The 57,671-nt window shown below is 41.2% G+C and carries 57 protein-coding genes and 1 CRISPR repeat array (2 of these 58 only partly in view); of the genes, 28 read left to right on the top strand and 29 right to left on the bottom strand.

Going from position 1 to position 57,671, the window contains the following annotated elements; all coding sequences use genetic code 11:
* The 3 genes from V7L12_RS11490 to V7L12_RS11480 form a co-directional block, all read right to left on the bottom strand.
* On the bottom strand, window positions 1-546 hold the 5' portion of the coding sequence (locus tag V7L12_RS11490; RefSeq protein WP_335084441.1) for a WD40 repeat domain-containing protein. The gene continues 462 nt to the left of window position 1, outside the view; 546 of the gene's 1,008 nt are visible here — the first part of the coding sequence; its start codon is at window positions 544-546; the stop codon falls past the left edge of the window.
* 137 nt (window positions 547-683) lie between these two features.
* Window positions 684-977 carry a hypothetical protein gene (locus tag V7L12_RS11485; RefSeq protein WP_104907419.1) on the bottom strand — a complete coding sequence of 98 codons (294 nt, stop codon included), beginning with the start codon at window positions 975-977 and terminating at the stop codon, window positions 684-686.
* 366 nt (window positions 978-1,343) lie between these two features.
* Window positions 1,344-1,514 carry a hypothetical protein gene (locus tag V7L12_RS11480; protein ID WP_334821099.1) on the bottom strand — a complete coding sequence of 57 codons (171 nt, stop codon included), beginning with the start codon at window positions 1,512-1,514 and terminating at the stop codon, window positions 1,344-1,346.
* A gap of 481 nt (window positions 1,515-1,995) precedes the next feature.
* Between V7L12_RS11480 and ald the strand changes: the two genes are divergently transcribed.
* Window positions 1,996-3,087 carry an alanine dehydrogenase gene (ald, locus tag V7L12_RS11475; protein ID WP_335084393.1) on the top strand — a complete coding sequence of 364 codons (1,092 nt, stop codon included), beginning with the start codon at window positions 1,996-1,998 and terminating at the stop codon, window positions 3,085-3,087.
* Between the two features lie 301 nt (window positions 3,088-3,388).
* Window positions 3,389-4,642: a CRISPR direct-repeat array (repeat unit 37 nt; unit sequence ATTGCAATTAACTAAAATCCCTATTAGGGATTGAAAC).
* Between the two features lie 76 nt (window positions 4,643-4,718).
* Here ald and V7L12_RS11470 read toward each other — a convergent pair.
* From V7L12_RS11470 to V7L12_RS11455, 4 genes are all read right to left on the bottom strand, one after another.
* Entirely contained in the window at window positions 4,719-5,273 is a 555-nt protein-coding gene (locus V7L12_RS11470; RefSeq protein ID WP_335084392.1) for a Uma2 family endonuclease, read from the bottom strand.
* A 151-nt stretch (window positions 5,274-5,424) separates the two neighbouring features.
* A complete protein-coding gene (gene dusB / locus V7L12_RS11465) occupies window positions 5,425-6,480 on the bottom strand; it encodes a tRNA dihydrouridine synthase DusB (RefSeq protein WP_335084391.1) in 1,056 nt (351 codons plus the stop codon).
* A gap of 76 nt (window positions 6,481-6,556) precedes the next feature.
* Window positions 6,557-7,390, bottom strand: a complete 834-nt coding sequence (locus V7L12_RS11460) for an Rpn family recombination-promoting nuclease/putative transposase (RefSeq protein ID WP_335084390.1) — start codon at window positions 7,388-7,390, stop codon at window positions 6,557-6,559.
* A 121-nt stretch (window positions 7,391-7,511) separates the two neighbouring features.
* Entirely contained in the window at window positions 7,512-8,369 is an 858-nt protein-coding gene (locus V7L12_RS11455; protein ID WP_335084389.1) for an acyl-CoA desaturase, read from the bottom strand.
* Between the two features lie 173 nt (window positions 8,370-8,542).
* On the opposite strand from V7L12_RS11455, the gene V7L12_RS11450 reads away from it, so the two are divergent.
* Window positions 8,543-9,772 carry a TetR family transcriptional regulator gene (locus V7L12_RS11450; protein WP_335084388.1) on the top strand — a complete coding sequence of 410 codons (1,230 nt, stop codon included), beginning with the start codon at window positions 8,543-8,545 and terminating at the stop codon, window positions 9,770-9,772.
* A gap of 95 nt (window positions 9,773-9,867) precedes the next feature.
* On the opposite strand, the gene V7L12_RS11445 is transcribed toward V7L12_RS11450, so the two are convergent.
* Window positions 9,868-10,239 carry a hypothetical protein gene (locus V7L12_RS11445; protein WP_335084387.1) on the bottom strand — a complete coding sequence of 124 codons (372 nt, stop codon included), beginning with the start codon at window positions 10,237-10,239 and terminating at the stop codon, window positions 9,868-9,870.
* Between the two features lie 123 nt (window positions 10,240-10,362).
* On the opposite strand from V7L12_RS11445, the gene V7L12_RS11440 reads away from it, so the two are divergent.
* From V7L12_RS11440 to V7L12_RS11430, 3 genes are all read left to right on the top strand, one after another.
* Window positions 10,363-10,821, top strand: a complete 459-nt coding sequence (locus V7L12_RS11440) for a hypothetical protein (protein ID WP_335084386.1) — start codon at window positions 10,363-10,365, stop codon at window positions 10,819-10,821.
* A 263-nt stretch (window positions 10,822-11,084) separates the two neighbouring features.
* Window positions 11,085-11,483: a hypothetical protein gene (locus tag V7L12_RS11435; RefSeq protein ID WP_335084385.1), complete on the top strand. Its 399-nt coding sequence runs from the start codon at window positions 11,085-11,087 to the stop codon at window positions 11,481-11,483.
* Window positions 11,484-11,508: 25 nt separating this feature from the next.
* Window positions 11,509-14,415 carry an NB-ARC domain-containing protein gene (locus tag V7L12_RS11430; protein ID WP_335084384.1) on the top strand — a complete coding sequence of 969 codons (2,907 nt, stop codon included), beginning with the start codon at window positions 11,509-11,511 and terminating at the stop codon, window positions 14,413-14,415.
* Between the two features lie 484 nt (window positions 14,416-14,899).
* Here the strand turns inward: V7L12_RS11430 and V7L12_RS11425 are convergent, their stop codons facing one another.
* A complete protein-coding gene (locus V7L12_RS11425) occupies window positions 14,900-15,079 on the bottom strand; it encodes a DUF6887 family protein (RefSeq protein ID WP_100899738.1) in 180 nt (59 codons plus the stop codon).
* Window positions 15,076-15,252 (bottom strand): DUF6888 family protein, encoded by a 177-nt coding sequence (locus V7L12_RS33175; RefSeq protein WP_229546149.1) that lies wholly within the window; start codon window positions 15,250-15,252, stop codon window positions 15,076-15,078. The genes V7L12_RS11425 and V7L12_RS33175 overlap by 4 nt, the downstream gene beginning before the upstream one ends.
* Before the next feature lie 241 nt (window positions 15,253-15,493).
* On the opposite strand from V7L12_RS33175, the gene V7L12_RS11420 reads away from it, so the two are divergent.
* Both V7L12_RS11420 and V7L12_RS11415 read left to right on the top strand, forming a co-directional pair.
* The gene (locus V7L12_RS11420) at window positions 15,494-15,718 is read left to right on the top strand and encodes a hypothetical protein (protein WP_229484255.1); all 225 of its coding nucleotides are present in this window, start codon (window positions 15,494-15,496) and stop codon (window positions 15,716-15,718) included.
* Between the two features lie 42 nt (window positions 15,719-15,760).
* Window positions 15,761-16,156 carry a putative toxin-antitoxin system toxin component, PIN family gene (locus V7L12_RS11415; RefSeq protein ID WP_335084383.1) on the top strand — a complete coding sequence of 132 codons (396 nt, stop codon included), beginning with the start codon at window positions 15,761-15,763 and terminating at the stop codon, window positions 16,154-16,156.
* 43 nt (window positions 16,157-16,199) lie between these two features.
* On the opposite strand, the gene V7L12_RS11410 is transcribed toward V7L12_RS11415, so the two are convergent.
* Window positions 16,200-16,331 (bottom strand): hypothetical protein, encoded by a 132-nt coding sequence (locus tag V7L12_RS11410; protein ID WP_335084382.1) that lies wholly within the window; start codon window positions 16,329-16,331, stop codon window positions 16,200-16,202.
* A 134-nt stretch (window positions 16,332-16,465) separates the two neighbouring features.
* Window positions 16,466-18,376: a DUF1565 domain-containing protein gene (locus V7L12_RS11405; RefSeq protein WP_335084381.1), complete on the bottom strand. Its 1,911-nt coding sequence runs from the start codon at window positions 18,374-18,376 to the stop codon at window positions 16,466-16,468.
* Between the two features lie 582 nt (window positions 18,377-18,958).
* Here V7L12_RS11405 and V7L12_RS11400 point away from each other — a divergent pair.
* Entirely contained in the window at window positions 18,959-20,014 is a 1,056-nt protein-coding gene (locus V7L12_RS11400; RefSeq protein ID WP_335084380.1) for a thiamine phosphate synthase, read from the top strand.
* Between the two features lie 145 nt (window positions 20,015-20,159).
* On the top strand, window positions 20,160-20,372 hold the full coding sequence (thiS, locus tag V7L12_RS11395) for a sulfur carrier protein ThiS (RefSeq protein ID WP_334821059.1): 213 nt from the start codon (window positions 20,160-20,162) through the stop codon (window positions 20,370-20,372).
* Here the strand turns inward: thiS and blaOXA are convergent.
* Window positions 20,369-21,223, bottom strand: coding sequence for a class D beta-lactamase (gene blaOXA, locus V7L12_RS11390; protein WP_335084440.1), 855 nt, complete (start codon window positions 21,221-21,223; stop codon window positions 20,369-20,371). The two genes, thiS and blaOXA, sit on opposite strands and share 4 nt — an antisense overlap.
* Before the next feature lie 331 nt (window positions 21,224-21,554).
* Window positions 21,555-22,787 (bottom strand): glycosyltransferase family 4 protein, encoded by a 1,233-nt coding sequence (locus tag V7L12_RS11385; protein ID WP_335084379.1) that lies wholly within the window; start codon window positions 22,785-22,787, stop codon window positions 21,555-21,557.
* A 1,110-nt stretch (window positions 22,788-23,897) separates the two neighbouring features.
* On the opposite strand from V7L12_RS11385, the gene V7L12_RS11380 reads away from it, so the two are divergent.
* Together V7L12_RS11380 and V7L12_RS11375 are read left to right on the top strand one after the other, a co-directional pair.
* Window positions 23,898-24,884, top strand: a complete 987-nt coding sequence (locus V7L12_RS11380) for a DUF1517 domain-containing protein (RefSeq protein ID WP_335084378.1) — start codon at window positions 23,898-23,900, stop codon at window positions 24,882-24,884.
* A 403-nt stretch (window positions 24,885-25,287) separates the two neighbouring features.
* Window positions 25,288-25,668: a calcium-binding protein gene (locus V7L12_RS11375; RefSeq protein WP_335084377.1), complete on the top strand. Its 381-nt coding sequence runs from the start codon at window positions 25,288-25,290 to the stop codon at window positions 25,666-25,668.
* Between the two features lie 3 nt (window positions 25,669-25,671).
* On the opposite strand, the gene V7L12_RS11370 is transcribed toward V7L12_RS11375, so the two are convergent.
* From V7L12_RS11370 to folB, 3 genes are all read right to left on the bottom strand, one after another.
* Window positions 25,672-26,232, bottom strand: a complete 561-nt coding sequence (locus V7L12_RS11370; protein WP_335084376.1) for a sugar O-acetyltransferase — start codon at window positions 26,230-26,232, stop codon at window positions 25,672-25,674.
* A 69-nt stretch (window positions 26,233-26,301) separates the two neighbouring features.
* Window positions 26,302-27,585 (bottom strand): GGDEF domain-containing response regulator, encoded by a 1,284-nt coding sequence (locus V7L12_RS11365; protein ID WP_335084375.1) that lies wholly within the window; start codon window positions 27,583-27,585, stop codon window positions 26,302-26,304.
* Between the two features lie 953 nt (window positions 27,586-28,538).
* Window positions 28,539-28,907 carry a dihydroneopterin aldolase gene (gene folB, locus V7L12_RS11360; protein ID WP_104907440.1) on the bottom strand — a complete coding sequence of 123 codons (369 nt, stop codon included), beginning with the start codon at window positions 28,905-28,907 and terminating at the stop codon, window positions 28,539-28,541.
* Between the two features lie 167 nt (window positions 28,908-29,074).
* Between folB and menD the strand changes: the two genes are divergently transcribed.
* On the top strand, window positions 29,075-30,835 hold the full coding sequence (menD, locus tag V7L12_RS11355) for a 2-succinyl-5-enolpyruvyl-6-hydroxy-3-cyclohexene-1-carboxylic-acid synthase (RefSeq protein WP_335084374.1): 1,761 nt from the start codon (window positions 29,075-29,077) through the stop codon (window positions 30,833-30,835).
* 230 nt (window positions 30,836-31,065) lie between these two features.
* Window positions 31,066-31,878, top strand: a complete 813-nt coding sequence (locus V7L12_RS11350; RefSeq protein WP_335084373.1) for a DUF3800 domain-containing protein — start codon at window positions 31,066-31,068, stop codon at window positions 31,876-31,878.
* A gap of 422 nt (window positions 31,879-32,300) precedes the next feature.
* Here the strand turns inward: V7L12_RS11350 and V7L12_RS11345 are convergent, their stop codons facing one another.
* Together V7L12_RS11345 and V7L12_RS11340 are read right to left on the bottom strand one after the other, a co-directional pair.
* Window positions 32,301-32,534 (bottom strand): DUF4351 domain-containing protein, encoded by a 234-nt coding sequence (locus V7L12_RS11345; RefSeq protein ID WP_335084372.1) that lies wholly within the window; start codon window positions 32,532-32,534, stop codon window positions 32,301-32,303.
* A 37-nt stretch (window positions 32,535-32,571) separates the two neighbouring features.
* The gene (locus V7L12_RS11340) at window positions 32,572-33,408 is read right to left on the bottom strand and encodes a DUF2887 domain-containing protein (RefSeq protein WP_335084371.1); all 837 of its coding nucleotides are present in this window, start codon (window positions 33,406-33,408) and stop codon (window positions 32,572-32,574) included.
* Window positions 33,409-33,549: 141 nt separating this feature from the next.
* Between V7L12_RS11340 and menB the strand changes: the two genes are divergently transcribed.
* A complete protein-coding gene (gene menB, locus V7L12_RS11335) occupies window positions 33,550-34,383 on the top strand; it encodes a 1,4-dihydroxy-2-naphthoyl-CoA synthase (RefSeq protein WP_335084370.1) in 834 nt (277 codons plus the stop codon).
* A gap of 127 nt (window positions 34,384-34,510) precedes the next feature.
* On the opposite strand, the gene V7L12_RS11330 is transcribed toward menB, so the two are convergent.
* Window positions 34,511-34,825 (bottom strand): hypothetical protein, encoded by a 315-nt coding sequence (locus V7L12_RS11330; RefSeq protein ID WP_335084369.1) that lies wholly within the window; start codon window positions 34,823-34,825, stop codon window positions 34,511-34,513.
* Between the two features lie 428 nt (window positions 34,826-35,253).
* On the bottom strand, window positions 35,254-35,808 hold the full coding sequence (locus V7L12_RS11325; protein WP_335084368.1) for a DUF721 domain-containing protein: 555 nt from the start codon (window positions 35,806-35,808) through the stop codon (window positions 35,254-35,256).
* Between the two features lie 209 nt (window positions 35,809-36,017).
* On the opposite strand from V7L12_RS11325, the gene V7L12_RS11320 reads away from it, so the two are divergent.
* The 8 genes from V7L12_RS11320 to V7L12_RS11285 all read left to right on the top strand — a co-directional run bounded on the left by V7L12_RS11320 (window position 36,018) and on the right by V7L12_RS11285 (window position 44,084).
* On the top strand, window positions 36,018-37,376 hold the full coding sequence (locus tag V7L12_RS11320) for a hypothetical protein (protein ID WP_335084367.1): 1,359 nt from the start codon (window positions 36,018-36,020) through the stop codon (window positions 37,374-37,376).
* Between the two features lie 339 nt (window positions 37,377-37,715).
* On the top strand, window positions 37,716-38,465 hold the full coding sequence (locus V7L12_RS11315) for a PspA/IM30 family protein (RefSeq protein ID WP_335084366.1): 750 nt from the start codon (window positions 37,716-37,718) through the stop codon (window positions 38,463-38,465).
* A 162-nt stretch (window positions 38,466-38,627) separates the two neighbouring features.
* A complete protein-coding gene (locus V7L12_RS11310; RefSeq protein WP_335084365.1) occupies window positions 38,628-39,404 on the top strand; it encodes a PspA/IM30 family protein in 777 nt (258 codons plus the stop codon).
* A 181-nt stretch (window positions 39,405-39,585) separates the two neighbouring features.
* Entirely contained in the window at window positions 39,586-39,921 is a 336-nt protein-coding gene (locus tag V7L12_RS11305) for a thioredoxin family protein (protein ID WP_334821173.1), read from the top strand.
* A 52-nt stretch (window positions 39,922-39,973) separates the two neighbouring features.
* On the top strand, window positions 39,974-41,203 hold the full coding sequence (locus tag V7L12_RS11300; protein WP_335084364.1) for an LL-diaminopimelate aminotransferase: 1,230 nt from the start codon (window positions 39,974-39,976) through the stop codon (window positions 41,201-41,203).
* A gap of 130 nt (window positions 41,204-41,333) precedes the next feature.
* Window positions 41,334-41,465, top strand: a complete 132-nt coding sequence (locus tag V7L12_RS11295; RefSeq protein WP_335084363.1) for a hypothetical protein — start codon at window positions 41,334-41,336, stop codon at window positions 41,463-41,465.
* Between the two features lie 349 nt (window positions 41,466-41,814).
* Window positions 41,815-43,107 (top strand): NF038130 family PEP-CTERM protein, encoded by a 1,293-nt coding sequence (locus V7L12_RS11290; protein ID WP_335084362.1) that lies wholly within the window; start codon window positions 41,815-41,817, stop codon window positions 43,105-43,107.
* A gap of 554 nt (window positions 43,108-43,661) precedes the next feature.
* Entirely contained in the window at window positions 43,662-44,084 is a 423-nt protein-coding gene (locus V7L12_RS11285) for a response regulator (protein WP_335084361.1), read from the top strand.
* 21 nt (window positions 44,085-44,105) lie between these two features.
* On the opposite strand, the gene V7L12_RS11280 is transcribed toward V7L12_RS11285, so the two are convergent.
* Window positions 44,106-44,285 carry a hypothetical protein gene (locus V7L12_RS11280; RefSeq protein ID WP_335084360.1) on the bottom strand — a complete coding sequence of 60 codons (180 nt, stop codon included), beginning with the start codon at window positions 44,283-44,285 and terminating at the stop codon, window positions 44,106-44,108.
* A 718-nt stretch (window positions 44,286-45,003) separates the two neighbouring features.
* Between V7L12_RS11280 and uvrC the strand changes: the two genes are divergently transcribed.
* A complete protein-coding gene (gene uvrC, locus V7L12_RS11275) occupies window positions 45,004-46,881 on the top strand; it encodes an excinuclease ABC subunit UvrC (RefSeq protein ID WP_335084359.1) in 1,878 nt (625 codons plus the stop codon).
* Window positions 46,882-47,818: 937 nt separating this feature from the next.
* Window positions 47,819-48,016, top strand: coding sequence for a replication restart DNA helicase PriA (locus V7L12_RS11270; RefSeq protein WP_334821016.1), 198 nt, complete (start codon window positions 47,819-47,821; stop codon window positions 48,014-48,016).
* A 355-nt stretch (window positions 48,017-48,371) separates the two neighbouring features.
* Here the strand turns inward: V7L12_RS11270 and V7L12_RS11265 are convergent, their stop codons facing one another.
* The 6 genes from V7L12_RS11265 to lgt form a co-directional block, all read right to left on the bottom strand.
* A complete protein-coding gene (locus tag V7L12_RS11265; protein ID WP_334821014.1) occupies window positions 48,372-48,827 on the bottom strand; it encodes a hypothetical protein in 456 nt (151 codons plus the stop codon).
* A gap of 141 nt (window positions 48,828-48,968) precedes the next feature.
* Window positions 48,969-50,060, bottom strand: coding sequence for a 23S rRNA (adenine(2503)-C(2))-methyltransferase RlmN (rlmN, locus tag V7L12_RS11260; protein ID WP_335084358.1), 1,092 nt, complete (start codon window positions 50,058-50,060; stop codon window positions 48,969-48,971).
* A gap of 79 nt (window positions 50,061-50,139) precedes the next feature.
* Window positions 50,140-50,493 carry a phenylpyruvate tautomerase MIF-related protein gene (locus tag V7L12_RS11255; protein WP_334770616.1) on the bottom strand — a complete coding sequence of 118 codons (354 nt, stop codon included), beginning with the start codon at window positions 50,491-50,493 and terminating at the stop codon, window positions 50,140-50,142.
* Between the two features lie 240 nt (window positions 50,494-50,733).
* Entirely contained in the window at window positions 50,734-51,552 is an 819-nt protein-coding gene (locus V7L12_RS11250) for a class I SAM-dependent methyltransferase (RefSeq protein ID WP_335084357.1), read from the bottom strand.
* Window positions 51,553-51,683: 131 nt separating this feature from the next.
* Entirely contained in the window at window positions 51,684-52,508 is an 825-nt protein-coding gene (cobM, locus tag V7L12_RS11245; RefSeq protein WP_335084356.1) for a precorrin-4 C(11)-methyltransferase, read from the bottom strand.
* Window positions 52,509-52,705: 197 nt separating this feature from the next.
* A complete protein-coding gene (gene lgt, locus V7L12_RS11240) occupies window positions 52,706-53,581 on the bottom strand; it encodes a prolipoprotein diacylglyceryl transferase (RefSeq protein WP_335084355.1) in 876 nt (291 codons plus the stop codon).
* A gap of 297 nt (window positions 53,582-53,878) precedes the next feature.
* Between lgt and coaD the strand changes: the two genes are divergently transcribed.
* The 4 genes from coaD (at window position 53,879) to V7L12_RS11220 (ending at window position 57,504) form a co-directional block, all read left to right on the top strand.
* Window positions 53,879-54,430: a pantetheine-phosphate adenylyltransferase gene (gene coaD, locus V7L12_RS11235; protein WP_334821004.1), complete on the top strand. Its 552-nt coding sequence runs from the start codon at window positions 53,879-53,881 to the stop codon at window positions 54,428-54,430.
* Window positions 54,340-55,008 (top strand): DivIVA domain-containing protein, encoded by a 669-nt coding sequence (locus tag V7L12_RS11230; protein WP_335084354.1) that lies wholly within the window; start codon window positions 54,340-54,342, stop codon window positions 55,006-55,008. The genes coaD and V7L12_RS11230 overlap by 91 nt, the downstream gene beginning before the upstream one ends.
* A 292-nt stretch (window positions 55,009-55,300) precedes the next feature.
* Window positions 55,301-56,833, top strand: coding sequence for an AAA family ATPase (locus V7L12_RS11225; RefSeq protein WP_334821000.1), 1,533 nt, complete (start codon window positions 55,301-55,303; stop codon window positions 56,831-56,833).
* A 50-nt stretch (window positions 56,834-56,883) separates the two neighbouring features.
* The gene (locus V7L12_RS11220; RefSeq protein ID WP_335084353.1) at window positions 56,884-57,504 is read left to right on the top strand and encodes a hypothetical protein; all 621 of its coding nucleotides are present in this window, start codon (window positions 56,884-56,886) and stop codon (window positions 57,502-57,504) included.
* Between the two features lie 140 nt (window positions 57,505-57,644).
* On the opposite strand, the gene V7L12_RS11215 is transcribed toward V7L12_RS11220, so the two are convergent.
* Window positions 57,645-57,671: the final stretch of a TldD/PmbA family protein gene (locus V7L12_RS11215; protein ID WP_334820996.1), read on the bottom strand. It continues 1,320 nt past the right edge of the window; 27 of the gene's 1,347 nt are visible here — the last part of the coding sequence; the start codon falls outside the window, past its right edge; it ends in the stop codon at window positions 57,645-57,647.

The following is a 57,671-nucleotide window of genomic DNA, read 5'->3' as shown; positions in this document are numbered from 1 at the left end:
TAGGGTATAAATCGAATTATCAAAGCGCACTATAGTCCCTAGAGGACGCTGCTGTAGCAAATCCCAGAGACGAATCCCATCCAAAGCTCCACTGACGAGAACTTTACTATCAGGAGACACCGCTAAAGATAATACGTTACTGGTATGTCCGACAAAAGAGCGGCTAAATTTTAAATTTTTCAGACTCCAGAGGTTAATTGTATCGTCATCGCTACAGCTAGCGAGGGTTTGCCCATCTGGCGAAATCACTAAAGATTCTACGGCTGCTTTGTGTGCTTTATTAATAGTCGCCAACTTTTTGCCGTTTGCTAAATTCCACAGGCGAATAACACCCTCGTTTTCTGAACCTCCACTCACAAGAATTCTGTTATCTGGAGTGAAAGCGAGGGATTTAATGGTTCCGTTATGTCCTATGAGTGTGTAAAGTAGTTGAGCATTAGCAAAGTTAGTATTAGCTGGGGAGTTTGGCGTTACTTCAATGGCAGCATGAGCTTGATGAATATAAAACCCTTCCCAGGTAATCACTGGAAGGGCAACAGCTGCCATAAATGCCAGGATAATATACGGCCGCAAAAAATTACCGCCACCTCTTCCCTCACTACTCACTCTTTTTCCTCACTTTTATAGATACAATTAAACCCAATAAATTTTGCAGAGTTATTTCAGTAATAACTCTGCACATTTTAAAGAGGTGGTTTTTTCTTAGAAACGCTTAACATTGGTAAAGGCGCACTAGAAGAACGAGAGGGCAAATAATGTTGCACTACAGGCTCCTCTGGTAAAGAACGACGCTGCTGGAAACGCCACAACTTAAAGCCTAGCGCTATCCCTGCCGTTCCCAAACCAAAAGCAAACAACGACCAGCTATCATTCAATCCGCCAATCAGGGCATCCATAACACCCATTGTCATCAATACACTGATTAGTGGCTCTTTTCGGTAGGTTGACTTCAAAAAACGAGGTAATACAGCATTCATCACAGCTTGGTTGGTTCCAGTTCACCTTTTGTGTATATTTACCAAGAATACCTCACCCATAATTTGCCTTTCTCATTCAAGGCAGACACTAATTTATGATTTTTTTAGTAGGGGGAGGAAATTTACTCATTAATCGCCTTGCATATACTAGTTGCAAGTCTATGATATTTCGATCGCTAATAGGTATTTCGATTTCTCTCTTGCTTACATTCTAGGGCAGTTATTTATGAATTAAGTATAATTAATCTATCTAGGGGGAAGTACTCCGCTATCAATTATTGAAGTCAAAACCAACTGGTTGTTCCAGCTGGTTGAAACTCTTTTAATTACTAGCTTACAACTTCCAGATTGTGCTTGTTGATGGCACTACTTCAGACCCAGCCATGATAGTACCCCTTGATTGCTTGTATATTCAATCACCAGCAGTAAACCAAAGCCAATCATTGCAGCTCGACCATTCAAGCGTTCGGCGTATTCGTTAAAGCCAAATTTAGGCTCTGCTAGTTTAGGTGTAATTGTTGGTTGTGTTTGTGTCATCTTTTAAGAAACCTTATTTTTGGCAGATGGGACTTGATATCAGACTTCTGGTAAAAGTCGCAGAAAGTGGGGATAATCGCTACTTGCTTTTCATGGTATCTGGAAAACCTTTCTCTAAATCTCTCTCTTAGAAGGAAAAAGACTTTGAATTTTTCAGATGACGTTGAAAAGTCAGGTTAACTTAAAAGCTGATTGCAATGCTGGAATGCCAAGATGACTTGATAAATTCTGCAATAGCTTCTTAGTAGGGAGCTATACAATCGCTTTTTTAATAAATTGTTACTATTCTTTATATATTGTATAAATACTGGGGCAATAGTCAAGGGTAAGAGTTTGAGCTACTCAGATTGAATTAAGAAAGTTAGAACAGAAATTAGGTATCTCTAATCCAGCTATCTCTAATACGGAACTAGAAAGATAGAAGTAGCAAGCTTGAGATTGCCAGGCTACAGTTAAACAAAAAAATTATCAGAGGCGATATATGGAAATCGGCGTTCCCAAGGAAAATAAGGATCAAGAGTTTCGGGTAGGGTTAAGTCCTTCTAGCGTGCGGGTGCTGCGAGAAAATGGTCATAGTATCTTCGTCGAGACGCAAGCAGGTAATGGTGCTGGATTCTCCGATGATGACTACAGAAGTGCTGGAGCCGAAATTGTCCCTACATCAGAAACGGCTTGGAATCGGGAATTGGTTGTTAAAGTCAAAGAGCCGCTGACATCTGAGTATAAATTTTTGCAAAAAGGGCAGATATTATTTACTTATTTACATTTAGCAGCCGATCGCAAATTGACAGAGCATTTAATTGATTGTGGCACAACTGCGATCGCTTACGAAACTGTAGAACAACCTGGTGCTAACAGACTACCCTTGCTCACCCCCATGAGCGTAATTGCTGGTCGGCTAGCAGTACAATTTGGGGCCAGATTCTTAGAACGTCAGCAAGGTGGTAGAGGTGTACTTTTGGGCGGTGTCCCTGGAGTTAAACCAGGCAAAGTAGTAATTTTAGGTGGCGGCGTTGTCGGCACAGAAGCAGCTAAAATTGCCGTAGGCATGGGTGCGATCGTGCAGATTTTAGATGTGAGTGTGGAGCGCTTATCTTACTTAGAAACACTCTTTGGCTCTAGAGTCGAATTGCTTTACAGCAACTCTGCTCATATTGAAGCCGCCGTTAAAGAAGCGGATTTGCTCATCGGTGCAGTTTTAGTGTTAGGACGTAGAGCACCAATACTAGTATCCCGCGAATTGGTCAAAAAAATGCGTCCTGGTTCAGTAATAGTTGATGTAGCCGTTGACCAAGGCGGTTGCATAGAAACCTTACACCCGACGTCTCACACAAATCCGGTATACGTTGAAGAAGGTGTAGTGCATTATGGCGTTCCCAATATGCCAGGAGCAGTACCTTGGACAGCAACTCAGGCACTTAATAATAGTACATTACCTTATGTTGTCCAGTTGGCGAATTTGGGAATTTTGGCACTGGAGGTTAACCCAGCATTAGCTAAGGGTGTAAACGTGCAGAACCATCGCTTAGTGCATCCTGCTGTGCAAGAGGTGTTCGCTGATTTGGTAAATTAAGGTGTGCAAGGATTAGGCGATCGCTTATTTTAATGGTGGTAGCGATCGCCAATCAGACTAATTTTCTTGCCAAATGCGCGGCTGGGTAGATGTACAAAATGAGATGGAGCGAAAAAGGCTGTACGCTCCTTCTAGACAATACTTTGAGGGCAATCGTACTTTCAAACCATCCGCGCACCTTATGGGAACTGGTTTTCAGCGTTTAGCATCTTGTAATATCACTATTCCCTGTGTTATGATTCGTCCATTCGCGCAACTGAACCTTGAAAACCAAATACAGCAGCGCTTTCAGAAGGCAGCGATTGCAATTAACTAAAATCCCTATTAGGGATTGAAACTGATACTAAAATTAGAATCCAGAATATTACAGAAATTGCAATTAACTAAAATCCCTATTAGGGATTGAAACATTTATGAATGATTTAGATTTAAATATTTCTCATTGCAATTAACTAAAATCCCTATTAGGGATTGAAACGGAGATTTTGCGATCGCATCTGGTAAACCCTGGAATTGCAATTAACTAAAATCCCTATTAGGGATTGAAACAGACCATCTTCGTGAATTACTCATTGAAATGAAAGATTGCAATTAACTAAAATCCCTATTAGGGATTGAAACTTTCTAAAAGATGAGACAGATTCATCATTTTAGAATTGCAATTAACTAAAATCCCTATTAGGGATTGAAACTAGAGTGAATCCCCAGTGGCTAGCGGATTGCCTCATTGCAATTAACTAAAATCCCTATTAGGGATTGAAACAGTACTGCCAAGGCTGCAAAACTTGACCTTAAAATTGCAATTAACTAAAATCCCTATTAGGGATTGAAACGTGTCCAAAGCACCCGCCCCCTGTTTCTAGGGAGTATTGCAATTAACTAAAATCCCTATTAGGGATTGAAACTAAACTCTAAAGCAAAAGGCAAAAACCAATCTACAATTGCAATTAACTAAAATCCCTATTAGGGATTGAAACCATAGCCGCCACCAAGATTCTCTTTGATAGAAGAAATTGCAATTAACTAAAATCCCTATTAGGGATTGAAACGCTCAAATTCCTATTGATATTACTTCCGCAAATTGCAATTAACTAAAATCCCTATTAGGGATTGAAACAATAACAGAGATGGGTATAGCGCCAAGAGCCGTACCATTGCAATTAACTAAAATCCCTATTAGGGATTGAAACTCTATCCCTAGCTGTAAAGTTCTAGTCATCTCATTAGTATTGCAATTAACTAAAATCCCTATTAGGGATTGAAACCGGTAGTAGTAAAAGTATATTCAGCAACGATTCCTTATTGCAATTAACTAAAATCCCTATTAGGGATTGAAACCTTGCTCCTCATACATCTCAGGAGGAAAACTGCTACATTGCAATTAACTAAAATTCCTATTAGGGATTGAAACATTGATGCAGCCAAAGTATTGAAAGGTAAGTTAGATTGCAATTAACTAAAATCCCTATTAGGGATTGAAACTTCAATAAATTGCCCTACACAGTATCATCTATCCAGATTGCAATTAACCAAAATCCCTATTAGGGATTGAAACGAAAAAACTTTCTGAGCGTGAGGACAATTTACTGCAATTGCAATTAACTAAAATATCTATTAGATGGATCGCCTTCTCAACCCAACAATTCGTCTACAACCACACTAAAACCCAGTAATACTTTTGAAAACCTAACCAGATCGCCAGCTTTAAACCCGCAAACTTGATTATCAGTCATGACAAAAACTAACCGACTTTCAGGAAATACTAGCCAAACTTCCTCACAACCGGACTGTAAATACTCCTGCGCTTTGAGAAATAATTCTTCAGCTAAATCAGTGGGTGAAACTATCTCAGCAATCAACGGGAAACTCTGTGGCAAAGTGGGAACATCACCAAACTCAGTTACCAACTCAGGCGTTAGATAAGCGACATCAGGACGACGACCCTGTTTATATGTACGACAAGGTACTTCAGTGTAAACTTTCCCACCTTGTTGATTGGAGTTAATGTAACTTCTCCAGTAAAAGTAGATGTTGCCTTGAATTTCGCTATGTTTTAATGTCATCCCTGTTTTTTCTACTAGTTGCTCGTCTACCCACTCCATCCCTTCTGGAGGATTTGCCATGAAGTCTTCTAATGAGAGGATTTCGGGGACGATTACAACATCATTGTGTTTGGAAACTAACATTGTGAGCCTCCATTTTGGCTAGTTAAACATTAAAAATTCAAAAGACTTACATAAGGAGATTTCAACTCTAGCTGAAATAGTAGTATCCAAGCGATCGCGTCACTTTTTGCAACCAGCAATATCACCCCAAGCTAGTGATAAAATCAACTTTTTAAAGCATTACCAAACTACCTTGTGCTTCTTCCTCTAGTTCATAACCATTAGCCAATTTTTCAATTGCTTGGTCAATCATTGCCAAACCCTGATCTACTTTTTCAACTAAACTTAGCTGTCCTCGGAGTTCGGCAGCACCAACGAAACCTTTAGCATACCAAGTCATGTGTTTACGGGCTTGACGGACACCGCGATCGCCTTTATATTCCCACAAGGCTTGTAAATGATCTCTTGCACATTCCAAACGCCCAATTGGGGTAGGTGGTGGTAATATCTCCCCAGTTTTTAGGAAGTGATCAATTTCTCCCACCAAAAAGGGATAACCCAAAGTTCCACGGGAACACATTACACCATCAGCGCCAGTTTGTTCTAAACATTTCACCGCAGCTTCAACGGAAAAAATATCTCCGTTCGCAATCACTGGTATAGAAAGCACTTCTTTTACACGGGTAATCCATTCCCAACGCGCATTGCCATTGTACCCTTGGGCGCGGGTGCGTCCATGTACCGTAATCATTTTCGCCCCGGCATCTTCCATCCGCTTGGCAAAGTCGAGAATCGTAATTTCGTTGTCATTCCAGCCAATACGGGTTTTTACTGTCACAGGTACATCAACAGCTTTTACCACTTCCCGCACAATTGCTTCTGCTACTTCTGGTTGCCGCAACAACGAAGAACCACCACCATTTTTAGTGATTTTATTAACTGGACAACCCATATTAATATCAACAGTATCAGCACCTTCTGCAACTGCTTTTATTGCTGCTTCTGCTAAGAAATCTGGACGACAATCAAATAGTTGAACACTAATTGGGCGTTCATTGGGGTCTACCTCCATGATTTTGGGTAACTGCTTGACATAATGCAAACCCGTGGCATTCACCATTTCGGTATACATCATCGAATCTGGCGCATAGCGACGCACAAGACGGCGAAACACCAGATCCGTCACCCCAGATAGAGGCGACTGGAGAACCCGACTTTTTACCTCGAAGGAGCCAATCTTTAAGGGTTGGGAAAGTCTAGCTTGAAGAATAGGAGAGAGCGAAATCATAGAAAAAATTAAAAATTGTGCGAATGGAAAATAGCAAAAATATTTAGGAGTATCTGCGATCGGTGCTAATTGTAGGTTACGTATCCTGACTTGGAGGCTGTTTTTGCATTTCTTGCTGAATCTCTTCTAGACTCAAATCTAACTCTTTGGCAGTTTCTTCAAAACTCAATCCCAATCTCAACAACAAAGGTATCATTCTAAACTTTTCTTCACGCGCTCCTTCTTGTTTTCCCTCTTGTTTGCCTTCTTGTTTACCTTCTTGTTTGCCTTCTTGATAAACTCGTGTTTTTTTCAAATCACTTAACCCAAACATACCTTCAATCTCCTCTGGACTCATCGTCGGAAACTTATAAACCAAAATAGTCTCTATTAATTCTAGTAACTGCCGCCGTTGTGGTTCAATGTTGATTTCTTGCTGGGTTCTCTCTATTAACTGCCTAGCAGATGTAATTGCTGTCTCCTCTTCATCGACCACTAATTTCATCGTAGCAATTCCAACTGGCAATGATGCAGTTTCACCTAATTCATTAAGATAAATGCGACTGATGCGCTGGCTAGCGAAAAATTCACTGTAATTCTTGATATCTGCTGTATCTAAACTGCGATTAGGATAGATAACTACTCCTCGCCAAGAATTTTTCGGTTTATTTTGGCGTAAGTATAAATAAATTTCTGAAAATAGGCGTGAATAAATTTCTGTGTCAGTTTGAAACTGGACTTCAACAAAATAAATCGGATTTTCTTCCCCTTGTATTGGGAGAAAAACACCATCTATACGGAATGCAGTTTGCTTGATTTCAATTGAGGAGAATTTATAAGTCTCTGCCGTTTGGGGTGGATTGCCAATTAATTCAAAAAAGATGCCAGGAAGTTCTTGAAAAAGGCGATAAAAAATGCTGTCAGTTTTCACACTTAATGCACTACGGTGATTTAATCTGTTAGATTTTACCGTGAAACACTACTGATAAAAATTAGTAAGCCGACTGCAAGAAGCAATCGGCATAACAAATTCATGATAATTTAGTTGCAATTTAGCCGTGAGTTGCACCTTGAGGAGGACGCGAGACAACTTTTTTAGCTAAACCCAAAGTCTGCAAAACTAGGATGCTCCACCAAGTAACATCAATCTCCCACCAAGAAAACCCAGATTTTGCCATGTGAGGATAAGTATGATGGTTGTTGTGCCATCCTTCTCCATAAGTGACGAGGGATACCCACCACAGATTACGAGCGCCATCATTAGCATCAAAGGTGCGATAACCCCACAGGTGTGATGCTGAGTTCACAAACCAGGTTGAGTGCCAAAGCAAGACACATCTGAGAAACACTCCGTAGAATACAAAAGACCATCCTCCTAAAGCATAAAGCAGCAAACCGAAGGGTATTTGCAACAGCAAAAAGTAGCGATCTAGCCAACAATAATAGGGTTGTCTGGCTAAATCAGGGGCATATTTTTTATAGGTTTCATAGTCAAAAAATTCTGGACGTGGGTAAAAAATCCACAATATATGGCTCCACCAAAATCCTCTTTGAGCAGAATAAGGATCTAAATTGATATCTTCTGTGTGAGCGTGATGCTGGCGGTGTCCACCTACCCAAAAAATTGGCCCTCCTTGCAAAGCCAACGCTCCAATCAGGGCGATCGCATACTCTAACCACTTCGGAACTTGGAAACTCCGATGGCTCAGTAGTCGGTGATATCCCAGGCAAATACCAATACTCCCGAATAACCAGTGCAAAAACACTAGCAAACCTAATGCTGGCCAGGAGAAAAACCAAGGAGCCAGAAGTGCTAAAGCATGAAATGTAGCAAAAAATACTACATTCGTCCAACTGAGTTGAGGTGAGTTGCCTCTCTCAGGGGCGATCGCCCCAAAATTTGCAGTCATAAAAATTCCTGTTGATGGATGAGAAAGCGATTTGCTTTTTCTTGGGCATAATCCCACTGAGATTTACCCGCCCTGTATACTAGTTCGTTACAGTAGAGTAAAGCAAGTATCACTTACATTTGTTATGCTAGCAAAACTCTGATACTTTCTGCAAGTGCCACTTGCATTTTTCTATGTCGTCTCAAATCATTTCCACTCGTCAACGCCTGATTCAAGCTGCACTTGAATTGTTTTCTGCTCAGGGAGTAAGCGCTACCACAACCCGCCAAATTGCTGAAAAAGCCGAAGTCAACGAAGTGACTCTATTTCGGAATTTTGGCAATAAGCATGGACTGCTTTTGGCTGTGCTGGAAGAATCCGCAGCCTTCAAGGATTTAGGTGAGTCGCTGGTGCGGCGGGCAACACCTCCTGGCAATGTTTACCAAGCTCTTAAAGATTATGCAAGTGATAGCTTACATGCATTAGAAAGAGTACCAGAGTTTGTCCGATCTGTGGTAGGTGAAGCCGACCAATTCCCGGCAGAAAATCGCCGCGCACTAGGCAGGGGAGTAACTGAGGCAAACCGTTATGTAGCTCAGTATTTAGCTACTGTAATCCAGCAAGGACACCTAAATACCTATTTACCCGCAGAAAAATTAGCAAGTTTGCTGAATGGGATGATTTTGGGATATGCCGTAATTGAGTTCACCAGCGAATTTCACGAACTTTGGGAGGATCGGGATGATTTTCTGGAAAATTTGGTGGAGTTGTTTTTACATGGAGCCATGTCACCCTCAGCAGAATCAGCAACAAACTGCTTACAAGGAGGGTTCACTACCACAGAAGTAGCTGATTTACCAGCTAGTTTAGTTCACGAAATTCTGCAACAAGCCAGGAAATTTGGAGTACGAGATTATGCCTTGGCTTATGTATTATTTGGGGCTGGGTTATCCGCTACAGAAATAACTAGCTTAGAGCGATCGCACCAAATCTACGATACTCAAGGGCACTTCCTGCAAATCATAATCCCCGGATTCGTCCGTCAAGTGCCTGTGAATCAGTGGATTTTGGGCAAACGCTACGGCTCTTTTACCAATAATCCTTTAATCAAATGGCTGAAAAGTCGTAAAGATGCTCAAACAGCGATGTTTCTGAATGATACAGGTACACCCATCTCAGAATCAGAACTTGAGACACGTTGGCAAGTATGGAGTGAAGGGCTATTAACTCCCCAAGGACAAACGCCAGCGATCGCCCAAGCACAACAAACCTGGCGCGTAGAAATGTTAATGCGGGGGATCGCCTTAGAAAACCTGAGTATTTTCACAGCTTGCGATCGCACCCAATTACAACCCTATGTCCGCCGAGCCAAAGAAAAAGCCGCCCTAGAGCAAGCGACTCGTTTGGATCATAAACCGGGATAAGGAGTGGGGAGATTAGCTGTACTCTCATACCATTTGACTAAATTATTGATACAAATTACTTTCCCTGCCTCCCCTGCCTGCCATCTGTATCAGTCTTAAAGTGAAACGGCATCAGATGGGGATTGGGTGTTACTCGAACGGCGTGATAATTTCTTGCGTGACTTGCCTCCCGCCTGGACATATTGCAAACTGTCTTTGCCATAATGCGTTGCCACACTCATTAACATCTTTTCAGAATAGCCGCCCAATTCTTCTTCAATTAGAGAGAGGCGACCTGCCATTTCATCTATGCTAGAGAGTAAAGTGTTGTAGGTTGATAGCTGGGTTTGCAAGTTTTGGATGTGGCTGTCGTAGTCTGTCAAATTTAATCCGTTGCCAAATTCTAGCGTCGGGCTAATCGATCGCATTCCTGCAATTCGACGGAGAGCCTTTTCTAGAGTCGGTGAACTGCGTTTTAGTCGTGCCATAAAATGCGCTCCTGAAGGAAGTTGTAGGATTACTGCATGTACTCTAGCCAATGCAACCATAAACTTCTCTGAGAAATAATTCGGAAAAATTAAAGCAAATTAAGATCGACCTAATTATTTTTAGTGGATTGTACTGAGGGATTTATTAAATTTGTCAAAAAAGTAACATCAAATAAGCAACAGGTACTTCAACATCGTATTGAGGTACTTCAACATCGTGTTGAGGTACTTCAAAGTCGTGTTGAGGTACTTCAAAGTCGTTTTGAGGTACTTCAAAGTCGTGTTGAGGTACTTCAAAGTCGTGTTGAGGTACTTCAAAGTCGTGTTGAGGTACTTCAAAGTCGTGTTGAGGTACTTCAACATCGTGTTGAGGTACTTCAACATCGTGTTGAGGTACTTCAAAGTCGTGTTGAGGTACTTCAACATCGTGTTGAAGTATTAGATGATGAGTTTTCTTGCCTTAACCCGATTTACGGCGAAGGCGATCGCGCCCAAAAGTATCATAAATATAATTCAACTTTTTACTTCTCTGTTTTAACCAAATATAATAAGGCTACAAGCAGACACTTTTTTAGTACATAGTTACTAACTAATCCAGTCAGAACTCAAATACCAACTTATAACCCTAAGTTGGTAAAACACACTTATGTGGTGACACCGCTCACGAGCATGAGTAATGAATACTTTCAGCCACCCATTCTACTTAATAGCCCAAAAGTGGAATGCAGTCTAAATTAGGAGCCTAAATCATAAGCTAACTAGATATTTTCTTCATTAATTGCGAAATCTAAAAGAGAAACTATGTGGTAAAAGTAAAATATGATGCCGCGCTTAAGAGGTAGTAGATGGAGCCATTAACTGCTGGTGCGATCGCTATTGGAACTGTGATTGCGACTAAAGCTTTGGAAAAAACTGGCGAAAAGGTAGGCGAAGCGTTATGGGATAAGACTGGTCAGTTTCTCGTCACCCTCAAAAAACACTCTCCCGATACTGTAGTTGCTATTGAAAAAGCACCGTCTCAACCACTTAATTATGGTAAAGCTGTACTAGAGGTAGAATCAGCAGCAAAAGCTAATCCTGAAGTTAATCAAGCCATGCAGGAATTAGCAGCAGCAGCGAAAGCAGAACCCAATCCCAGACTTAATGAAATTCTTGCCATGCCTAATTTACAAAAATTGGCAGAAAAAATTGGTCAGGTGGTTATGCCTGGTGGAACAGGCAAGATCGATAACATGTCCTTTTAAACGAGCGTGACTCTTAACTGTATAAATGTCTAACGATGTCGGGAATTTCGCTGAGAAAATTGGTGTTTATGTTGCACCTGCTGGTCAAGCTTTCATCGGCACTCAAAATATTGAAGGGCAAAAGCAGTTACGTCCGTTCCAAGCACCACCATTACCAACTTACTATGTAAATCGTCCCGAATACAGCCAAGACCTAAAAGCTCGTCTACTCACAGATTCATCAGATGTACGTACCTTAGTAGTAACTGCCATTCACGGCTTAGGTTCGGTTGGTAAATCTACCCTCGCAACGGCTTTAGCACGAGATCAAGAGGTACAAGCTCATTTTTGTGACGGTATTCTCTGGGCAACTTTAGGTCAACAGCCTAATCTTCTAACCCTGCTTAGTGGTTGGGTACAGGCATTGGGGGACTACAACTTTAAAGCCACCAGCACAGAAGCTGCTTCCAATCAACTGCGTACACTGCTGTATGACAAAGCTGTGCTGCTAGTAGTAGATGATGCTTGGAATCCAGAGGATGCACAAGTATTTAATGTTGGTGGAGCGCGTTGTCAAGTTTTAGTAACAACCCGTGACGCTGCGATCGCTCATGTATTAAGAGCAAGCACTTATAGCCTAGATGTCATGACACCAGAGCAGGCTATAGAACTGCTAACTAAGAAGTTAGGACGCGCGATTACTGGTGCAGAACATCAGTCAGCGTCCGATTTAGCCAAAGCCATTGGTTATCTCCCACTAGCATTAGAATTGGTAGCTGCTGAAGTGGCTAGTGGTACAACTTGGACTCAATTGTTAGAAGATTTTCAGCAAGAGATAGCCCGATTAAAAACTCTTGACCGACCAGAAGCAGAAGAAATTACTGATGAAGCCATTTTAAAACGCTTCAGCTTAACAGCATCATTAAATTTGAGTGTCAAGAGAATGCCTAAAAAAAAGCAGGAGCATTTCTCTTGGTTGGGAGTATTACCGGAAGATGTCACCATAACTAAGATGATGGCAACGACTTTGTGGAAAATGGATGTACGTGATACTGCCAAGACATTGCAATATTTGCAAAATAAAGCACTGTTATTGTCTGGAGTTACTTTGGCAGATGGCACACCAACCTACCGTTTACATGACTTATTTCATGACCTTGCACGTAATTTGTTAACCGCTCCACCAAACCCAAAGTCCGAAGGCGATTTCCCAGGGTTAGGTATAACTCTTACTAATGCTCATGCCACCTTTATAGAGAAATACCGACAAAAAACCCAAGATAGTTTGTGGCATACCCTGCCCAATGATGGTTATATCCATCAGCATCTAGTTTGGCATTTGGAAAAAGCTGAAAAGGTAGAAGAAATTCATTCATTATTGCGGGAGGAGTCAAAAACAGGAGCTAATGGTTGGTATGAGGCGTGCGATCGCTTGGGACAAACTGCCAATTTTGTAACTGATGTTGCTCGTGCTTGGCAATTGGCAGAAGACACTTGGACTCTCGCAACCCTACCTCAAGTTATTGGATTGCAGTGTCGCTATGCTTTGATTATTGCATCCCTTAATAGTCTGGCAGCTAATTTACCAATTGAATTGCTTCTGGCGTTGATCGAAAAAAATGTATGGACTCCCGAACAAGGACTTGCTTACGTTCTACAAAGCCCGAATCCAATACAGAAAGTATACTCGCTTACTAAGCTAGCCAATCTTTTACCACCAAACTTAAAAGAATTAGGACTCTCAAAAGCACTGACTGTTGCTTGGGAGATTCAGTCTCAGTCGAATCGCGCCTATGCCCTAATTTGTTTGGCTGATAAATTGCCAGAATTGTTACCTGAAGCACTAGCTGCTGCTAGGGAGATTCCGGATGAGCAGAATCGCGCAAGAGCCCTAATTAGTTTGGCTGATAAATTGCCAGAATTGTTACCTGAAGCACTGGCTGCTGCTAGGGAGATTCCGCATGAGAGAAATCGTACCCATACCCTAATTAGTTTGGCTGATAAATTGCCAGAATTGTTACCAGAGTTACTGGCTGCTGCTAGGGAGATTCAGGAAGAGTGGTATCGCGTCCATGTCATAAGTAGTTTGGCTGATAAACTGTCTCCTGAGTTGTCACCTCTAGCACTGGCTACTGCTAAGGAGATTCAGGATAAGTATTCTCGCGCAGAAGCCCTAAGTAGTTTGGCGGCTATTCTGCCTCCTGAGTTGTTACTTGAAGTACTGGCTGCTGCTAGAGAGATTCAGGATAAGTTGTCTCGTGCAATAGCCCTAGGTAGTTTGGCGGCTATTCTGCCAGAATTGTTACCAGAAGTACTAGCTGCTATTAGGGAGATTCTGGATGATTGGCATCGCGCCTCAGCCCTAAGTGGTTTGGTTGTTAAACTGCCTCCTGAGTTGTTACAAGAAGCACTGGCTGCTGCTAGGGAGATTCCGGATGAAAAGGAGCGCGCCGATGCCCTAAATAGTTTGGCGGGTATTCTGCCAGAATTGTTACTAGAGGCATTGACTGCTGCTAGGAAGATTCAATCTGAGATGGATCGCGCCGATGCCCTAAGTAGTTTGGTTGTTAAACTGTCTCCTGAGTTGTTACAAGAAGCACTGGCTGCTGCTAGGGAGATTCAGTTTGATGAGTATCGCGCAAAAGCCCTAAGTAGTTTGGCGGCTATTCTGCCAGAATTGTTACCTGAAGCACTGGCTGCTGCTAGGGAGATTCAGCCTCAGGATAATCGCGTCATTGTCCTAAGAAGTTTGGCTGGTAAACTTTCACAAATACAAAAAACTCCACTTTTTGAGTACTGGCGAGAAACACTTCACATCTTATCTGTTCATACTCGCACAGACTTACTCAAGGATATAAACGCATTAACTCCTGTTATATTTATTTTAGGTGATAAACTTGCAGTGAAAGATATAGCTAATGCCATTCAAGATGTGTCCCGCTGGTGGCACTAAAAAACAATATCTTTAGTGCCACGCTCAGATTGAACAAAAGAGCCATTAGGTGGAACACACCCCAATAACGAGTTATTTTTGACGGTGAGCGCACCTCGCTTGTCAAAAATAACCCGCTATCATGAAGGCAACTAAAATAAACGCCCTTAAAAAGATTTTGTAAAAACCAATAAATAACCGAAAGCTGGTAAAACGAGAAAAATCTGGCATACTGACGGTAACGCTACCCCTTGTTCCGTCGAGTTTCGTCATTTGTCTGCCCTGGATATCTTAGCCGATCGCTAATCACCGAAAGTTGGTAAAACGGAAAAAACTAAGCCTGCTGTATCCAGACACAAGTCGCTAAATCAGCGCAGATATAAGGGTGTGCGATCGCGGGAATATCCAAGAAGATGATGGCTGAAGGCAAGTCCCAAAATTCACATTGAGTCAAGCTGCTAAATTGAAAAACCCCGTTACTGGAATGTCAGTAAGGGGTTCTATGTTAACTAGCTTGATTAATACGCCGTTTTAACTCAGCCTCTAATTGTTCTGGAGTGCTGACCACTACCCCCGGTTTCGCTCTCATGATGCTGAGGTAATGCTGAAATGCCTCCTCATCCTGGGGGTTTGATATCACATATTGTCTTAATTCTTGCTCATTAAGAGTTAAATAGTCTGTCATCGGATAATGTTCTCCCCATTACTAAGAATTTCTACTTGGATGGTTTCGCCTATCAAAATCACGATTCGGCTTGTCCTCTCATCAAATCTAACCAATGCTATATCTCTAAACAAATTACTAGCCCGAACGCAAAAGTCAAAGAATGCTTTAAGTTGCTCGATGGTCGGTTCCATACCTTTTACCATTGAATAAAATTAAATCGGTTCATTCGTGACAAGTTAGGATAACATTGCTTTTGTCAATTATAAATTCCGCTGAAAAGTGAAGAGAGAATAAAGTATCAAATTAAGCTTAGTACTTAGCTTAAGCAGAAAAGTGAATAACGAATAAATACAAGTCGTCAATTCTCTTTGGGACTGATAGCGATCGCACAAACGCACTAAAATTTAAGAAACCATCATGATGGGTACTGACATGGTATCGATCCCAATTACTTTGGAACAACTCATTACGGCGGTACAACAGTTGCAGCCAGACGAACGAGCAAAAGTCGCTAGAGCCTTGATTCAAATAGATTTACGTTCAGATTTGACGGCTTTAATTCAAGAACTTTATGCCGAACCCCCCGTGAATGAGATTACAGACGATGAAATCAGGGCTGAAATTAAAGCTGTGCGTCAGCAATCGCAACAGGTCTGATGTTGCGAGTGGTCATCGACACCAACATTTGGAGAGAGCATTTTGCTGAAAGGGCGAGTTACATTGCCGATTTTGGCAGCATTTAATGAGGATAAATTCCAGTTGGTAATGAGTCAACCCCTTATGGAAGAACTCCATCTTGTTTGGAATCGCCCCCGTTTAAGAGAGCGGATTGACTCTAGTCAGGCGATTCGCCTAGAACAACAGTTGCAGTACCGCGCCTTATGGGTTGAGTTGAAAACTGTTCCGCCTAATTGTCGAGATTCCAAAGATTTACCTGTGTTGGCTACAGCGATTGATGGCAAAGCAGAGATTATCGTATCTGGGGATGATGACTTGCGGGCTGATGATGACTTGAGAGGGGTAATGGCAAGCTATGGCATTCAGTTACTGGGTGTTCATTCTTTCCTGAAATATTTAGATGAAGGTGATGGATAAAGGATGCTTTCCCCGATCGCTCCCTAAAACAAAAACGCGATCGCTAATTCAACTTATGCCTAACCGCGATCGCCTTTTGACCGACTTCCCAAAATACGATCACCCCCTTGACTAAAAGAGCGATGCCTCCCCACAGTAGGAAAGCGATCGCTCTCTCAAGTGGATCAATATTCATTTTGAGGTGCTTTTCTCGCTAATTCCATATCTTTTGCCCCATGCCCAATACTTCGGCTTACCTCGGCTTACTTCGACTACGCTCAGTACAAGTCGCTCGGCACAAGTCGCTCAGTACAAGTGCCCAATGCCCAATTAATTCAACGGCTCCATAATGACTCTTAAACCTTTACTAGAGAGTATTTTGAGCATTTCTTTAGCGTTATATTCACTACTAAATACTCCTGCTTGCATAACTCTTTGACCTTGCCAAACTGTAGGAAACGCACCAGGAGCAAGCAATTTTACCAAATCTCGATCCTTATCAGTTGCAAGTGGCACTACTACGCGATAACGCACACCAAATTGTCTTGCAGAGTTACCACTATCGGGAATACTTGCAGAACTTGTTTGCAGATTGCGAGTATTAACAATGGGGATATTGCGATCGGGAAGTGGTAAAAGTTCTGAAGCACCTGGAGCAGCAGTTTCTAGTATTGGTAATGGCTGCTGTGTTTGCTCCCTCATACTTGGAACTGGTGGCTGTGCAACTGAATTGGATGGGGACTCAGGGGTAGTAAATTCAATGGTATTAGGATCGATCCGCACATAATTTAACTGTGGTGTATCAGGTGGCTGTGCTGGACTGGAAGTTGTAACTCTTGAAGTGTTAGTTGGTATTTGTTTACCTAACAAGCTGCTAGGAGTAGGAAATCCGGCGACGCTAGAAGTGGGTGGTTGTTGATTGGATATAGGCGGGGAAAGCGGTACATTATTGGCTGGCATTAATGGCAGCAGTTGACTGTTTAATTGCCCAGAAACAGGATTATTTGCTGAAATGCTGTTACTGTGCCCATTCGTAGTTTCAGAGATTTCGGGAGCCGAGAAGGTGATTTCTCCAGTTGGTGGTATTTGTCGTAATACGTTGTTGGGAGCTGGTTGAGAATTTTGGGTTGCTAGTGCTGTTGTACCGTTAATATCTACCTTGCCAGTGATGCGATCGCTCACAAGGTTGTTACCAGCAGCAGGAATCACCTGTTTAGCAGCGCTGGCGTTAATGTCGTAGCGGGCATTATTTTGAAATGTATTACCCCCAGGTTCCGATGCACTACCCAAATCTGGTATTGCTTGAGCGATCGCAACTAAACCATCTTCTTTATTATCTTGAATAATATTATTCCGCAAAATCGGGCGGGCATTTGCTTGTACGACAATTCCCGATCTATTGTTCTGAATTTGATTACCTATAAGTATAGGAGCGGCGTTTTGGGCAATATTAATGCCAAAACCTGTTTGGTGAAAGACATTTTCCTTGACTTGAGGACTAGAGTTACCAGCAATTGTGATGCCATTGGCTCCATTGCGATCGAAGTAATTTTTGCTAATGGTGGGTGCAGCATTACCACTGACGGAAATCCCATCTTGAGTACTGCCAGTAAATGTATTTTCCGCGACTACCGGATTGCTAGATTCAATCCATAAACCGTAACCACGGCGATTAGGGTTCGTCACCGTTACCCCAGTGAGCAAGACTTGATTTGCCCCAACAATTGTGACATTTTGACCGCCAAAGCTCCGACTCAGGTAATCACCGCCTCCTTGAATGATAATGTCTTTACCTTGATTGCTGGGGTTGCCTTGAATTGAAATACCTGGTTTCAGTATTAAGGGAAATTCCTCTCCTGTCTCGGCGCTATAAGTGCCAGTGGAAAGCATAATTACAGTATTGGCGTTAGCTAATCGCAATGCTTGGGTAATCGTCTTTACAGGAGCGGATTCGCTGCCATTGCCTGCCTTGTCATCTCCAACACCAGGATTGACAAATAGCACATTAGCCTGAGAAGGTGTTTTCTGATTCAGAGGCGCTGAATTTGGTGTCGATGGAATCTGAGCGCTTGCACTATCCAGGCTTATACCCAGGAACACTATACTTGCCGCCCCCATACATACAGTAAAAGATAATACTGAAAAACTAAAAAATAAAAGCCTTGCTGATTTCAGAAACTTCAGCTTTGCAAACAGAACATCTACTCTACGGTACTCAGGAAACACACGAGGGAGAATCATATTTAACACAACTCCTTATAAGTAATCATAAATTCTTATACTCTTTAGAGAATATTATCTCGATAATATTACTCATATATTGACCGATTGGCGATATTTAATACATAGTAATAAATGATATTAGACATCTCCAGAAATTAATTGTGCGTTACCCAAAATCATTTGTAGGCACAATTCATGAATTGTGCCTACGTTATTTTCGCTCTTATATCTAAATAGATATAAGAGCGAAATTAAATATGCGTTATCCAAAACCCTTGTAGAGACGTAACACTGCTAGTCTCTACATTATTTTCACTAATATATCTATTGTGGATTTTCTGGTGTATTCCCTTTTGGCAGTCCTTTGCAAGCTTGTTGTTTAACGTAAAATACTTGACTAAGCTCAGTGCGAAACTGTAGCCTCAAACTACCCTTATCACTGTTTATAGGAACATGGGATAATTTACCGTAACCCTCACTACTGCGTTGTTTTGCGTAGATTCCGCAAAAATTAGTAAAAAAAAGCAAATTAATTAACTTATGGTTACTAGGACTTATGATAATTCACACTTCGATGAAAGCACTAATGGGGTTGTTGTAATGGTCGAGCCATACAGCCAAAAAGCGCAAATACAGCAAGTTGTTTACCGCATTTTAGATGCCAATTTAGACCGCGCTCGTGAGGGCTTGCGAATTATTGAGGAATGGTGTCGGTTTGGGTTGAATAATGCCCAGTTGGCTCTTGAATGCAAGCGGCTGCGACAAGAGGTAGCCAAGTGGCATACCTCAGAATTACGGGCGGCGCGAGATACACCAGGCGATCCGGGGACTGAGTTAACCCATCCTCAAGAAGAACAACGAGCTAGTATAAAATCGGTGTTGCAGGCTAACTTTTGCCGGATAGAAGAAGCATTACGGGTGTTGGAAGAATACAGCAAGCTTTACCAGCCAAATATGGCTAAAGCTTGTAAGCAGATGCGCTATCAGGTTTATACCCTAGAAAGTAGTTTAATGGGTCATCAGCGCCATCAATTGTTGTGGCGATCGCATTTGTATCTTGTGACTTCTCCTAGTGAAAGTTTGTTGAACAATGTCGAGGCTGCACTCAAAGGAGGATTAACGCTATTACAATACCGCGACAAAACCGCCGATGATTCTTTGCGTCTGGAACAAGCGAGAAAATTACGGCAGTTATGTCACATCTACGGTGCTTTGTTTATTGTTAACGATCGCGTGGATGTAGCTTTAGCTGTCGATGCCGATGGGGTGCATCTGGGACAACAAGATATGCCTATTACTGTTGCTCGGCAATTACTGGGTTCGCAACGTCTGATAGGGCTTTCTACCACAAATAAAGAAGAAATGCAAGCAGCAATTGCTGAAGGTGTAGATTATATTGGCGTGGGGCCAGTTTATGAAACTCCCACGAAAGTAGGTAAGGTAGCAACAGGTTTAGAATATGTCAGCTATGCTGCCAAAAATTGTTCAATTCCCTGGTTTGCGATTGGGGGAATAGATGCCAATAATGTCAATGATGTGATCGATGCCGGAGCCGAACGTGTAGCGGTGGTGCGATCGCTCATGCAAGCCGAACAGCCTACCCTAGTAACGCAATATTTCCTATCTCAACTCAATCGCATTAAACCAGAACTCTAAAAGAGTCATTTGTCACTTGTACTGAGCGACTTGTGCCGAGCGACTTGTACTGAGCGTAGTCGAAGTAAGCCGAGGTAAGCCGAAGTATTTGTCATTAGCCCAAAGTGAGTAACCAATTCCCAATTTCCAATTCCCCACATTTATTATGTCTAACGAGATTACGATTCAGGTAAATGGGGAACCCCATAGCTGTTCGTTTCAAACTTCTTTACCCGACTTACTCCAACAGTTGGGTTTTAACCCCCGCTTGGTGGCTGTAGAGTATAATGGCGAAATTTTACACCGCCAGTTTTGGGCGCAAACAAAAGTGCAACCAGGCGATCGCTTAGAAGTAGTAACTATTGTCGGTGGTGGTTAGTTGATTTGAGCCAGCAAGCCCAAATCCTTGAGGCTACGTCGTGTAATCTCAATGCGGGCGGGTGCATCTTCCGATTTTTGCATATCAAGGGTTGTCGCGAAAAAGTAGACGTTTTTGTTTTGCTCTAAATAACCCACAAACCAACCAACGTTTGGTTTGGTACTCGTTAACCATCCTGTCTTTCCTCGCAGTGTGTAGTCTGGAGTTTGTTCGCGTACCATAATGTCTTTGACAAGATTTATTGTCCGTTGCGAGAAAGGCAAATCGCCTTGATATAACCGTTGCAAAAACTTAATTTGTTCTTTGGGTGTAATTTGCAATAGCTGCGGTTGTAGCCAAAAACGATCAATGTCTGCAACAGTGCCAATCTGACGGTTCCCGTAGCCTACTTTATTAATAAATTGCTGCATCTGTTCATATCCAGCCCTACGTGCCAATACTTGATAGAACCAAACAGTTGAATCCTTAAAGGCTTGACGCAAATTTGTATCATAATTCCAGGCATCAATCTCTCGGTGAATTCCATCCCAAGTGAGAACTGCCACATCATCAAGAACTACACCTGTTTCTAATGCCACCAGCGCGTTAAAAATTTTGAATGTTGAAGCTGGAGCAATCGCAGTTGCATTACGTTGAGGATTGTGTTCATAGGTGCGGTTGTTTTTTGAGTCGTAAATCAAGATAGAGCCTTCACGCCCAAATTCTTGAAAGTGTCGCCCAAAATTTGGTGCTTTAACAGCCAGACGTTCAGATGAAGTTGAAGCAGGTTGAGCCACAACATACATTGCCCCAAAGGTAATCAAACTAACTACAGTAATACATCCAATCACTGTAAACACAAAAGATTGCATTCGGCGCTTTGCGTAACGCTGAAGGTATTGCTCTATACGAAACCAGATATTTTTCATTGCACATTTAATCAGATCACAAGCGAGATTTTACATTGCAATCTTGCTCATTTGTGAAGCAATTTGTTAGAGGTTTTTTATAAATAGAACTTATAGGAAATTACCATTGTTAGTATTTTTTGAATTTTCTGATTTAGGACTGCTATAGCAAGAATTGCAAACCACAGATCCCCGACTTATTAAATATGTTGGGAATCTTGTTGAGCGCGAATGATTTAGGATTGCTGTAGATGACTGGAATTAGATTTTAGTGATTTCTCAATGTGCATTCATTTCACAAAATTGCATTTTTCCCCTCTGATTTATAAAGCGATCGATGAAGAATTCTACGCTTGGCTAATTCTTTACCTTTACGACCGAGTTGCTCGCGTAGTTGCTGGTCTTGGCACAACCGATTGAAAGCTTGAAAAACTTCATAACCCGAATTGGGATTGACCAGTATGCCATTTTCTTCATGCTCAACTGTGTCTAGAACACCGCCTAAACGAGGGGCAATTATAGGCTTACCGAAGTAACTTGCTTCTAAATAAGCCATACCAAAACCCTCCATATTATTAGGTTTAGTATCCGATAAAGTCAGCATGGCAAATATGTCGCAAGCTGCATAATAACCTGCTAATTCTCGCTCTGGCACATATCCAGCAAAGTGGACGCGCTTATCTACTCGCAAACGATGCGCCAGAGATTTCAGTTCCGACTCACTTCGGCCTTGACCACAGAGTATATAGTGGACATCAACCCCAAAAGTTAGCAGTATTGGGATATTATCAATTACTCGGTCGAAACCTTTATGTTTTACTAGCCTGCCGATGGAGAGAATAACTATTGCTGTTTCGGGAATGTTGTACGTCTGACGCACCCGAACCCGTAAATCATCAAGGCTACTGGGACTGGCTACATTATTACCAAATTTTTCTGGTCTGATTACTGGGTTAATGACGTGGGTTGGAGTATCTAATCGGAAAGCAGTTCTAAGGTAGTCTCTTGTATAAGAACTGTTACAAACAATACCTTCAGCGCGTTTAAGTGTTAATTTAAATAGCGATCGCAGCACGGGATTGTGTAAAGTACTAAGAAGATCGTTGCCGTGCAGATAGATAAAAAAGCGAATAGGTAACAAATAGCTCAATAGCAACAGTGAAGGAAAATCATAGCCGTGGCCCCACTCTATGTAACGATAGTGATAGCGAAAATAGAGTTTAATTGCTAGGACAAATGAGCAGACGATATTGACCAAAGGCTTCAGGATATTTCCCACATAGCCACTACGCCAATATTTAGGATAATACCAGCGATACACAGGAAACTGTTGACCTTCATCAAATACTCGATCTCCTGAGCAACTAGCTGCCAGCACAATTATTCGTTCTGGATCTTGCAGACAACGATTGTAGATATATTCCCCAATTACAGCTTCTTTCGGCAGAAAGATCCGGGATATGACTAGGATATCTGGGTATGCAGCTTTGTCTCTGATTTCGGCTGTTAGTTGAGAAATATGTTCCATAATAAAGTTGATGACTATATTTCAAATAGTTTTTAATATTTACAATTAGGATTACTTTCAAAGCCATCATTATTATTTTATTTCTTTTAAAACGAATTTGGTAGACAAATTTGAAGCCTATTTTAGAAGATTAGCCGGGAAGATTGTTTTTTAATTGTGTTGATTTTATTTTTGTTGCAAATTTCTCATTACTTGAGAATTTATGTGCATGATGAACAATAAATCAAAGCTAGCACTTGTAGCGAAATTGCTCAGTGAACAACTGTTGCGAAAATTCCCAAATTTAGCTACGTTCAATAGAATATCCTAAATACCTGAACTATTGTGCCAAAATGCTAAAAATTTTTATAACTTTTTAGCAGCAATATAGTGTCTGTCTGGAATGAATGACAAGCATCACAGATACTTTTTGTTATTCTATGTATGCGTAATTTTAAAGCTTGCAGATGTACTAAATAATGCTATTAATGGGGGCAGGTCGTTGAGCCAGTGCTAAATCATGAGTAATCAGTTAAAAAGGAGTATTTATAATAAATAAATATTCCTGACTTTTGACGTGATGTGGAAAAGCCCAGAAAAAAACCTAACCTCCTTGCTGTGTCGGGAAGAGAGAAAATTTAAAGTCTCTCTGCTAGAAGAGAGAGATATAAAAAAGAGAGATTTTCCAAATTCCGTGAAAAGTCAAATTCACTCGCTACTCGGATGTTTACATAAGTCCTATTTTTTACTCAACACTGTTCCAGTGAAAAATTAGTCAAAATAATCACTAAAAATTAAAATCATCTGTATAATTCAAAACTGTAGTCTGAAACTCCTAGTCCAAGGCATAGCAAACAATTGCCCGTAGGCGTAGCCCGTTGTAGACATCGCAAATTTCTGTAAGGATAAACATGTCTTCAGGTACGGTTCCCCAGTCGAGAAATCCCTCCTGCGATCGCTACTTACCCAAGAGAAGACGCGGTAAATTAAATATGTAGCCTCGAAAAGGGAATGCTACGTGAATGCTACAAACTTGCTTGTTACGGGCTAGCGTTAGCGACATCCTGCAACACTAGTCCCAACATGGGAAGAAATCATAAATAATAATTCCGTTTTTCAAGCGATAGTCTTATGCGTAAAAAACTACAACAAACCATCAAACCTCTGTTAAAAGCCTTCTTAGCCCTAAGCCTAGTGTTAGCTTTGGCTCTTGGTCACGCTGACGGTGCATTAGCAGCCCGCAGTGGGGGTCGTATCGGTGGTGGCTCCTTTAGAATGCCTTCCAGCAGCCGCACCTATACACCACGCACTTATGCACCTCCTGGTGGGGGCGGATACTATCCTGGTGGTGGTTTTGGTGGTGGCTTTGGCTTTCCCTTCCTACTTCCCTTCTGGGGTATTGGAGGAGGATTCGGTGGTATATTTACCATCTTAATTTTCTTGGCGATCGCTAATTTCTTATTGCAAACTTTCCGCCGCGTCTCTAGCGGTGAAACTGGAGAAGTAGATTACAGCAGTAACTCTCCTGTTTCTGTAACTCGTTTGCAAGTAGGTTTGTTAGCTCAAGCCCGTGAATTGCAAAATGAACTCAACCACATTGCTGAAACTGCTGATACTAACACCCCAGAAGGCAGAGCAGAAATTTTACAAGAAGCCAGCCTAGCTTTACTCCGCCATCCTGAATACTTTGTATATGCAGGTGGTGGCACTCAACAAGCTAGTTTAAATTCAGCTGAAGGTCAGTTTAATCGGCTCTCATTGGCAGAACGCAGCAAGTTTAGCGAAGAAACTCTTTCTAACGTCAACAATCAGCTAAGAGCAGCCCTTGCCAAAGATGCTTTACCTCCGGCTGGTGAACTCGACAACCCCACCCGCCTATTTACCGAAGGCGCTGGTGAATACATTATCGTCACCTTGCTGGCGGCGACACTAGGTAAGTTTGACATCCCCACAGCGATTAATAGTGCTGATGATTTGCGTCAAGCTTTGCGGCAAATTGGTAGTATCCCTAGCGACAAGCTTCTAGCAATTGAAGTTCTTTGGACTCCGCAAGCTGAAAATGATACTCTGACATCTGATGATCTGTTGGCAAATTATCCTGATTTGAGACTTGTTTAATCTCTGAAAAATTTTGCATCTTAGTGCAACGAATAAGTTCCCCTTAAGAACAATAACTAGAAAACCGCTTGTCAATGACAAGCGGTTTTTTGTAGAGTTTATATTATTTCCAGATAATTAGTTATGATTCCCACAGTCATTGCACCCTACCCTCCCCTAAAAGTTTGCAAAGAGGGGATTAAGGGGAGCCAGTGCGGTCTTCTCCCAAGGGGAGACGCCAAGGGCGATAGCGCAGCGTTAGCGAGTCCGCGAGCGTCTGGGGTCTCCCCAAGTGGAGCATCTGGCGTGTGGGGTTCTTGGAGGTGAATAAGTAATTAAGCGGACATAATAGATATATTTAACTATAATTTTAGAAACATTTTGGTAATATTATCAAAATGAATTATACGCAAAGTGTTATCTTATGCCTAGTATTGAAGCCGACGAAAACCGAGAGCATCGTATTAAAACAGAGATTATTGTAGATGCTGAAGACAAAGAAGACCGGGCTATGGGTTGGTACTACTACCTCGAAGAGACTCTAAATTATCCCTTTTTGGCTAAATGGACTAAGAAGGGACGCAAATCAGGTTCTGTCGAGGAGAAACAAGTGGAAGTATTGGGAATGGCCCCAGACGATGAGTGCTTAAAAGATATGTTTGTCGAAGTGGCTTATATTAATGGTAAGGATGATGATGTATATTCTGCTAAATTATCTGAAATAGCAGCCATTGATGCTGACAGTGAAACTCAAGAAGCGATCGCAGACTGGCTCTATTGGATTGCTAGAGGTTATAAATTTTAAATTCTACGACAAATACCGAATGACGCGGCAGGGATTACCCGCAGCGACAACATTCTCAGGTATATCTTTGACAACTACACTACCAGCACCAATGGTTGTGTTATCACCAATAGTTACACCTGGACAAATAATTGCATTGCCACCAATCCAGACATTATTACCAATGTTAACTGGGGCAGCTAATTCTCTACCAGAAAGACGAATTTCTGGCTCTGTTGGGTGATAAGCAGTATAAATTTGTACATAAGGAGCGCACAAAACATTTTCACCAATGTTAACTGTATTACAGTCTAAAATTACACAGCCATAGTTTATATACAATTTGTCGCCAGCGAAAATATTACTGCCATAGTCACAGTAAAAGGGTGGCACAATTGCTATTTTTTGACCGATTTTTCCAAATAATTCTTGTAAAATTTGCTGTCGCTGCTCTTGCTGTTCTTCAGTTGTAGAATTGTACTTTCGCAACAGACGACTGGCTAGCTTCTTTTCGACAGCCAATTCTGGATCTTCCGCCAGATATAATTCGCCTACGAGCATTTTCTGTTTCTCGGTTTTTTCCATGACATATTTATAGGGCTTCTCGGTTGTGTATGATAACGTTAGTAGCGGCTAGAGTAGCATATTCCATTCTTAACTAAATATGGCATAAGTAGCTTTTCCCTGCTGTTTAGCTTGGTACATCGCAATATCAGCATCCCGCAGCAAAGTTGCAGGCTCCTCATAATTACTAAAATTCCAAGTAATACCAATGCTAGCTGTAGTAGATAATTGATATCCATTCAGGTTAACTGGCAATTTTAAGGAGTCTTGAATACGTTTGGCAACGTTGGTAGCGTCGGTAATGTCTTTAATATCCTCTAAAAGAACAGTAAACTCATCACCACCAAATCGTGCTACAGTATCGCCACTACGTAAGCATGACTCTAAACGTCTAGCGATCGCTACTAAAAAATCATCCCCTATTGCATGCCCAAAGCGATCGTTAATCTCTTTGAAGCCATCTAAATCCAAAAATAAAACTGCAAAATAATAATCGCTTCTGCGTTTGCTACGTTCAATGGTTTGTCTGAGCCGATCTAAAAATAAAATACGATTCGGTAATTCTGTTAGCCCATCATAAAATGCATTGCGGATCAGTTGCGCCTCTGTCTGCTTACGTTTAGTGATGTCTTGAAAAACTAAAACCGCGCCAGTAATATTGCCATCTCGATCGCGGATAGGCGCAATATTATCCCCAATCGCTATTTCTTTGCCATCTTTGGTAATTAGCGTACAGTTTTCTGGTAAATTGAAAACTTCACCTGCTTCGATTACATAAGTGGCCAAATTTTCAATTTTTTCTCCTACATCTTTATTAACTAAGTTAACGACTTCTATTAAATTTTTCCCAAATGCTTCATTTTGCTTCCAACCAGTGATTACTTCTGCTATGGGATTCATCATTTCAATACAACCATTTGCATAGGTCACAATCACTGCACTTCCCATACTATTAATAATTGCCGTCAACCTCTGTTTTTCTTCGTATAATATTTTTTCGATCTGATGTTTGTACAGGGTCATTTCAATTACAAAATGTAAATCACTTTCAATAAATGGTTTGACTATATAACTAAAAGGCTCAGTTAGCTGATTTTTCTGTAATGTTTTATATTCCGAATACTCTGTTAGATATACTACAGGTACATGAAAGTGATTCTGGATAATATCCGCTACGTGTAGACCGTCTATTTCCCCAGCTAGACACATATCAATTAATACTAAATGTGGATGAGTTTCTGCTACCTTTTTTATTGCCTCTTCACCAGACTCAGTTATTTCTGATACTAAATAACCTAATTTTTCTAAACTTTTTCTAATATTTGAGGCGAGAATTTTTTCATCCTCAACAACTAGGATTTTGCGGTCGAACATATTACAATAACCTGTTTGCTAAGGTTCAGATTTTTGTTGTCAGTGTCAACTCAAGCGAAAAGTAATTATTTATATCATAAACAATCTCTAACTACCATGTTTTCTTGGTTGATATTAATACTTACTAATGAGTACATAGGATCGTGTTATTAACCTCCAACAATGTTCTATACTTGTCAAAGCTAGTTTTTATTAATCATACGGTTAATATCATGCTATTAACACCAGTTCCAAATTACCATGTAATTACCAGCACTCAAAAACTGATTTTAAAATGTATACAATATTTTTTTTCGGAAAAGTATAAACACTGAGTATAGTATCTATATAAAGATTAATCAAGAATAAAATTTAATAAAATCATAGGATCGTACTTTAATATAAGTTAAAAAAAGCTAGAGTGTATTGTATCTAATATAACAATATACATTCACGAAATTATTACTGAAAATTAATCTTTATCTAAAATTAAAGAGTTTAATACTGCTTTACTTACAAATAGTTTTTGTCTCAGTCAGGATCTAAATCACCGTCTGAAACTGTCTTAAATCTTGAATAATGAGTGAAATCGTATTACTTAGAACCATTCATATAGGAGTTGTAAATTGTTTTTGAAAAAATCTTAGTAGTCTTATAAAGTGTCTTAGCGGAGTATAATGCACCATTCCAAGGTTGTAGTACGTTACGCTATCGCTAACACACCCTACGCGTATTTAAAAAATCAAATAATAGTCCTATAGCCTCTGCTTAATACTTAATCACAAATCCTGCGATCTGAAAATATGCAAGTTAAATGCTCATTAGCAGATCGTGGTATTTTCAGTTTTTTGATAATGAGTGGGTGCTGGGGGCAATAGCACGAAAGATTCTCATTGTGAGACACTCCCAAGCTCCACGTAAACCCCCTGTTCTTTGCTAGCTGATAGATATTGAAAAAAAACACATTTTGTGAATTAAATATTGGACTTGATTTTAGTCAGTTCAATGCTAATTTTGCCACCAAAGTCTGGAATAGGTGCGGCAGGTTTGCTGAGAGTGACTTGGACTTTTGTTACACGATCGCACTCTTGGAGGATAGAATCTGCGATCGTTGTTACCAATTTCTCCACCAAAACAAATTTAGACGTTTTGATCAGATGTTGTATCAAGCTAATGACGCTGCGATAATCTAAAGTATCTTCGATCGCGTCAGTCTTGGCGGCTGTGGAGATATCCAACCATAACCTCACATCCACCTCAAACCATTGCCCTAGCACCTGTTCTTCTGGTAGATACCCAGTGTAGCCATAGCCGCGAATTCCCGTTAAATGAATGCAGTCCATAAAAGTTTGAGAGCAAATTGTGCATTTTGTAGAAAGTGGAGCAAGTTTGCTTGGAGATTTTCTTTCCCAGAAACTCGCGTGGCGGTGTTGGGTTCCATCACCGCATTGATGGATTTTAAATTGAATTTCCCTAGACAAAATCTAAAATTTAAGATTGTTTTATCGCTATGTTTGATTTAATGCCGATCGCTTATAGGAATGTTAATCAACTTTGGGCTTACATTTTAACAGAGACGCTAAAGCGGTTGGGATTGACTTGTGCGATCATTTGTCCTGGATCACGCTCTACACCCCTAGCGATCGCCTTTGCTCAACAAGTACCTGAGATTGAAGCAATTTCCATTCTCGATGAACGTTCCGCCGCCTTTTTTGCCTTGGGACAAGCTAAAGCAACCGGTCGCCCGGTGGTACTACTTTGCACCTCTGGTACAGCAGGAGCAAATTTTTATTCAGCAGTCATAGAAGCTTCATATAGTCGCGTACCACTGTTGATATTAACCACCGATAGACCTCCAGAATTGCGAGATTGTCACTCTGGGCAAACTATAGATCAGTTGAGATTATATGGAAACTACCCAAATTGGCAAACAGAGTTAGCCTTACCCTCCGCCGATCTGGGAATGCTAGCTTATCTGCGACAAACGGTAATTCATAGCTGGGAAAGGGCGCAAACTCCTACAAAGGGGCCAGTACATTTGAATATTCCCTTTCGCGATCCCTTAGCGCCTCTGCCTGATGGAACTGATTTGAGCTATTTGCAATCACAGTTTCACCCAGAAAACTTTTTCGCAGGAATAGCAAGTACTACCCAATTCCCCATTCCCCATTCCCTATTCCCCATTCCCCAAGAGTGGAAAGAATGCGATCGCGGCATTATTATCGCAGGTGTTGCCCAACCGCAGCAACCACAGGAATATTGTAGAGCGATCGCGCACCTTTCTCAAACTCTCAAATGGCCTGTGCTAGCTGAGGGACTCTCCCCAGTCAGAAATTATGCCGAACTCAACCCTTATTTGATTTCCACTTATGACCTGATTTTGCGAAATCAGCAACTAGCAAAGCAGTTAGCGCCCGAAATGGTGATTCAAGTGGGAGAAATGCCTACGAGTAAAGAACTACGTACCTGGATAAATGCAACCCAACCGCAACGCTGGGTAATTGATCCCAGTGACCAAAACCTCGACCCTTTGCACGGGAGAACGACGCATTTACGGATATCTGTAGAAGACATAAAGGTAGAGGAGAGAAATTTATCTTTCTCCTCAAACTATGTGCATAAATGGTGTAATGCGGAAGCTAAGGTCAGGTTAGTTGTTGACCAGACGATGGGGAAAATAGATGAAGTAATTGAGAGTAAAGCAGCTTGGTTAATTTCTCAGATTTTACCGCCCGGAACGCCTCTATTTATTGCCAATAGTATGCCTGTGCGAGATGTGGAATATTTCTGGAAACCGAATAATTTAGGAGTGCGATCGCACTTTAACCGGGGTGCAAATGGTATAGATGGCACATTATCCACCGCTTTAGGAATTGCCCATCGCCAGCAAAGTAGTGTGATGTTAACGGGAGATTTAGCGCTGTTACATGACACCAATGGTTTTTTAATCCGCAATAAGTTTGTTGGACATCTGACGATTGTATTAATCAATAACAATGGCGGTGGTATTTTTGGAATGTTACCCATTGCCAAATTTGACCCACCATTTGAAGAATTTTTTGGTACTCCCCAGGATATTGATTTTGCTCAGTTGTGCGCTACTTATAATGTGCAGCATGAATTGATTACTTCTTGGCAGCAGTTGCAGCAAAGATTAAACTCACTTCCAACTACAGGGATTCGGGTTTTAGAATTGCAGACAAATCGCAAAGCAGATGCGAAATGGCGACAGGATCATTTGAGTAGGTTTGCCGCAGTTATTGCAATTTAACTATTGTGTTAGGTGCTTTGGAATCGCAGGATTGAATCTGCTGATTAAATAGAATGCTTGTGGAATTAAAGTTAATAATTATTTACTAAAACTATTTTAATTGCTAATAACGATAAGCAATCTGGCTCAGTTATAGCTTCAACAAATGCCTTAGCTTAAATTTACTGAATATTTTTTATTACTCTATGTAGTACATTAAAATAGTGCGCGTTCACAAGATTGTTTAAAATATGACAAATGAACTTCATCTTTATTTTGATGACTCTGGTAGCCGTAATCCAGATTCAGAAGCAATACCGCGGCGTGATGGTATTGATTGCTTTGCTTTAGGTGGAATTTTAGTGGAGGAAGAGAATATAGAAAATATTATAATAACGCATCGAGAATTCTGTAATAAATGGAATGTTACTGAACCATTGCATTCTACTAAAATTCGTTCTCGACAGAAAGCTTTTGCTTGGTTAGGTAAGGAAGAGAATAAAGAGAAATCTCAGGATTTTTTAAGCGACTTAGAAATGCTGATGCTCGATTTACCGTTTACTATCATTGCATGTGCTATCCACCGACCAGGTTACAATGCTCGTTATAAAAACAAATACAGTAACGATATTTGGATGATGTGTAAAACTGCCTTCACTATTTTAGCTGAACGTTCAGTAAAATATGCGATTTACAAAGAACGCAAGCTACGCATTTTTTTTGAAGAAAGTGGGAAAGATGCGGATAGAGCAATTCTAGAATATGCGAAAGAACTTAAAACTCAAGGAATGTATTTTGACCCACATAGTTCAGCAGCTTATATGGGACTAACAGCAGAGAAATTTAAAATAAATTGGTTAGGAGAACCACAGCGTAAAACTAAAAAATCACCAATGATACAGCTTGCTGATCTAGTCTTATATCCAATAATAAAGGGACGTTATGACCCAAGCTACCGAACTTATGAGTCCCTTAAAAGTAAGTTAAAACTTGTTGATTGCGTTCTAGAGCCGGACAAAATACCTCAGATGGGTATCAAATATAGCTGTTTTGACGATATATAAAACTAAAGACTCGGAATTTGTCCGAGTCTTTAAAATTTCGGCTTTCATACGAAAACCCCGGGGCGTTGCCCAATAAATAAATAATAAGGCCATTTAAAATTAAGTGCAAGCTAAAATAGCCTTGTTTATTAAAACTTTAAATTTAACTTCAGCGTCTCTGTGTAAAATTTCCCCTTTTAATTGACCTTGTAACCATCCTTCCAAGTCCGCGATCGCAATCTCAATTTCAACAACAGCAAAGCTAACCCTTCCAACGTTCCTCAGTAATTTCACCAAATAGTCGTTTTAACAGCCGCAGGACGAGCGATCGCACTTTTTCTTCCACCGCTTCCTATGCTTCTTCAGTTCGGGAAACTTTATTTGTAGCCATAATTATTTTACGGAGTGCGATCGCCCTCCTCCTCTGCGTCTCTGGGTAAAACTTACCCGCTTACTTCACCTTGTAACCATCGTTCCAAATCAGCAAGAGTAGAGAAATCCAACAAAGCATCACTTAAAGCTTCCAACTGTTCCACCGATAACCCTTGAATCTGAGACAGAAGCGCATCAGTAATTGCACCCACAAGTCGGTTTAACTGTCGTAAAACGACCTTTCTTTCTCCTTCTTCCTTCGCTTCCCGAATCGCCCGTGGTTCTTCCAAATTCAGTCCCAACATCGTTGCAATCTCCTCTCAACCTGTCTGTGGGTGAAACTTACCCCCTTACTTCACCTTGTAACCATCGTTCCAAATCAGCAAGAGTAGAGAAATCCAACAAAGCATCACCTAAAGCTTCTAATTCTTCCACCGATAATTCTTGAATCTGGCGCTGAAGCTGTTCAGGAACCGCACCCACCCGTCGGTTTAACTGTCGTAAAATGAGCGATCGCGCTTCTTCCTCTCGTCCTTCTTCCTTTGCTTCCCGAATCGCCCGTGGTTCTTCCAAATTCAGTCCCAACATTGTTGCAATCTCCTCTCGACTTAAGGTAGAAAACTTGTAAACAATAATCGTTGTAACTAAATCAATTATCGCTTGTTCCGATTGTTGCTGTGCTTGCTCCAACAAAAACCGCGCCCCTTCCACTGCTTCCGTTTCAGAAGTAACATTTGTCAGTAACATCAAACCTAATCCCAAAGGTTGTTGTCGCAAATCCCCCAACTCATCCAGATAAACCCGCTTGACTTGACCACTTTCCAACAAAGCGCGGTGAATCGAAGAGGAAGAAGGTTCAAGACTACGAGAAGCAAAAATTATTACCCCAAACCAATCATCGTAACGGATAGAGTTGCGGTAGAGAAACAAAAACAATTCGCTAAAGAAGCGGTGATATAAGTCTTCGTCCTTCTGAAACTGCACTTCAGCAAAAAAGACGGTTTTGGAAACTGCATCAGCGGGAGGTAAAAATACTCCATCAATCCGAAACGCCGTTTCTTTCACCTCAACTGATTCAAACTGGTAGTTTTCCGCTTCTGGAGGTGGTTCATCTACTAATTCAAACAGCAAACCGGGAAATTGCTTGAACAATTTGTAGAAGATGGTGTCACGTCGCATTTTTATTCCTCAACACCCAGACGATTACCAGATTGTAAAGGCTTGAGATACCAATTTTAGCGTAGGCGTAGCTCACCGCAGGTATCGCATGTCCCTACGTCCGCGATAAAATTCTCAAGCACAACAGCGCACTCCATACCAATGCAAATTAACTGGCAAACTGCCAAAACCTACGAAGACATTCTGTATCAAAAAACTGATGGCATTGCAAAAATCACCATCAACCGTCCTCACAAACGCAATGCCTTCCGTCCTGAAACAGTCTTTGAACTGTACGACGCTTTTTCTAATGCTCGTGAAGATACTACTATTGGTGTTGTCCTCTTTACTGGATATGGCCCACACACTGATGGCAAATATGCCTTCTGTTCTGGTGGCGATCAAAGCGTGCGCGGACATGCGGGTTATGTGGATGATACTGGCATCCCTCGCTTGAATGTGCTGGACTTACAACGCCTGATTCGTTCGATGCCGAAAGTGGTGATTGCTTTAGTGGCTGGATATGCGATCGGTGGTGGACATGTCCTACATTTAATTTGTGACCTTACTATCGCTGCTGATAACGCCATTTTCGGACAGACTGGCCCGAAAGTCGGCAGTTTCGACGGTGGCTTTGGAGCCAGCTATCTTGCCCGTGTTGTGGGGCAAAAAAAAGCTAGAGAAATTTGGTTTCTCTGCCGCCAATATGATGCACAACAAGCGCTAGAAATGGGCTTAATTAATTGCGTCGTCCCAGTGGAACAACTAGAAACTGAAGGGATTCAATGGGCGCAAGAGATTTTAGAAAAAAGTCCGATCGCAATTCGATGTCTCAAAGCCGCCTTTAATGCTGATTGTGATGGACAAGCTGGTTTACAAGAACTCGCTGGTAATGCCACCCTACTTTATTACATGACAGAAGAAGGGTCTGAGGGAAAACAAGCCTTTCTCGAAAAGCGTCCACCAGATTTTCGCTCTTTTCCTTGGTTGCCTTAGAATTGCAAAAATCGCACCTCACTAAAGGGTGCGATTTTTGTAAATATCAACTTTTACAGCATTAAAAATCTTAAAAACAAATCTTATTTTAAGTAGACTACAAACTCAGTCCAGTAATAATGGATGACTAAATAACCACTGCTTTAGTCTTTACCTGTTCAGATATAGAGGCCGTTATTTCTTCTAGAGGGGCAAGAGCAGCATTGTCTAAATCTGAGGCTAGAGATTGACAAGATGTTAAAACTGGGGCTGCATCTGGTAAACCCCAAGCATCTTCCAAGGTTTCCCAAGAAGGTGCAAAAGGTGGGAGCGCCAAAGAGCAAGCCTTCCAAGTCGCTTGAACTGGTGCTCCCAACTGCTGGCACGTTCCACCACGGCGACCTTCTGGCTGGTAATGACGGCAATATCTACAGGCAGATGCTAAAACTTTAATAGGTTTCATTAGGATTCATCTTTAGTGTCGTTTCTGGCTGAATTTCATCTTTATATTCTGCTTCTATATATAAAGACGGAGAAAAGCCAAAAAGTCATTATTTTCTATAGGTTTCAGCGATCCCAAGTAAAAAATAAACTTCAGAATATTTTTATAATCTTGTTATATATTTAAATAATTAGTAGAGCGATTACATATAAATATCGTCCAAAACTTATTAGGGATCAAGAATAAAACTAAAGCTTTTGATTTATCCAGCTTTTTAACTTCCTCCTTAAGAATGGCTTAAGGCATAGATTTTCAGACAAATAGTCTGCTTGAGTTATCACATTTGGCAGATTTTAGCGTCAAACTATATTTTTTCTTAAGAATTAGAAATATTTGATGTAATTGGAGAAAGTTACTTCAGGATAAACTATGCTCAACGAAATAATCGCTCAACTATTTTGCTTTGAAAACTGTTTAGCAGCACAGACAGAACAGACTTGCCAGCGCTGGAGTTCACCGGGTGGGGTGGGAGATTGACACTGGGGACAAAGGGGTAAGCCATGCGATCGCGATCGCACAATCTTCGTCCAATGTCCAAAAGCCGCATTTACATCTTTAGTGGGTGTAGCATCAGGGCGGTTAATCTCATCACCAAGGTAACTGGGATGCTCATGGGGCGAAACCGATTGTTGCTGTTTTCTCTCCACCGACGGATTCTGCCAGCCAGCAGTAGAGAAGCGAATATCAACCAAAGGTGTTGGCAGGTTTTTATTCAACTTTAAAAGTAGAGATGTGCGACCAAAAGTCAGGTTTTGCGCCCAAGCAGCACTAGAAGTTGCTACCGACAAAACATCGCGCTGAATCGACAATGGTTGAGTATTTGCAGCAACCACTGGGCCAACAACTTCTGCCCAACACTTGAGCAGGCGTTGAAGTGGTTGCTCCTGCCATTTAGCCTGCTTTTCCAGAATCCTTAAAAGATCATTAATTGATTTCAACGACATTATTCAAAGTGGGGAGTGGAGAGTGGGGAAGGGTAGGAAGTATGGAGCAGTGGAGAGGAGTTTTCCCCTCTGCAAGAACAGCACCCTGCCCCTCTGCCTCTCTTCAATGTCCAACGCCCAATCTATCTATTTAAATAATTTCCGCTACTATTGTCACAAAATATATCTAAAAGTTGATTCCAGTAATCTACGTTTGAGGCACAAAAGCAATGACTCAAAACCCCATAAACGACTCCGGTACTCATCAATCGTCTAAAACACCTGGGTTGAAACCAGTACTAGCAGCAGCACTAGCGAGTTTAGAAGTGCCGCTAGATCAAGAGTTAGCTCGATACCGACGCACGCGAACTGGTTTGGTGTCATCGAACCAATCCCGTGTTGCAAGTTACATCAGCGGCCAACCCCAACCGTTAACTGCTATTCCGACAACATTGGGCACAACTCAGTCATCAGCAACAGAAATTAAAACTAATGTACCGCCTGGATCTGTACCTGTGAATCTTGAGATGAACTCAGCGCCAGCTACAGCAAAAATTGATCTACCACCCGCATCTGTAGCTGTGAATCCTGAGATGAACCCAGCACCAGCTACGGCAAAAATTGAGGAACTGAATAATCTTAATGTGTCCTCCACCTCCAATGCAGCTAAAACACAAACTCAACTTCCACCACCCCCACCCAACTTTAATAGCAGCATCGTGCCAGCAATCGTTAAAAATACTAAAAGCGAAAATCACTTGCAGCCAGATGATAGCCCCAAGCACCCAGATGACTATTTAGAATCTAGTGAAGCACTGCTGCGAAGTCTGACAGAAGAACAACCAGAAACCAAAAAACCAAGCAATTCTAGCGACAGTCTGCTATCACCTTTGGGTATTGGCTCCATGTTGCTGCTATTAGTGGCGAGTCTTACGTTGGGTTATGTAATCTTCAATCCTAAAAGCTTGCCACAATGGAATTTAGGCAATTTGTTTAACGGCAACTCCTCTCCCACACCAGAAAATACTGAGGAAGTTGGGAGTAATGTCCAACCTCAAATGCAGCCACCAAGCACATCTATACCCAAATATCCCAATCTAGCTACTGAAGAGTTCCCTGAAGTAAGAGATCCCAATGATGTCGTTGGCTTAAAACCCAAAGTCCAACCAACCCCCGCAGTAGTGCCTAATCCAGTTGTTCCCCAAAACGCCGCAAATCCTCAAGCGCCATTGTCTGACCCCAATACAGCCCTAAAACCAACCAACCCGATCGCCTTAGCACCAGTACCGACACTACAATCCTTGCCTCCCCTAAATTTACCTCCCACTTCACCGACAAAAACCTCGCCCAAGCCAATCACAACCTCACCACAGCCAAATGCAGAAATCAAACTAGGAACAGATGGGTTTTATCATGTCGTGATAGATAATAAAGGCGCAGCTTTTGCCTCAGCACGGCAAGTAATTCCTGATGCTTATTTATCGCCTAACAAAGAATTGATTTATCTGGGTGCTTTTAAAACTAAAGAGCAAGTAAAACAACAGATGAAACTGTTAGAAGCGAAGGGAATCAAGGCACGAGTTCAGTAGCCATGAATTGCAAAAATCTACGATACTATGAGATAACAGTCCTGAGTCAATAAGTGCTAAGTGCTGAGTTGCGTTAGCGGATAGCTAAGGTTTAGCCCGTGCTGAGTGGTAGAGACAAAATATTGTTTGTTTACGACCCCACAACAAAAAATATTATACTCAAAACTTTAATTAGGCACTCAGCACTCCATAACTGCTTTATGACAAAAAATATTATTATACTTAGGACTTTAACTAGGCACTCAGCACTCTATAACTAAATTCATTACTCAGCACGGGCTAAACCTTAGCTATCCGCTAACAGCACTCAGAACTGGATTTCGTGAATGGAGAGCCGACATGGAATTAATCAAGCGTATCCTGCGGGTGATTCGCGCTAATCTCAATAGTTTGATCGGTGGTGCAGAAGATCCAGAAAAGATTTTGGAGCAAGCTGTCCTAGAGATGCAGGAAAATCTGGTGCAGTTGCGGCAGGGTGTAGCACAAGCGATCGCTACCCAGAAACGCACCCAACGACAAGCAGCGGCTGCTCAGTCTCAAACGGAAGAATGGTATCGCCGCGCCCAATTGGCGCTGCAACAAGGCAATGAGCCTCTAGCACGTGAAGCTTTGACTAAGCGCCAAGCCTATAAAGAAACCACTACAGCCCTCTTTTCGCAGATAGAGCAGCAAAACGAGATAGTTGCTAGGCTAAAAAAGGATATGCGATCGCTAGAGTTAAAAATTTCCGAGGCGAAAACAAAAAAAGATATGTATATTGCTCGCGCCCGTTCTGCTGAAGCGTCTTATCGCCTCCAAGAAATGCTCGGCGGAGTTTCTGCCACTAGCAGTCTGAGTGCCTTTGAGCGCATGGAAGAAAAAGTTTTGCAGATAGAAGCTCAATCAGAAGCCATAGCTCAACTTAGTAGCGACGACTTGGAAACACAATTTACTTCTTTGGAATCTAATGATGTAGATACCGAATTGGCAGCAATGAAGGTGCAGGTTTTCAAACAGTCAGAAAACACACAGCCCAAAATCCTAACTGAGGAGAGCCAAAAGGCAGAGCAGCCTCCCCAACAGCAGTTACCCAAAACTCAGGATTCTTGAAGTTCTACTAATTACCCCAGTTTGGCGATATCTTAACAATTAAGAGTTGTTAGGAGGTACTGATTCAAACTGGAAAGATTACATTGAAATAGGTAGCTATAAAAAAGTAAAAAAGCTAACTGTCCAACAAAAAGCGTAAATCACACAAGGAAAAACAAAGTTATGGGATTATTTGATCGCATTAAGCGAGTAGTTAGTTCTAACCTCAACGACCTGGTTAACAAAGCCGAAGACCCCGAAAAAATGCTAGAGCAAGCCATCCTGGAAATGCAGGAAGACTTGGTGCAGCTGCGTCAGGGAGTAGCCCAGACGATCGCCTCACAAAAACGCAGTGAGAAACAGTACAATGATGCCCAAAATGAAATCAATAAGTGGCAACGCAATGCCCAACTAGCGCTGCAAAAAGGTGATGAGAACTTAGCACGACAAGCTCTAGAGCGCAAGAAGACTTATACTGACACCAGTGCTGCCCTCAAAGCTAGTTTAGATACTCAAAGCACCCAAGTTGAAACCCTCAAGCGCAACTTAATCCAGCTGGAAAGCAAAATTTCTGAGGCTAAAACCAAGAAAGAAATGCTCAGAGCTAGAATCACTACTGCCAAAGCCCAAGAGCAACTCCAAGGTATGGTGAGTGGGATGAATACCAGCAGTGCAATGGCTGCCTTCGAGCGGATGGAAGAAAAGGTCTTGATGCAAGAAGCCCGCGCCCAGTCAGCAGGAGAGTTAGCAGGAGCAGATTTAGAAAGCCAATTTGCTCGGTTGGAAGGTAGTAGCGATGTTGATGATGAATTAGCAGCTTTGAAAGCACAAATGCTACCACCCGCAACTCCACAAAGTCAAGCCAAACTGCCACCGCAACAAGAAACCACTGCTCCTAAATCTAATGAGGTGGTTGATGCCGAGTTAGATTCCTTACGCAAGCAATTGGATCAACTGTAAAATTGACAGAAAACTTATTTGAGCTAGTCCCACACCTGTTGGCTGTGGGATTTTACGTCATTAGTCAATAATTAACAGTCAACAATCCTAATAACTATGAATTATTGATTATCGACTATTGACGACTTTGGGATAAAGTATTGTGTGTGCCAACTTTGATCGCCACCTGATGGAGACTGCAATGAGTAAGGCTGTAATCACCATAACCGATGCTGAGTTTGAAACCGAAGTGTTAAAAGCCGAGCAGCCTGTATTAGTTTATTTTTGGGCTTCCTGGTGTGGGCCTTGTCAATTGATGTCGCCCCTGATTAACTCAGCTGCTACCAAATATAGCGATCGCCTCAAAGTCGTTAAAATGGAAATTGACCCCAACCCACTGACTGTTAAGCAGTATCAAGTCGAAGGCGTACCCGCCCTCAGACTATTTCAAGGCCAGGAAGTTTTGATATCCACCGAGGGAGTCATCGGCAAAGAGAAATTATTTGCTCTCCTAGATACTCACTTAAATAGTAATTAGTCAATAGTTCATAGTTTATAGCAAATGACCAATGACCAATGACTAATGACTAATGACTAACATACAGTTTGCAAAACGTTTACAAGCCCTAAAATCGAATGTATTTGCTGATATGGACAGAGCCAAGGCAGTCGCTTTGGCCGCTGGACGAGAGGTAATTGATTTGTCGTTGGGGTCTTCTGATTTACCAGCCGAGGCCCATGTTATTGAGGCGATCGCCCAATCTCTCCATGATCGCAGTACCCACGGCTATCTGTTGTTTAACGGTACCCACGGATTCCGCGAAGCCGCGGCCAACTGGTACGAACAAAAATTTGGCATCAAAGTCGATCCTCAAACTGAGGTACTACCTCTAATTGGTTCTCAAGAAGGCACTGCCCATTTACCCCTAGCAATACTCAATCCAGGAGATTTTGCCCTGTTGCTCGATCCAGGCTATCCCTCCCATGCCGGGGGAGTCTACCTAGCCAGTGGTCAAATCTACCCAATGCCACTACTGGCAGAAAACGGTTTTTTACCAGTGTTTGCTGATATTCCCGCCCCAGTCTTGGCCCAGTCGCGGATGATGGTCTTAAGTTATCCTCATAATCCTACTGCTGCGATCGCACCTTTATCTTTCTTCCAAGAAGCTGTCGCCTTCTGTCAAAAACACAATCTCGTGCTGGTTCACGATTTCCCCTACGTAGATTTGGTATTTAAAGAAACTGGGGAGTGGGGAAAAGGGAGCAGAGGAGAATCACTAATGCCCCATGCCCCATGCCTAGTCCCTTCAATTCTGCAAGCCGATCCAGAGAAAAGCGTCTCAATTGAATTTTTCACCCTTTCCAAGTCCTATAATATGGGCGGCTTCCGTATTGGTTATGCCATCGGTAATGCCCAGTTAATTAACGCCTTACGCCAGGTCAAAGCCGCAGTTGATTTTAACCAGTATCGGGGAATTTTGAATGGTGCGATCGCTGCCCTAACTGGCCCTCAAGCTGGCGTAAAATCTGCTGTTACCACCTTCCAGGGGCGGCGTGATGCTTTCATCAATGCTTTACACCGCATTGGCTGGAATGTTCCCACTCCCCAAGCCACAATGTACATCTGGGCAAAATTGCCCTCACCTTGGAGTGAAAACTCTGTAGAATTTTGTACCCAGCTAGTCAAACAAACTGGTGTAGCAGTTTCTCCAGGTGCTGGCTTTGGCAAATCTGGAGAAGGGTATGTCCGTTTTGCCTTGGTGCATGAGCCACCTTTGTTAGAAATTGCTGTAGAAAGAATGGCTGAGTTTCTTCATTAAATTTCTTCTCAAGCTGAACGCCAAAGATTTTTGGTGGCAAAGTCTACCAATGGAACACCCGGTAGGGATTCACATTTGTGCATTGGTGTCAACTTAACGTGAAAACCAGCCTAGAACAAGCTTTTAGATATTGTCTCGTTCCCAGTCGGAGACTGGGAATGCCGTCCTAGAGGCTCCGCCTCCCTTGCTGGTGGCAGAGCCGCCAGGAGCAGCATTTCCAGCCAGAGGCTGGAAACGAGGTTTTAAAGGAGTTTCAGCTTAAGTTGACACCAATGACATTTGTGCGTCCCTACTAATCACCGTATTGTACTGAACTAAAAAACAAAGTATCGTATTTTTTCTAACTATATATTTTAGTCTAAATGTGTAATTAAACGTAGAAAACTATCAAAACATTCTTCATCTTTTTATTGATAATCAGCGGTAACTTTACCCAATCAGGTCTCCTCGTTTCTTAAACTGGGTTTGTACGCTCAGATACCAAAGACGGCTAACAATGCAGGTAAGCATCTGTATTGCCAAAAAGCCTGTGGTCAAGAAAGCCCAAGCCTAAAAACGACAGTAGTTTAAAACTTAACTTCCAAACTGACAGAGACTTGAAAACAATGAAAATGACTTTTCAGAAACTTGTAATTGGTGCCTCAATGGCCATTGGTGTGAGCGCTCTTGCCACTGCCCCAGCACACGCTACATCCTTTGACTTCAATAATACAGGAGAAATTAACACTTACACTGGTGGCTCAAATGGTACCTTCATTAACGGGAATGCACAAGGTGGTACTAAAGCTGCCATCAAAGCTTTGACAGATAAGGACCCCAGTTCTAACGTCGAGCTTTGGTATAGTAGTGAAACCCCAGATTCTAACGTTGGCTTCACCGCCACAAAAGGAACCTATAAAGCCACCGTTAGCAGTGTCACTGCTAATGACTGGAATAATTTTGGTTCGCAATGGCTAGGCGATTTATTGAGTAGCTACACACCATTTCAATCAGTTTGGAACGGGTTTTCAGCCGACAGCAAATCACTAGTAACTAGTTATTTTCCTTCCTTGGGAATGGGAGATCCTAACATTGGTGGTTTCCAATTCGGTCAAAATGGCGGTGTGGAACTGAAGTTAGTTGGTCACTTGGATGTAAAGACTAAACTTGCAACAACTATTTCTACTAAGGTTGATGAAAAGTGGAATGCAATTAAATCACAGTTTCCTCAACAAACAACTCAACCAACCCTTTCACAACTTGAAAGTTCAATTCCACAACTACAAACACAACTCAACGCAATTCCAGCACAAATTACAACGCTGCAAACACAACTCAACGCAATTCCGGGACAAATTACCACACTGCAAACACAACTCAACGCAATTCCAGGACAGATTACCACACTGCAAACACAACTCAACGCAATTCCTAACATTCCAGCCAATCAAGCAAAAAGGCAACAACTGACAAGTCAAATCTCTCAACTGAATACTCTCAAAAATCAGACACTGCCAGGTCAAATTTCTCAACTGAATACTCTCAAAAATCAGACACTGCCAGGTCAAATTTCTCAACTGAATACTCTCAAAAATCAGCTACCAAGTCAAATTTCTCAACTCACATCATTTAAAGATGTACTGACTCTGCAAGCTGCATTAAATGGATATCAAGGTGAAATTGCGGCTAGTGAAATTGCTAAGGTAGTTACTGGTGGTCAAACTTACTATGCCTATAGCTTTAACCCCACTGCATCTGGTATTACCGCTTCTGATGATGGTGTATCCTACAGTGCGATTTATACTTGGACAACACCTAAGTATGTCTCTCCATCCTCAGTACCGGAACCCTCAGTAGTATTTGGTATTTTAGGTGTTGCTGGTATCTTTGTTACACAACGCAAGCTAAAAAAAGTATCTGGTTGAAACTCCGGTTTCCATTCCAAAAAATAAGTAAGGGAGCTAACAGCTCCCTTTTTTGATGAATAATTCCTTGCAGCTATAAGAAATTTAATCTTCTAGGTTATATTAGTTCTAAAAACACTTGCTAAAAATAAATCGGTTGCAAGAGTTTACATCTGTATACCTCTACCAACTTGATTTGTTTTTAATATAGATTTCGTACAATGGTATTACTTACTCTCACATCTTTAAGAAGGGCAATTACCATAATATTAGTTCCAGGATTACTTAAGTAGTTTTACTTATAAATTTTAGGCAATTAAATTTGTAAAAACAGATGTTAACTGAATACTCTAAATTATAAAAAATTCCTAAAGAAAAGCTTAGTTTTTGATTTAATTATATTTAATGATCCGATTATTTTAGTTTTGGAGTGCAGCTAAATTTGATTTATTCATATCTTTGATTAGATTATATAAGTACAATTTCTATTTGTTTCACTGTTTAAATGCACTACTGTTTTAGTTTATGGTAATAATTGTTGGCTTTTAATTAAGATCATCAGATAATAGGTAGTAATGACAGTACAATTACTCAATATAACTCAGCCATTGCAGTCACACAAAGTTAGACGAATTTTACTAGTTGAAGACCATGACCTCAATCGGATGTTACTTAGTGACTATCTAAGTTACTGTGGGTACGAAGTCCAAAGTTTATCAGAAGGCTCTGCTTTTTTCTCAACCATAGAGAAATTCGAGCCAGATTTAATGTTATTAGACTTGAAATTGCCAGATATTGACGGTTATTCACTCTTAAAACAAGTCCAGCAAAAACCTGATGTGTCAAAAATACCTATTATTGTGGTTTCAGCCTTTGCTTTTAAAGCAGATCAAGAACTAGCTCTGAGTTTGGGTGCATGTAGCTATTTTGTTAAACCTTTAAAACTCAAGGATCTCATCCTTGCAATTGAAGAACAGTTTACTTATCGCCACAGATAAGATTTTTTGCTAGGCGTGTATTTATTCCGCTTTTTGGTCAGCAATAAACTCTTCAACACACTCGCTAAGAGTTTGTACAGAACTGCCAATTGTTGAAATTTTCTGTTGAACTTGCGCTAATAACAAAACTGCTGTTTGCAGTTCATTGAGAGTTTCAGCCATAGCCTCACGATACTGAATTTCAAAATCTCGTAAATTCATAATTTAGCTCTCGTCTGAAATCATCATAATAAATATATTCTCAATCATAATCGTAAATTTAACTAACTAAATCCGTTAATTTGCTTAATATTATAAACTTCAATAAATTAATATAAATAGTATCAAGAACTAAAAATATTACGTGAGATTTATACAAGCAATATACAAGTATATTATTTATTAATAAAAATTATAAGTCAATACAAAAATATTATTATCTCATCTAAAATATAAAGTTTCAGATAATCAAGTATTATTAATTTAAAAATATTAATTATAGATTCAAAAAGCAAAGTTTTTATTCTGACAGTAGAAACCAATGACTAAAGTTGCAACTAGACAAACTCTCGTCTGCTCCAAAGTTTTAATGCTTGCAGTAAGTTTTCTGGCAAGCCTGTAGCTTGGAAGCCGACCCACCCTGCGAGAAGCCCAAGAAGTATCTACAGCAGACTTCTCTTTGTGCGGACTAAAAGCCTACCTGGATTGATGCTGTTAGCGGATAGCTAGGGCTTGGCCCGTGCTGTACATGGATAGCGGGGCGTTGAGCCAGTCCTGAGTTAGGAGTTATTATTCTCCCCCAGTCCTCAGCCCCGCTTTCATCTGTTCTGGTATATGCCACTCATGACTGCTACTTTATATTTACTTGATAAATAATTTGTTAAATCGGCACGAAAAAATTATTTTTCTTAAAATAGAGAAAGATTACCTAATTTTGGTTGTGACAATATCTACTCAAATATTACCACTGGTTAAAGAGCCAGAACGACTAGAAAACCGTCTAGCTGAAATTCCACCGGAACCGGGGGTTTATTTCATGCGGGACAGGAGCGATCGCATTATATATATAGGTAAATCACGTAAGTTGCGCTCGCGTGTCCGTTCCTATTTCCGGGATGGCTACAACAAAAGTGAACGTATCGCCACGATGGTCAAGTTGGTGACAGAAATTGAATTTATCGTCACTGATACTGAAGCCGAAGCTTTAGCACTAGAAGCCAATTTGATCAAGCAGCACCAACCATACTTTAACGTGCTGCTCAAAGATGATAAAAAATATCCCTATCTCTGCATTACTTGGTCAGAAGATTATCCGCGAATTTTTATTACCCGTAAACGCCAATTCGGTAAAGAAAAGGATAAATTTTACGGGCCTTATACTGATGCTGGTTTATTGCGAGAAATCGTCCGTATTTGCAAGCGCATCTTCCCACAGCGACAACGACCTCAACCACTTTTTAAAGACCGCCCTTGCTTGAATTTTGATTTAGGGCGTTGTCCGGGTGTGTGTCAACAGATGATTTCACCAGAAGAATATCGCAAAATTGTCCAAAAAATAGCGATGGTTTTTCAAGGTCGAACTCAGGAACTAATTGATATTTTGACCCAACAGATGAACGCAGCCGCTGAGAACTTGAATTTTGAGTCAGCGGCGCGGATTCGAGATCAAATTTCTGGGTTAAAGTCGCTGACAGCCGACCAAAAAGTTTCCTTACCAGATGATACAGTCTCGCGGGATGCGATCGCACTGGCAGGCGACGAACAGCACGCCTGCATTCAACTATTTCAGATTCGCGCTGGGCAATTGGTTGGACGTTTAGCCTTTGTGGCGGATGCTCACGCAGAACCAGGAGCTATTTTACAACGAGCTTTAGAGGAACATTACCAAACTGCTGATTCCGTAGAAATACCTTTAGAGATTTTGGTACAGCATGATTTACCAGATGCGGAGATATTGGCAGATGTCTTAACTCAACGTAAAGGCAAAAAAGTCACAATATTGACTCCTTTGCGCCAAACTAAAGCAGAATTAATTGAGATGGTAGAGCGAAATGCTCAGTATGAATTGCAAAGAATGCAGAAATTTGGCGATCGCAATCACCAAGCAATGCAAGATTTAGCCGCCATTCTCGATTTACCAGATGTACCTCACCGCATTGAAGGTTATGACATTTCCCATATTCAAGGGTCAAATGCAGTAGCTTCGCAAGTTGTGTTTATCGACGGATTACCCGCAAAACAGCACTATCGCCACTACAAAATTAAAAATCCCACGGTGACAGCAGGACACTCAGATGATTTTGCTAGTCTTGCTGAAGTCATCCAGCGGCGGTTCCGTAAATATGCGGAAGATCAGCAATTAACACGTTTGGGTAATCCTGACTGGCCTGATTTAATCATGATCGATGGTGGTAAAGGTCAGTTATCGTCGGTTGTCGCCGTTTTGCAAGAGATGAATTTATTAGAAGACTTGCGAGTTGTGAGTTTAGCAAAGCAGCGAGAAGAGATTTTTTTACCGGGAGAATCTAAACCCTTGACAACTGATGCAGAACAACCAGGGGTACAGCTATTGCGGCGGCTGCGGGATGAAGCGCATCGGTTTGCAGTGAGTTTCCATCGTCAGCAGCGCAGTGATAAATTGAAGCGATCGCGTTTAGATGAAATTCCTGGCTTAGGACATCATCGCCAAAAGCAGCTACTAGGGCATTTTCGCTCAGTTGACTACATTCGGCAAGCGACAACCACGCAACTCACTGAAGTAGCAGGAATTGGACCGCGTTTGGCTCAAGAAATTTACGATTATTTTCATCCTGCTTGAAGTGACAATGGGAGTTGTCACCTTGAAGTGGGGATTGGGGACTAGTAGCGCAAGGCGGAATTAAAAATTAAAAATGAATACACCGTAAGCGTTTCATTGATTTTGAATGGTGAGGCAGTCCGGTCTTGGGGGTTCCCCCCATGAGGAACTGCCGTTAGCGCAGCGTTAGCGAGCTTGCGAGCGTCACCCGGAGGGGTGATTTATTTACGCCATGTTGTACTAGGGACTGAGTAATGGGAAGGTAGTGAGCCTTTATAGCGGTTCTCGTTTACGTGAGGTACTATTCGTAAACGAGAATTACTACAAGCGACAACTTTAGTGCGTACTAAACGGATATATTCCCATAAGTTCTCTCTAAGATGTCAAAAACAGACCAGTTATCAAAAGGATGCTAGATTTTGCTCTACTAAGATTCGGGTTTAATTACTGCCATTGGAGAGAACTTTAAGCGGCTCCCGAAGTTTCGACCAAAGAAAGCCGTTCCCCATAGAGTTTGGTAGTTTTATTTAAATTATCTCATTAGAATTTCATCTCATAAATTTTGTCAGCAAATATTAACTAAATCTTAAGATAGATATTTTGTTACTAAATATACAGTAATTTACGTTATTTCATTTTTGAATACAAGAACGGCTTTTTTTGTATTCGTCTGAAATGACTATAAACAAGGCTCTCTCAAGGCATTAATCATAGGGATCAGTAAATCTCTAAACAGCATTTAAATGAAAAAGAATTTATGTATCTAAAGTAGGAGGGTAAAATCACTGAAGTTCTAGAATAATAGATAAAGATATGAGAAAGTTATCAAACCTGAAGTTTTGTTTAAAATAATCAGCCAATATTACAGCAGTTTGTTAAGTTGGATCGAACCAGATTTTTTCCTGGTTTAACTAGTAGCTTTACCAAATAAAAAATAATTACAAATAGGGGTTTTAAAATGCAGACAGTACAAAAAATTTACTGCCCAAATTGTGGTAGCCATGCAGAGCGTTATTATATTTATGATAGTCAATTAACTCGGACACAATGCCCAAGCTGTGATTATTTGATGATTAGTTGCACTCGCACTGGCAAAGTAATTGAAGCGTATGCCCCTGGCATTCATGCACACCGCGAGCTAATAAGAAAAAATTAAAAATTGGAGAAGATTTTCTCTAATTTTTAATAAAAAAGTTATTTATCAAAACAGAATTCAGTGGGAATTGGAGTCTGACTGGCGCGCAGCAGTAGTGAGTCCGCGTACCTCTACGGGGAAGCAAGCTACGCGCATCGTCTTGTAAAGAACTTCTGAAGAAATATCTTTAATAAATACGCTAAGTCGTCCTTTGCACGTTTCTGAAAAAGAAGATTTAGCGGTTTACATTTAGTAGGTGAGTCAGTAGCTTGCTTTTTACAAGGTAATTCTCCACTTTCTTATTCAGAATTATGGATTTTGGATTCTAAACTTTTCTTCAACAGAAATTTTGAACACTTCACAGGTTTTCTTTCTATTATCTAAGTTCTTGCTGTCGTCTCTGTTCTTGTAATCTAAATTGTTGCTGTTGTCTAATTTGTTGATCTTGTCTGAGTTGTTGATCTTGTATTCTCAGCTGTTGCTGTTGTGTAAATTGTTGCTGTTGTAGTCTTGTTTCTTGCTGTTGTAGTCTAAATTGTTGCTGACGTATGAGTTCTTCCCGTTGTTGTGTAAATTCTTGCTGTTGTATTTTCTGTTGTTGTTGTAGTTGTTGTGGTTGTTGAAGGTTTAGCCGTAGCCATGTATCCTTCAATTGCTCTTGTGTTTGCTGAGTTCGCCCCTCTTGTTGTTGTCTCATTCTTTCTTGAAAAGACTCAGGTTGCTGAGGAATCGGTTGAATTATTTGTCCATAAGCAGGAGAATTCATCGGCAAAGCTTTTGCAAGAACAATCGCTAGTAGCCATAGTTTAAGCGTCAATGATCGATTCAACATACAGTTATTTGTTATCGGTTGGGTTGAGCGATCGCTTAACCTTAATATAACAATTTCTACCGCCGCCTTGTTGTAGCAATTGCGATTAACGTGCAGATATCTGTAAGATAAAAGTAATTAAATTTACTGGCTGCAACAGATTTAATTCTTACTTGCTCTTAATTGCCCGCAAGCAGCATCGGCTTCTAAGCCACGGGAATAACGGACACTAACAGCAGTATTTTGCTGCTTGAGGACGTTGACAAATGCTTGAATGCGATCGCGGTTGGGGCGTTTGTAGTCTACTTCTTGGATGGGGTTGTAGGGAATCAAATTCACATGACTTTGAAATCCTCGCAGGCATTTTGAGAGTTCCAATGCGTGTTCTGGTAAATCGTTAATACCAGCAAGGAGAACATATTCAAAAGTAACGCGGCGTCCAGTGATTTCCACATATTCCCGACATTCAGCCAGTAAATCTTCTAGAGGATAGGCGCGGGCGCTGGGGATGAGTTTTTCTCGTAGTGCTTGGTTGGGGGCGTGGAGACTCACAGCCATAGTGATTTGCAAATTGTTTTGCGCGAACTGACGGATGCGATCGCGAATACCCACTGTAGAAACTGTAAGCGATCGCTGCCCAATACCGACATCTTGATTCAGGGATTTTAGGGCTGCTAGGACATTCTCAGTATTCAACAACGGTTCACCCAGTCCCATAAACACCACATTGCTAACCCGTTGCTGAAAATCTTCTTGCACAGTCAACACCTGATCGACAATTTCGTGCCGTGCTAGGTTGCGTTTGTAGCCTCCCTTACCAGTAGCGCAGAAATCACACGCCATTGGGCAACCCACCTGAGTAGAGACGCAAACTGTCAGACGGGCTTTTGGGCCTTCTCCCCTTTCTGCGAAGGTGGGGATGCCTACAGTTTCTATAATCTGCCCGTCTGTTAATCGTAAAAGATATTTGACCGTACCATCGGGAGCCTCAGAGCGGTAATGTAAAATTGAGCGCCCAATCGGAACTTCTGCTAGTTCTGTACGCCATTGCTTGGAGAAGACTGAAATATCAGCTAGCGATCGCACCCCCTTGTCATAGATCCATTCATGCAGTTGCTTTCCTCTGTAAGCAGGTTGTCCTTGTTGCTGCACCCAAGTGCTTAACTCCGCCAGAGAAGCGCCTAGAAGGGGAGGGATTAATTCTGATTTTTCTGAGTTGAAGTCAACCTGAGATACAAGAGGCGTAGCAGACATAAAAAAATCACGAGTTGATGTTGGATCTCTATCCTACACCTGCTAGATCGAGTTAGTCTTGACCAAATAAGACGAGGAATTAACCAAAAGTTGTGCCGTTCCAGCCCCACATTGCACCCTTAGCGTCTGCAAACTCTATGTAAATGCGATTTTTCGGCACACCTAGAGTTTGGTTAATCTGCTGGCAAAAGTCTTGACTCATTGCTGCGGTTTGATCTGGCTTCATCGTGCCAATGCTCTTAATCTCAATGTAGCAAACCGGGTCTGTATTTCCCGCAAAAGTCATAGGAATTTCTGGCTCAAAAGCAGTCATTACATAAGATTCTGGTTTTCCCAAATGTTTCGCTAACTTGGCTGATAGGTTTAAAAGCATTGACTCAATTTCAGCTTTTTGAGGAGCAGATGCAGAAGTTTGCACTTTAATTAAAGGCATAGTAACGAATTGGAATTTTGGATTTCATTTACATTGTTAAGTTTATCAAAACGCAGAGGTATAGAGTATAAGGGACTGACAAAAAATAAATTATCTAAAATTATTTGTACATTTATAGGGGCGCAAGGTCTTGCGCCCCTATGGTGATATGTTTTTTTAATTGGAAGTCTCCAAAGATTAGAAAGATGGGGAGTGACTTTTCATTCTCACCCTTGCACCATGCCCAATGCCCACCATTTTTTAGAATGGATACTCTTCAATTGTTTCATTCGATGTTGTTAACTTAGTATTTATTCCTTTGTTTTTGTGTGCTAATAGCATAAATCTGTCATCATGTTGTCCTGGTACTATTGGTATAAAGCATTGATACACAGACGTATATTTTGAGGCTTTTAACAAATTAAATAATGAGTATGGGGTAAACCAAAAACTTTGATTATTATGCAGTGCTGCCCATAATGATTTTTCTTTATCTTCTGGTTTTGTTTCTTCGTTGAATTCTTGAAAAGTTCTGCCCCAATATTGCTTTGTATTATATTTTCTATATTCTTCGGCTTCTCCATAGTGTGTATCTATAATGGTGAATCCTGTACACATTTCGCCCATATTTTCTATAAATTTAAAAATATCTGGTGTGTTTAAATGGTAAAGAATTCCACAACATAAAATTATGTCGAAGTATCCATATTTTTCAGGACTTATATTAAGTACATCGTCTTGGATGAAAGTAATATTTTCTAAGTCTAAACATTCTCTTGCAAATCTGGCTTTTACTATGTTTGCTTGTCTTCCTTCGATTCCTACTACTTCTGCCCCATGTAATCCTAATTCAATTGAGTACATTCCTTCCAGACAACCTAAGTCAAGAATTCGAGCATCAGAAATTTTCCTTTTTGCGTTATCTGCAATTATTTGTAAAATGCAATTTATGGCTTTTCTGTCACCACTAAAATCTTTATCGATTGTGTATACATCATCAGCAAGTTTGATATTGTGTGCTGTCCATTTGCCATAGTTTTCGATAATTGATTTTCGTTTTTCTTTGATATCGTTAGTCATGATTAGCACCTTTAAATGATTTTGTAAGTTTAGCAGATGGATTTTAATTTGGCATTACTTATAAAAAAACTGGCGTTTTTAGCCAGCTAATTATTAAGCGATCCCCTTGGATTTATGCTGTATCTTATATTTCAGTTATGAGATGAGCGAAATAGATGACTATGTTCGGGATGATATAAACGCGATCGCCCTGTCGCTGACGAAAGTGCTGGACTGATGATATAAAGTGTAGTGCGAATTAGTTTTTCTTTATGAGTGCAGTCTGCCATTTGATTTAGAGGGACAACCTTAATTTTTTCATCGGGCCAGCCAATACGAAAGCAAATGGCAATGAGGGTTTCGGCCGGATAGTGTTCGAGTAATTTAGCTTGGGCATTTTCGACGTGACGCGCACTCAAATACAGGCAGAGGCTAGCCTGATGTGCTGCAAGAGTGGCTAATTCTTCGGCGACGGGGACTTCTGTACGTCCGCTGATGCGTGTCAAAATGATGGTTTGGACTAAACCGGGGACAGTCAGTTCTAGTTTGAGTTTGGCAGCAGCAGCTTGAAAGGCGCTGATACCAGGTATGACTTCAAAAGGAATATTTGCTTCTCTTAGGAGGTGCATTTGCTCGTGGATGGCGCTGTAGAGACTAGGATCGCCAGAATGAAGACGGACTAGAGATTTGTGCTGCGATCGCACCCTATCGATCATAATCACCAAAATCTCTTCTAAAGTTTGATTAGCAGTTTTAATTATCTCCGCATCTTTTCGGCAAAGTTCTAAAATTTGTTCGGGTATTAAAGAATCAGCAAATAAAATCACATCAGCAACAGCCAGCAGTTTCTGCGCCTTCACCGTTAATAAGTCAGGATCTCCAGGGCCTGCTCCGACAATATACACAGATGGTTCTACAGCATATAGTGTTTTTTTATAGCTTAGGCTTTCTGTATATTCACTTTTATAAGAACACACGGCAATCCCTCAAAAAAATTTTTTGGCAAATTCTTCAGTATCTTTCCGGATTCACCCTCTTTCCCTAGTAGAGAGTAATGGTAGATGCACCCTGGTTAAGCCCTAGAGAATACTCTGGGGCATTTTTTATTTTTTAGTCATTGGGAATTGAGCATTGGGCATAGGGCATAGTTATTCTCCTTGTCCCTTTGTCCCCCTCATGCCCCCCTCTCCCCATTTCCCTTAGGAGTAGAAACTAGATCGGGTAAAGGGCGTTTGAGTAAGTAAAGCCAAGCTAATCCAACTAATCCCAATAAAATTCCTAAACTACTGACTACTTGTGCCATCCGTAATGGTCCCAGCATCAAGCTATCAGTGCGAAAGCCTTCAATCCACAAGCGTCCTAAGCTGTAGGCTGGCCAGTAAATTAGAAACAGTGTGCCTACCTTCAGACGTGGCTTACCAGATAAAGATCGGAAAAACAACGTTATTAGTAGCGTAAAAACCATTAAATCCCACAGAGATTCGTAGAAAAAGGTGGGATGAAAGTAATCGAAACTAACATATTCTAAAGGACGATGGTCTGCTGGAATATAGAGCTTCCAGGGTAAATTAGTCGGAGCGCCAAAAGCTTCAGAATTAAAGAAATTGCCCCAACGTCCGATCGCCTGCCCTAAAATCAGCGAAGGTGCTACTAAATCTGCCAGTTGCCAGAAAGAAACCTGCTTGATTCTGGCAAAGATTAACGCAGCCACAACGCCCCCAAGAATCGCTCCATGAATGGCAATACCTCCTTCCCAGATCGCAAAAATTTTTCCTGGAGTTGGGGCATATTTTGACCATTCAAAAAAAACGTAATATAGTCGTGCGCCAGGAATAGCCCCAATCAACAACCAAAAGAACAAATCGCCTAGTAACTCAGGATTAACGTTACGGCGCTTTGCCAAATTCTGGGAAAGGATGACGCCAATTAACACTGCTGTGGCAATTAACAAGCCGTACCAACGAATACTTAGTGGCCCTATTTTCACCAGAATCGGTCCTGGAGAAGTAAATTGAAACGCTAAGGGCAAAGTGGGAAAATCCAGTGCCATGAAAAATTACCTAGAAAAGTTCGTTAACTACCCGCGCACTTTGCTAAGTACGGAGTTTCTTGTGTCTCGAATACTGTAACTACACTTGAATCTTCCACAAGACATTGTGGGGACGTAGGTAAAAATCCAGTATTCATATTTAGGAGTCTAGTTCCTAACGCCTAGTTGAGCATAACTTATGCCACTAAAACAATTGAGTTTACCATCCTTACTGAGAGCGCAAGATGGTAGATTTGAGTAAGTTACACAAAATGGTTTCGATATAATCACCTAAACAACTTTGATATATTTAAAATTGTGATTGCTATTTATCCTGGTAGCTTCGACCCCATTACCTTGGGACACCTCGATCTCATCGGGCGCGGTAGTCGGCTGTTTGAGCGGGTGATTGTCGCTGTACTACGGAACCCTAACAAGATGCCACTTTTTAGTGTGGAGCAACGGCTAGATCAGATCCGTCTTTCTACAGAACATCTACCTAATGTAGAAGTAGACAGCTTTGATGGTCTTACCGTCAATTATGCTCAAATGCAACAGGCACAAGTTTTGATCCGGGGTTTACGGGCTGTGTCAGATTTTGAAGTGGAACTGCAAATGGCTCACACCAATAAAACTCTTTCTACCCAAATAGAAACAGTTTTTCTCGCAACCTCAAATGAGTATAGTTTTTTAAGTAGTAGTGTGGTAAAAGAGATTGCAAGGTTTGGTGGCTCTATCGATCATCTCGTTCCCCCACACGTTGCCCTAGATATATACCAATGCTACAATCAGAAATCTCCAATGTTGAACCCAATCTCAACGGAAGCAATCCCTCCTCTCAAGAATATCTCGGTGGAGAGGGAAGCATAGATATTCAGCAGGAACTCAACCGTATAGAGGAAATGGTTCTCTCTAGTCTCAGGATTCCGCTGACGGGACGCACACTCATAGATGAAGAAAAGCTGTTAGATCAGCTTGATTACATCCGCCTTGCTTTACCATCGCTTTTTCAAGAAGCAGCAACAGTTCTCAACCAAAAGGACGAAATTCTGCTGGAGGCGGAAGAGTATGGACAGCAGGTTGTTGAAGCTGCACAAGCAAAAAGAGCGCAAATTTTAGCTGAAAGCGATATTATTCGCCAGGCGGAACAAGAAGCTGAACAACTGCGGCGACAAGTGCAACAAGAGTGTGAGGGAATAATGCAAGAAACCCTCGCTGAGATTGACCGCAAGCGGTATGCTTGTCAGCAAGAGTTAGAGCTGATGCGACAAACTGCGATCGCTCAGGCTCAAGAAATTGAAGATGGTGCTGATGCTTATGCTGATGGCATTTTGGGAAATATCGAGCAGGATCTCAAAGATATGTTGCGAATTATCACCAACGGCCGGCAACAATTGCAAATTGATAACCTCACCCAGCGTAATTCACCTCCTGGTAAGAAAAGATAAACTGTAGTCCTAGCATTTACCAGTTTGGACTGACGGGATTGTAAAAAGATGGTTTGATGCATTTTTCTCATAGAGAGGCAATGTACACATCGCGTTTGTACAAAAGATGCTTTGCTAGAGGCGCAACAGCTGATTGAGCTTGTTGCAAGTATCAGAATATAAGCAGGTTTTATCCAACCAGACCCAAAATTTCTCAGGTTGTACAGTCAAACTAGAAGAAGAAGGTCTACTCTGTTTGTGAGCCACGTCTGCTTGGCACTTTTGCAATGTTTTCTGCCAACAGAGGAATATTATGCTAACTAGGTTGAAAGTTTCTGGTTTTAAGAACCTCGTCGATGTTGATGTGCGCTTTGGGCCATTTACTTGTGTAGCCGGGGCTAATGGGGTCGGGAAATCTAACTTATTTGATGCTATTAGGTTTTTGAGTGCGATCGCTGATCGAACCCTAATTGACGCTGCCTTATCTGTGCGAGATGAAGAAGGTCGAACAGCGGATGTGCGTAGTCTATTTCACCGAGTTAGTCATGAATATACAGATAAAATGTCTTTTGAGGCAGAAATGATCGTACCAGAGGAAGGCGTAGATGATTTAGGACAACAGGCAAAAGCTAGTATTACCTTTCTTCGTTACTCTCTGACTCTAGCTTATCGTTGGGATGATAGTTTACGGTCTTTAGGGTCGTTGGAAATTATCAAAGAAGAGTTAGTTCACATCAACCTTGGTGATGCAAGAAAAAACTTATTGTTTCCTCACAGTGTTGAGTGGCGTAAATCGGCAGTCAAGGGAAAAAGAACTTCACCATTTATTTCAACTGAGACTGATAAAGATAAGACTGTGATTAAGCTACATCAAGATGGTATCAAAGGAAAACCTCTATCTCGACTAGCTGCAAATCTTCCTCGAACAGTACTTTCTGTTGCTAATGCTGCTGAAAGTCCAACAGCCTTACTAGCGCGAAGAGAAATGCAATCTTGGCGATTACTTCAATTAGAACCTTCAGCACTACGTCAACCAGACGAATTTACAGCGCCTACAAAATTAGACATGGATGGTTCTCACTTGGCTGCAACACTCTATCACCTAGCAAGGTTAAATAAAAATTATTCTCTAGATGGAATTTCTGAGGATGAGGCCGAAGCACAAGTTTACAGCCAAGTTGCTAATCTTTTAGCAGAATTAATTGATGATGTGGGTGAAGTAGGGATTGATCGAGATGAACGTAGGGAACTCCTCACATTAATAGTGATTGGTAGAGATGGTACTTCACATCCAGCCAGGGCGTTATCAGATGGAACCCTACGATTTTTGGCTTTGGCAGTTTTGGAATTAGACTCACAAGCACAAGGTCTTTTGTGTTTAGAGGAACCGGAAAACGGCATTCATCCTGAGCGTATTCCCAAAATATTGAAATTGCTTCAAGACATCGCCACTGATGTTAATGAAGCTATTGGTATAGATAACCCACTCCGCCAAGTGATTATTAACACTCACTCACCATCTGTAGTGATGCAAGTACCTGATGATAGCTTATTAGTTGCTGAATTAAAGGAAACAGTACATTCAGGGAAACGGTTTAAGAGTGTATCTTTTGGTTGTCTTCCTGATACTTGGCGAGAGCAAGAGCCAGAAGGAACAAATGTTGTCCCTAAAGGGAAACTTCTTGCTTATCTAAATCCGGTAGTAATTGAGAAATTAGAGCCTGATAGCAATGGAGAGGTAAAAAGCTCCCAAAAATCAAAACTAATACCAACCCCAAAACGCCGAGTTGTGGATAGAAATGATCTTCAACCACTAATTCCTGGTTTCCCTACTCAATTGACATGAAAGAACTTTGCTACACCTTTCTGTCTGACGGTAGCTCAGACAAAGCACTGATGCCTATTCTCAATTGGTTATTACGGGTAAATCAGATTGAGTGTGCTATTCAATCTAATTGGGCTGATCTGCGACGCTTACCTAAACCACCTAAAAAGTTATTGCCACGTATTATCAAGAGCGTAGAACTCTATCCTTGTGATCTTTTATTTATTCATCGAGATGCAGAAAAAGAACCACGCGAAAATCGTGTGGCTGAAATTCGAGAAGCAGTAGAAGTAGTTAAACAATCACTGACAGTACCACCTCATGTTTGTGTTATTCCTATACGTATGCAGGAAGCATGGCTTTTATTTGACGAAGCTGCTCTACGGAAAGCTGCGGGTAATCCTCGTGGGCGTGAGCCATTAGAATTGCCAAATATTCATAAACTTGAACAATTAGCTGATCCTAAAGATATTCTTCATGAACTTCTATGCAAAGCTAGTGGGTTAAGAGGTCGGCGGCTCAAGCAATTCTCGTCGGATAAGCTTAACGGATGTGTTCACAGACTAGCAGAAATCATCAATGATTTTTCAGCGTTACGGGCTTTGTCTGCTTTTCAAATATTGGAAACTGAAATTAAAGAAGTTATAGAAATACAAGGTTGGTGTTTTGAGTTAAAAGATAATTCACTATAATAATTAATATTAAATGATTCTAACATTTGCATTATATTCAAAAATAGTAAAATTAAAATCATCAAATCAAAATTATTAAGTTAATCTCATGCCAAGAGGCAAATAAGCTAATAATTTATATGTATCTTTGCACGATGTACTTACAAAGTATAAGTAAAATCTTCCAC

The organism is Nostoc sp., from assembly GCF_036918245.1.
In the GTDB taxonomy this organism is placed as follows: domain Bacteria; phylum Cyanobacteriota; class Cyanobacteriia; order Cyanobacteriales; family Nostocaceae; genus Nostoc.
The sequence above is the reverse complement of the archived record's forward strand: the minus strand, read 5'-3'. Positions and strand labels throughout refer to the sequence as shown.

Bases quoted from the DNA above. Each gene is read 5' to 3' on its own strand.
- V7L12_RS11255 (WP_334770616.1), bottom strand. From the start codon at position 50,493: ATGCCTTTAATTAAAGTGCAAACTTCTGCATCTGCTCCTCAAAAAGCT.
- menB (WP_335084370.1), top strand. From the start codon at position 33,550: ATGCAAATTAACTGGCAAACTGCCAAAACCTACGAAGACATTCTGTAT.
- V7L12_RS11305 (WP_334821173.1), top strand. From the start codon at position 39,586: ATGAGTAAGGCTGTAATCACCATAACCGATGCTGAGTTTGAAACCGAA.
- V7L12_RS11280 (WP_335084360.1), bottom strand. From the start codon at position 44,285: ATGAATTTACGAGATTTTGAAATTCAGTATCGTGAGGCTATGGCTGAA.
- V7L12_RS11485 (WP_104907419.1), bottom strand. From the start codon at position 977: ATGAATGCTGTATTACCTCGTTTTTTGAAGTCAACCTACCGAAAAGAG.
- V7L12_RS11350 (WP_335084373.1), top strand. From the start codon at position 31,066: ATGACAAATGAACTTCATCTTTATTTTGATGACTCTGGTAGCCGTAAT.
- ald (WP_335084393.1), top strand. From the start codon at position 1,996: ATGGAAATCGGCGTTCCCAAGGAAAATAAGGATCAAGAGTTTCGGGTA.
- V7L12_RS11425 (WP_100899738.1), bottom strand. From the start codon at position 15,079: ATGACAGACTATTTAACTCTTAATGAGCAAGAATTAAGACAATATGTG.
- V7L12_RS11480 (WP_334821099.1), bottom strand. From the start codon at position 1,514: ATGACACAAACACAACCAACAATTACACCTAAACTAGCAGAGCCTAAA.
- V7L12_RS11455 (WP_335084389.1), bottom strand. From the start codon at position 8,369: ATGACTGCAAATTTTGGGGCGATCGCCCCTGAGAGAGGCAACTCACCT.
- V7L12_RS11385 (WP_335084379.1), bottom strand. From the start codon at position 22,787: ATGGAACATATTTCTCAACTAACAGCCGAAATCAGAGACAAAGCTGCA.
- V7L12_RS11365 (WP_335084375.1), bottom strand. From the start codon at position 27,585: ATGTTCGACCGCAAAATCCTAGTTGTTGAGGATGAAAAAATTCTCGCC.
- V7L12_RS11400 (WP_335084380.1), top strand. From the start codon at position 18,959: ATGGTCGAGCCATACAGCCAAAAAGCGCAAATACAGCAAGTTGTTTAC.
- rlmN (WP_335084358.1), bottom strand. From the start codon at position 50,060: ATGTCTGCTACGCCTCTTGTATCTCAGGTTGACTTCAACTCAGAAAAA.
- V7L12_RS11270 (WP_334821016.1), top strand. From the start codon at position 47,819: ATGCAGACAGTACAAAAAATTTACTGCCCAAATTGTGGTAGCCATGCA.
- V7L12_RS11230 (WP_335084354.1), top strand. From the start codon at position 54,340: ATGCTACAATCAGAAATCTCCAATGTTGAACCCAATCTCAACGGAAGC.
- V7L12_RS11370 (WP_335084376.1), bottom strand. From the start codon at position 26,232: ATGGAAAAAACCGAGAAACAGAAAATGCTCGTAGGCGAATTATATCTG.
- V7L12_RS11290 (WP_335084362.1), top strand. From the start codon at position 41,815: ATGACTTTTCAGAAACTTGTAATTGGTGCCTCAATGGCCATTGGTGTG.
- V7L12_RS11450 (WP_335084388.1), top strand. From the start codon at position 8,543: ATGTCGTCTCAAATCATTTCCACTCGTCAACGCCTGATTCAAGCTGCA.
- V7L12_RS11225 (WP_334821000.1), top strand. From the start codon at position 55,301: ATGCTAACTAGGTTGAAAGTTTCTGGTTTTAAGAACCTCGTCGATGTT.
- V7L12_RS11300 (WP_335084364.1), top strand. From the start codon at position 39,974: ATGACTAACATACAGTTTGCAAAACGTTTACAAGCCCTAAAATCGAAT.
- V7L12_RS11250 (WP_335084357.1), bottom strand. From the start codon at position 51,552: ATGACTAACGATATCAAAGAAAAACGAAAATCAATTATCGAAAACTAT.
- V7L12_RS11430 (WP_335084384.1), top strand. From the start codon at position 11,509: ATGTCTAACGATGTCGGGAATTTCGCTGAGAAAATTGGTGTTTATGTT.
- folB (WP_104907440.1), bottom strand. From the start codon at position 28,907: ATGGACTGCATTCATTTAACGGGAATTCGCGGCTATGGCTACACTGGG.
- V7L12_RS11405 (WP_335084381.1), bottom strand. From the start codon at position 18,376: ATGATTCTCCCTCGTGTGTTTCCTGAGTACCGTAGAGTAGATGTTCTG.
- V7L12_RS11315 (WP_335084366.1), top strand. From the start codon at position 37,716: ATGGAATTAATCAAGCGTATCCTGCGGGTGATTCGCGCTAATCTCAAT.
- V7L12_RS11470 (WP_335084392.1), bottom strand. From the start codon at position 5,273: ATGTTAGTTTCCAAACACAATGATGTTGTAATCGTCCCCGAAATCCTC.
- V7L12_RS11380 (WP_335084378.1), top strand. From the start codon at position 23,898: ATGCGTAAAAAACTACAACAAACCATCAAACCTCTGTTAAAAGCCTTC.
- V7L12_RS11375 (WP_335084377.1), top strand. From the start codon at position 25,288: ATGCCTAGTATTGAAGCCGACGAAAACCGAGAGCATCGTATTAAAACA.
- V7L12_RS33175 (WP_229546149.1), bottom strand. From the start codon at position 15,252: ATGGAACCGACCATCGAGCAACTTAAAGCATTCTTTGACTTTTGCGTT.
- V7L12_RS11325 (WP_335084368.1), bottom strand. From the start codon at position 35,808: ATGTCGTTGAAATCAATTAATGATCTTTTAAGGATTCTGGAAAAGCAG.
- V7L12_RS11410 (WP_335084382.1), bottom strand. From the start codon at position 16,331: ATGAATATTGATCCACTTGAGAGAGCGATCGCTTTCCTACTGTGGGGA.
- blaOXA (WP_335084440.1), bottom strand. From the start codon at position 21,223: ATGCAATCTTTTGTGTTTACAGTGATTGGATGTATTACTGTAGTTAGT.
- V7L12_RS11340 (WP_335084371.1), bottom strand. From the start codon at position 33,408: ATGCGACGTGACACCATCTTCTACAAATTGTTCAAGCAATTTCCCGGT.
- thiS (WP_334821059.1), top strand. From the start codon at position 20,160: ATGTCTAACGAGATTACGATTCAGGTAAATGGGGAACCCCATAGCTGT.
- V7L12_RS11330 (WP_335084369.1), bottom strand. From the start codon at position 34,825: ATGAAACCTATTAAAGTTTTAGCATCTGCCTGTAGATATTGCCGTCAT.
- menD (WP_335084374.1), top strand. From the start codon at position 29,075: ATGTTTGATTTAATGCCGATCGCTTATAGGAATGTTAATCAACTTTGG.
- lgt (WP_335084355.1), bottom strand. From the start codon at position 53,581: ATGGCACTGGATTTTCCCACTTTGCCCTTAGCGTTTCAATTTACTTCT.
- dusB (WP_335084391.1), bottom strand. From the start codon at position 6,480: ATGATTTCGCTCTCTCCTATTCTTCAAGCTAGACTTTCCCAACCCTTA.
- V7L12_RS11310 (WP_335084365.1), top strand. From the start codon at position 38,628: ATGGGATTATTTGATCGCATTAAGCGAGTAGTTAGTTCTAACCTCAAC.
- V7L12_RS11445 (WP_335084387.1), bottom strand. From the start codon at position 10,239: ATGGCACGACTAAAACGCAGTTCACCGACTCTAGAAAAGGCTCTCCGT.
- V7L12_RS11285 (WP_335084361.1), top strand. From the start codon at position 43,662: ATGACAGTACAATTACTCAATATAACTCAGCCATTGCAGTCACACAAA.
- V7L12_RS11220 (WP_335084353.1), top strand. From the start codon at position 56,884: ATGCCTATTCTCAATTGGTTATTACGGGTAAATCAGATTGAGTGTGCT.
- V7L12_RS11345 (WP_335084372.1), bottom strand. From the start codon at position 32,534: ATGTTGGGACTGAATTTGGAAGAACCACGGGCGATTCGGGAAGCGAAG.
- V7L12_RS11320 (WP_335084367.1), top strand. From the start codon at position 36,018: ATGACTCAAAACCCCATAAACGACTCCGGTACTCATCAATCGTCTAAA.
- V7L12_RS11435 (WP_335084385.1), top strand. From the start codon at position 11,085: ATGGAGCCATTAACTGCTGGTGCGATCGCTATTGGAACTGTGATTGCG.
- V7L12_RS11265 (WP_334821014.1), bottom strand. From the start codon at position 48,827: ATGTTGAATCGATCATTGACGCTTAAACTATGGCTACTAGCGATTGTT.
- V7L12_RS11420 (WP_229484255.1), top strand. From the start codon at position 15,494: ATGGTATCGATCCCAATTACTTTGGAACAACTCATTACGGCGGTACAA.